The organism is Phyllobacterium pellucidum, assembly GCF_013327855.1.
GTDB classification, from domain to species: Bacteria; Pseudomonadota; Alphaproteobacteria; order Rhizobiales; family Rhizobiaceae; genus Phyllobacterium; species Phyllobacterium pellucidum.
In genome coordinates this window covers 57,672-114,795 of record NZ_JABUMX010000005.1, presented here as the reverse complement: position 1 = coordinate 114,795, position 57,124 = coordinate 57,672, and the positions used below count along the sequence as shown (strand labels likewise).

The following is a 57,124-nucleotide window of genomic DNA, read 5'->3' as shown; positions in this document are numbered from 1 at the left end:
CGACCGCGACGCGCCAATCCTGACCCCGACGCGGAACTCCAGCTTCGACGTCGGTGTCGTCTCGAACTCCGTCGCGGCAACAATGGTCGCGTCGCCACAAAAGATGGATTTTTCGATCGAGGACTTCGTTCGGGGCTTTGGACCCGTTTCCCTGTCGCTGCGCGCAGCCAACGACAACCCGCCCGATTTTGCGGCCCGGTCGCCGGCGGCGGGTGCAGTTGGCGGGGCTGACGAGTGGGGTCAGAACAATGGCCCGGTTGCGTTTGAGCAGGACCAAGATCCTGACGAGGATGGCGAACCCACGCCGGAAAAGCCGCACCAGAACCGTGCGCCGCGAACCGCAGGTCCGGTCCAGCTTCACGACGTTGTCGGCTGCGGTTTGGCCTATATCACCCTGGCAGATCTGCTGCGCAACACGACCGATCCCGACGGTGATGCTCTCTCGATACGCAATGTCAGTACGTCATCCGGCACCATCTCGCATTCGTCGGGCGGATGGATGTTCGAGGCGATGGAGCTTGGGCCCGTCACGATCAGCTACCAGATCACCGATGGCGCGCTTAGCATCTGGCAGACCGCATATTTCGCCGTGGTGGCCGAACCTTTAGCCGGCACCGGCGGTGTTTTTGTCGGCACCGATTTGGCCGACGACATCAGCGGCACGAGCGGCGACGATATAATCGACGCGCGCGCGGGCAAGGATAGCATTTTCGCCAGCGATGGCGATGACAATGTCGTGGGCGGTTCCGGCGACGATACGATCTACGGAGGAGCCGGCAACGATATTCTCCTTGGTGGAAGCGGCAATGACTGTATCTCGGGCGGTGCGGGCAAAGATCGCGTGTTTGCCGGGTCCGGCAACGACATCGCGTTCGGCGACGATGGCGACGATTGGATTTCTGGCGGCGAAGGCAGTGATCTGATCTTCGGCGGCAGCGGCAATGACAGCTTGCTGGGTGAAACCGGCGATGACGTTCTGGAAGGAGGAGACGGCGACGACAGTGTTTTCGGAGGGGATGGAAACGACCGCCTTCTCGGCGCAAGCGGCGCAGACAAACTCGATGGCGGCGGCGGGAATGATTTTCTCTCGGGCGGCGAAGGTTCGGATACGGTGGCTGGCGGCCAGGGTAATGATGTGATTGCGGGCGACATGGATGCCGTTGCCGACAGCTACTCCGGCGATGCCGGGTTCGATACGATCGACTATTCTTCCGCGCGGCGCGATATTGCCCTCGATGCCGCGGCCGGGTGCGCTACGGGCGTCGAGATCGGGGAGGATACGATCTCGGGTTTCGAGATATACAGAACCGGAGCTGGCGACGACACAGTCATAGGCAGCCTCCTCGACGATGCGATCTTCACGAACGAAGGCGACGACACCATAGTGGATGGCGGTGGTTGCGACACGATCGACGCGGGAAGCGGCAATGATACCATCCTTGCTGCAGCCGACGGCGCCAACGACAGGTTTATCGGTTCGGCGGGCGTCGATACTATCAGCTATGCCCAGTCGGGAGCCGGGGTCGTCATAGACATGGACAATGGCACCGCGACCGGCGTCATGGTCGGTTCCGACATTATTGACGGCTTTGAACGCGTCATTGGCGGCGAGGGCAACGATCACCTGATCGCCGCGAGCGACACCGTTTCTCTTACCGGCGGAAATGGCGATGACATCTTCGAGTTCAGGGCAAAAGGTGACGGCGCAGCCATCATTCACGAAATACTGGACTTCGTGGTCGGCGACCGTATTCGCATTTCGCAATACGACATCTTCAATGAAGTGATGGACGCAATCGAAGACCGCTTCGAAAACGTTTACGGCGAAACGGAACGACCTGATCTTCCGATACGCATCAGCCATGCACAGACCGAGAATATGAACCGTACTTTGATCGAAGCGGATCTGGATGGCGACGGCTATCAGGAACTGACGATCAGCCTCGACGGCCATCACATGCTGGTGTTCGTCGAGAACGTGTGAACGCAATTATAGAACGGGGAAACGAGAACCATGAAAAATCGGCAAGCCTTGCGAAACAGTGTTGCGGCGATAGCCGTAGCCGACGACGAACATTTCCGGCTGCGTGCCAGGATAATTTGCGGCCTGGCATTCGGATTCTTGCTGCTGGCCGGCGCCGGCGGATGGGCAGCCACCGCCCAGCTTACCGGCGCAGTCATTGCGTCAGGTTCCGTCAAGGTAGACCGTAACCTCAAGGCCATTCAGCACCGGGATGGCGGCATTGTTTCCGAGATAGCAGTGCGCGAGGGCGATTTCGTTGAAAAGGGCCAGGTCATGCTGCGGCTCGACGATGCCCAAACGCGCGCTGAACTTGCGATCATCCGCTCGCAGCTGGTCGAATTGACGGTAAGGAAAGCCCGCCTCGTTTCCGAGCGCGATGATCTTGATCATCTCATATTGCCGGAACGGACGCTTGGCAGCGATCAGCATTCCACAATGACGCTGGCCGGCGAAGAACGCCTTCTGCGCGGCAATCGCGGGCACCGCAACAGCCAGAAAAGGCAACTTGATCTTGGCATCGCCCAGCTAGGCGAAGAGATCAAAGGGCTTGAAGCACAGCGGGACGCGAAGAACGAAGAGATTCGCCTCGTCGAACTCGAACATGGAAAGATCAAGGGACTTGCCGACAAGAAGCTGATCGAGGGCAACCGCATCTATGTGATCGAACGCGAGCTGGCGAGCCTTCGCGCGACCCGCGCTGAAGCGGAAGCCGGTATTGCAAGGGCAAGGTCGCGCTGCAGCGAATTGCAATTGCAGATACTTTCCGTCGACGAGACGGCCCGAAACGAGGCTCAGCGCGAACTGACGACCATCGAACCGAAGATCGCCGAACTTAACGAACGCCGTGTTGCCGTCGAAGACCGGCTGTCCCGCACCGATATTCGCGCGCCGCTCGCGGGCACGATCAACGAGCTTGCCGTGCATACGATCGGAGGCGTGGTGACGCCGGCCGCTCAATTGATCACGCTCGTTCCCGACAATGCGAAGCTGAAGATCGTCGCGCGCATCCAGCCGACCGATATCGACCAGGTATCGACCGGACAAAAAGCTAAGCTTCGCTTTTCCGCGTTCAATCAACGGACCACGCCCGAAGTCTCGGGTACGGTCGCATTTGTTTCGCCTTCCACGTCGACCGATACGACCACCGGTCAGGTCTACTACCTGGCCGAGATCGAAGTGAGCGAGGAGGAAATGGAAGGATTGGCGGGAAATGAGCTGAAGCCGGGAATGCCTGTCGAGGCGTTCATATCAACCGAGAACCGCACGGCTCTGTCGTTCCTGTCAAAGCCCCTCATGGATCAGTTTCGACGCGCATTCCGCGAGGAATGAAGCAGCCTTCCAGTCAGAAACAATTCGGTTAGTTGAGGAGTTGCCGGGTCTGGCTCCCCACGGAGCCGGGCAGGCGTTTCTGGGCCGCAAGCACGACTTCCAGCCGGTTGCGCGCGTGCAGCTTCTGCATGAGGATGGTCATATAGTGCTTGACGGTCTTTACGCTGATGTCGAGTTGCTCGCCAATTTCCTTGTTGGTCCGCCCTTCTAGAAGCAAATTTACGATTTGCTCTTCGCGAACACTCAAGCGTATGGCCTCGCTCTTGTTCTTTTGCATCGAGACACGGCGGAGCGCGAGGATGACCTGCGCTGCAAGGCTTTGCGTGATATAGGTTTCGCCGCCAAGAACGGCCCGAACCGCCTGGCGAAGGTCGTCGGCGCTGCTGCCCTTCAACACGTAGCCGCTGGCGCCGGCTTCGAAGGCCTCTACCGCGCTGTCGACACCGACGGCGGAGGTGAAAGCCACGATCTTCGTTTCCGGCATAGTTTGTGAAATGGATGTCATCGCCTCGAGCGTATCACCCGGCATATTCAGGTCGACGATAAGGACATTCGGCTTCAAGCGATTGGTAATATCGAGGGCATCCGCCGCTGTGCCGCCTTTCCCAACAACGTGATAGGCGTTGTCGCTCGCAAAGATACTGGCGATACCTTCTAGAAGAATGGGATGATCGTCGACAAATGCGATCGAAAATTTGGACATTTCGCCCCCGGGCCATTCCGATCTATTCGATCGGTGGTTTGTTTTTATTATCAGGAGCTTTGCATGGTCGTAGCCGAGATCCAATTACGGAATTCGATGTAAACTCGATCGGCAGCGTCTACGGAAATTTAAGTCCGGCCGTAGACTGACACATCAAGGGACGGTGGATATCGGTGTCAGGTCACAAGTTCCAAAAGAACTTCATAAGCCGCGTCGATATCGGATTGTATAGCCAGTTTGACCCGATCCCCGTCATGGGCGCTCAGGGCAGCAAACATCGCGCGGTGATGTTCATTGGCCTTGGTGTAGTTGCCGGAATCGTGCAGCATGTTGAAGTATGGACTCACCTGCAACCACAGATTCTCGATGATGTTGAGGATGCTTTCGGAGCCGGCAGCGCGGTAAATGGAAAAATGGAAGGCATAATTCGCGCGTAGATAGGATTTTATGTTTCCAGACGCATTCCCTGCCTCAAGCGACTCCAGCACGACCCGCAGGGCATCCAGTTCTTCCTGCTGTATGCGTTCGGCAGCCCATTTTCCTGCCAAGGCCTCAATCTCAATGCGCACATTCCGAAGATCTGTCAGCTTGGCGCGGCTCAAGCGCGGTATGCCGATCGATCGGCCTGAGACGACGGTCAAGGCGTTGGCAGCCGTCAACCGCCTTAAAGCCTCGCGTACGGGCATGGCGCTCACGCCGAACGCATCGGCGAGGCTCTGCACCGGAACCATCTCGCCCGGCACAATGCCACCCTCCAGGATGAGCCCTGTGACTTGACGATATACGCGGTCCTGCAAGGTCTCCCTTGAAAGGGGGACTATCTCAACTCCTGGCCGTTTAAAACCAGTCTCAGCCATTTGCTATGCCTTCTGTGTCGGGGCGGTTGTCCCCGTGTTGTCTGCTCGCAATGCAACCTCTGCAGGAGCGCGTCAAGCTATGTCTGTTTATCACACGCATCGGCTTTTGTTATATCAATTTATCATTGATCTTTGATCAAATGGTGATACGGTCCTTGCAGCGGAACGGCAAGACGTTTGAGGAAGCGTCTTGGGAGGTGTTTCGCACAAAGGGGAGGAGTTAAACGATGGATGTCATATCGAGAATCCAGCGCCTTGTCGTATGCGCTGGAATTGCCGCCGGGGCTACTCTGGCTGGCGGGCATGCGGACGCCGCTGAAAAGCATAAAATCTTCCTGAGCATGAGCTTCATCGGCAATGACTGGCAGGCGGAGGCCGCCAACATGGTCAAGGCCATGGCAGCCCATAAGAGTCTCGCCGACAAGGTCGACCTGCAAGTTCAGGTGGCCGGGCCTAATGCTCAACGCCAGATTCAGCAAATCAACGCGATGGTTCAGGCAGGCGCCGAGGCAATCGTCGTGTTCCCCATTTCTCCGACTGCACTCAACCAGGTCGTTAAGAATGCTTGCGACAAGGGCGTAAAGGTATTTGCCTATGACGGCGAAATCACCGAGCCATGCGCTTATAATATAGCGATCGATCAGGAAGAGGCTGGCCGCGTGACGGCGGAATGGCTGGTGAAGAAGCTCAACGGCAAGGGCAACATTATTGCGATTACGGGCGTGCCCGGGACTTCTGTCGATAATCTGCGCACCAAGGCGGCAAAGGAAGTTTTCGCTAAATATCCAGACATCAAGATTGTCGGTGAGGCCGTCGGCATGTGGAGTCAGGCGGTTGCCCGTACGGAACTGTCCAAGATTTTGGCAACGCGCAACTGGGACGAGATCAACGGGCTCTGGATGCAGGTGGGTTGCTTCACGGCAAACTCCATGCAGCTTGAAGCCGGCAAGAAGCCGGAACAGTTGCTCCCATGCGCAGGCGAGGGATCGAATGGCGGGCGTATACAGATGCTTCCCGCCGGCACTGAAGTCGAAGGGGCTACTTCGCCCTATGCACCGCTCGGTGCCCCACGCATTTCCTATGCCTCGCCGCCCTATTCCGGTGCTTTGGCCCTGAAGCTCGCTGTTGAGGCGATCGAAGGCAAGGATGTGCCGAAAAAGACGGTATTGCCACTGCCTTTGGTAACGAACGAAACGATCAAGCTGTGCCAGGAAGGCACCTGGCAGGAAATGAAGGAGGGCTGCAATGCCTTCAAGCCCGCGATCGTCTCGAATCCCGGTTGGTTCGCCTCGATCTTTTCCGACCAGACACCAGAAATTGGTCTGAACGCGGCACTCGTAGGCCAGCCCGAAAACTAGAGGACAGAGCGTGGAGCGGATTGGCCGCTCCACGCTTGCCCGCCCAATTTTCATAATACAGGCAGGACCCTCCGGGATGAAATCAGCAGTTGAACAAGCCGCGATAGAAGTTGCGGACCTTCGCAAGGCATTCGGTGCGACGGTTGCGGTGAACGGCGTGTCATTCGCGATCGCTCCCGGAAGCACCCACGCGCTTCTTGGCGAAAACGGCGCTGGCAAGTCGACGATCGTGAAGCTTCTGTCGGGTCTCCTGCGCCCGGATGAGGGTCAGATATCGGTATTCGGAGAGAAGGTGACATTGAAGGCGCCGCGTTATGCCCATGCACGTGGCGTGCAAACCGCGTTCCAGGAGATGACTCTGGCCCGCGACCTCACTGTCCTTGATAACCTGCTTATGCCCTATGCGCCGATGGGGGTCACAGGCTTGATCCGCCGCGCCTCGGCGCGACGCGCCATCGTCGAGCATTTGAAGGAACTCGACTTTTCGGTCGATCTCGATGCTGAGGTTGGGACCCTGGATTTGGCCATCCAGCAGAAAATCGAGATCGCGCGCGCCATCTATCGCAAGCCCCGCATACTGCTTCTCGACGAGCCGACATCGACGCTCGCCGGCGGTGACGTCGAGTGGCTCGGCCGTATCATTGCCAAATTGAAGTCGGCAGGAACGACCATCGTTTTCATCACACACCGCATGCGTGAGGTCCGCGCATTCTGCGACACGCTGACAATATTGCGCAACGGCCAGCATATAACGACATGCTCGGTGGAATCCATCACCGATGCACAAGTCATAGAGAGCATCGTTGGCCGCAGTATCGCGCAGACTTTCCCCGAACGACCGAAAAATGACTCTGCTTTTGGCGCACCGGTACTCGGGGTGCGTAATCTCGTTGCAGGTAAAAAACTGCAAGACGCCAGCTTTGATTTGCGAAAGGGCGAGATTCTCGGCGTCGCCGGGTTGCAGGGCATGGGTCAGCTCGACCTTTTTCTGGCCTGTTTCGGGATGACCGAGGTCGTGCGTGGCGACATCCTCGTCGACGGCCGCAAGGTCCGGTTTGGCTCGCCGGCGGACGCCCTGAAACCCAACATTGCCATCGGGCTTGTCCCCGAAGATCGCAAGACCGAAGGCCTGTTTCTGAAGCTCAACGGCACCGTCAATGCGTCCCTTCCGGTAATCCAGCGCTTTTCACGATTCGGCTTGATTCAAACCGGGCTTGAGCAAGAGGCGGTCCGCACCGCCTTCGGCACAGTCGAAGTGGACGAACGCGCTCTTTGGACGAGGGCGGGGTCTTTTTCCGGGGGCAATCAACAAAAGATAGCGATTGCCAAGTGGCTCGTGGCGCAGAGCCGCATCCTGCTTTTGTTCGATCCGACCCGTGGCATCGATGTCGGCACGAAACATGAGCTTTATGTGATGATGCGAAATTTTACCGATTCCGGCGGTTCCGTCCTGCTGCACTCGACCGAAATCCCGGAACTCGTGCATTTATGCGACCGCGTCCTTGTTCTCTACGATGGTCGCGTTGCGGCGTTCCTGACGCGTGACCAGTTGACGGAAACCTCGATCATGCGCCCGGCTCTCGGTCACGAAACACCGACGCAGGAGGCTGCCGAATGACGATGACCAGTATGGCAGCTCCCAAACGCGACAGGCTCCGGTTTCTTGCCATGTCACCGGAGCGTCGCAGTGTAATCATTGCGATCGTGGTATTTCTTGGTCTGCTTGGCATCGTCGATCTCGTCAGCACGGGGCCACTCAGCTACTTCGATATTTCATTCCTTTCGAGCGGTGGTGCGACTTCGGCCCTCGCCGCCATCGGCCAGACCATCGTCGTGTTGTCCGGCGGGTTCGATCTTTCGGCCGGCGCGGTCATATCGCTGGTCAACGTCGTTCTTGCGCAGAGCATGGATCCGGCGGCCGCTGAGACGAGCGTGCTCTATTGGACATGCGTCGGAATCGGTGTCGGAATGTTGACCGGCGCGTTCAACGGCATTTTTATCGCTTTCTTCCGGCTGCAACCCATCGTCGTCACCCTGTCCACCATGTTCATCATCCAGGGTCTGACTTTGCTCGTCATGGACAAGCCAGGCGGCTTCGTTGCTCCCGATCTCGGCACGTTTTATCTCGGGGACGCCGTTACCGGATGGCTTCCCATGCCGCTCGTGGTAATCGGCATCGTTCTTCTCGCCTGGCTCTGGTTGAAGAATACGCGCCTCGGAACAGCCATATATGCTGTCGGTAGTGATCCGGACGCTGCCGCGGCCATCGGCATCCGCGTCAAGCTGACAAAATTCCTGGTCTATGTCATTGCCGGCGGCTGCTATGGCCTGGCGGGCGTCTTCATCAGTGCCCAGACGGGGAGTGCCGATCCGCTGGTTGGAAATCCGCTGCTGCTTTCGATGTTTGCGGCTGTGGTCGTTGGCGGAACGCGCCTTGGCGGCGGGCGCGGCGGTCCGCTAGGCACTGTATTCGGGGCCTATATCCTGATGATGGTCGTGAATATCCTGCTGGTGCTCAATGTATCCGCTTACTACTCCACCATTGCCGAGGGCACGATCCTCATCCTGGCGGTCCTCGCGGGATCCATCTCGTACAGTTCCACCCTTGCCAAGCAGATCCGCAGCGCGGGCGCCCAGTTTTCCGCCTGGCGAAACGGCTTGCTGCCATCGCAGCTCGACCGGACCGACCGGAGATTGAAACTTGCCGGCCCAACGCGTTTCAAGCCGCTGTCGGCATCATTTCTGTCGCGCAACCGCGAGACCATTCGCTATGCGCTTCCTGCCTATGTTTGCCTTCTCCTCGTCGTCATTGTCACGCAGCTCTGGCTTGGCCGGGCCGTGTTGAATCCAACCTATTGGAACTCACTGGCGGTCCTCTCCACCTTTCTTGCCATCCTGGCGCTTGGACAGGGAACGGTGATCCTCACCGGCGGCCTCGACCTGTCGGTACCTTGGACGATCGGCATTTCGGGCATCCTGCTCGCCGGGATCGTCAACGGCTCCGACGCTGCCTTGACCTATGCCTTGCCTGCCGTCCTTTTGATCGCTGCAGCGATAGGCTTCATAAATGGCGTTGGTATTGTAATCCTCGGCATTTCACCGATCGTGATGACGCTGGCGATGAACGGGATTCTGCAAGGTTTTGCGCTGGTCTATTCGCAAGGGACGCCAGCCGGCTTCTCCTCGCCCATGCTTCGCTGGTTCATGACCGGCAAGATATGGACTGTGACGCCCGTTGTCCCTTTCATGGTGCTGTTCGTCATAGTGTCGGTGCTCCTCCTCGGAAGAACCGCCTTCGGCCGCAGGGTCTACGGTATCGGCAATGGCCTGCGCGCCGCACAGCTTTCCGGGATCGCGGTGGGGCGCACACTCATTCTCGTCTATGTTCTTTCCGGTTTTTGCGCTGGTCTCGTCGGCATTTTGCTCACCGGCTTTTCCGGCCAGGCGAGCCTTGGCATGGGCGATGACTACCTGCTGCCGTCCATTGCGGTGGTGGTGGTCGGTGGCGCTTTGATAACCGGTGGGCGCGGGCATTATCTCGGCATGCTCGGAGGCGTACTCCTGCTTACGGCACTGCAGATGTTCCTCGCCGGAACAACGTTGCCTTACGCCACACGCGCGATCCTGTTTGGACTTGTCGTGCTTGGCGCGGTCATGGCGCTTCGTGAGAAGCGATCTTAAGAGGGGATGAATGATGAACAGGGTGGCTCCAGCATCGGCGGAAGAGTTCTTGGGCGGCGTGCGCGGCCAGCGCGTACTGGTTACCGCAGGGGGGTCGGGCATCGGATTTGCTATTGCTTCAACGCTAACGGCTCTCGGCGCGCGCGTGGCAATCTGCGACATTTCACAGGCTTTGCTTGAAGAAGCAAGCGCTTCGATGAAGCCGGCCCTGGCAACCATTGCCGACGTTTCGAGCGAGGCAGATGTGGACCGCATGTTCGATGAAGTGTCGGCGTCTTTGGGCGGGCTCGACGCACTGGTGAACAATGCTGGAATTGCCGGACCGACCGGAGGTGTTGACGAGATCAGCACCGAAGACTGGCGGCGATGCATCGACATCTGCCTGACCGGACAATTTCTCTGCGCGCGGCGCGCGACACCGCTGCTCAAGGCCGCCGGTGGCGGATCGATCGTCAACATGTCGTCAGCCGCAGGCAGGCACGGTTATGCGTTCCGTTCGCCCTATTCGGCGGCCAAATTCGGCGTGGTTGGTTTTACCCAAAGCCTTGCCAAGGAACTCGGACCTCATGCGATCAGAGTGAATGCCATCCTGCCCGGTATCGTTGAGGGACCACGAATTGAAAACGTCATCAGCAACCGTGCGAAACAATTGGGCATATCTCACGAAGAGATGACTGAACGCTATCTGCAGAACGTTTCGCTTCGCCGGATGGTTAGCCCCTATGACGTGGCAAATATGGTCGCATTTCTGCTTTCCAATGCCGGGGTCAATATTTCTGGCCAGTCGCTCGGCGTCGACGGCAATGTCGAGACCTTGTGAGGGAAAAATGACGGAGAAAACAGCGATTATCGGTAGCGGCTTTATCGGCAGGGCCTGGGCGATAAGCTTCGCCAGGGCAGGCTATGAGGTCGCTCTATGGGATCAGTCGTCCGAGGCCGTTGCCAAGGCCCGCGATTATGTTGCCGAGGTCCTCACCGACCTTGAACGAAATGATCTTCTGAACGGGCATACACCGGAAGCGGTGCTGGAAAGGATTACCCCCGAAGCAGATTTGGCAAAGGCCCTGGACGGTGCGATCCACATCCAGGAGAACACGCCCGAAGACCTTAAGATCAAGATCAAGGTTTTCTCCCAGCTCGACGAAGCGGCCAGTCCTTCTGCGGTGATCGCCAGTTCAACGTCGGCCCTTTTGCCGTCGAAATTTACCGAACATCTGGCCAACCGCCACCGCTGCCTGGTCGTCCATCCGATCAACCCGCCTTACCTGATACCAGCGGCGGAGGTCGTGCCTGCGCCGTGGACATCGCCAGACGTGGTGGAGCGGACGCGTGCATTCCTTGTCGCTGCTGGTCATGCGCCGCTTGTGATGAAACGCGAACTCGACGGGTTCATCATGAACAGAATGCAAGGCGCATTGCTCGAGGAAGCTTTTCGGCTTGTCGCTGATGGATACGCCACGGTCGAGGACGTCGATATAGGCATCAGGGACGGTCTTGCCTTGCGCTGGTCGTTCATGGGGCCGTTCGAGACGATCGACTTGAACGCTCCCGGCGGGGTTCGCGACTATGTGGAGAGATATCAGATTATCTACGAGCGGTTGTTCCCGCAGATGCAGCGCCGCGTCGACTGGGCCGGCGACGTGCTGGAGACTGTGGAATCCGGCCGGCGCGAGAAACTCCCCAAGGAAAAGTTGGTGGAACGCCAGGTCTGGCGTGACCGCCGCCTGATGGCACTCGCGGCACACAAGCAAAAATCAACGCAGGAGTTCGGACGATGAGCGAGACAGCGAGAGTGACCGGAGGATCAACTATAAAGGGCAAGGTCATCATCACCTGCGCCATCACGGGTGCGATCCACACGCCGACGATGTCCCCTTATTTGCCGATCACGCCCGACGAAATCGCCAAGGAAGCGCTGGCAGCGGCAGATGCCGGAGCTGCGATCCTGCATCTGCATGCGCGCGACCCTGAAACTGGCAAACCGGACCAAACGCCTGAAGCTTTCGCCAGGTTTCTGCCACGGATCAAGCAGAACACGAAGGCCGCGATAAACATCACCACGGGTGGCAGTCCCTATATGAAGGTCGAGGAGCGGGTCAAACCGGCAGCGACATTCAAGCCCGAGGTGGCTTCGCTGAACATGGGTTCTATCAATTTCGGACTTTATCACCTTGTCGACAAATACAAGGAATTCAAGTTCGACTGGGAAAAGCCGCATTTGGAAGCCACCCGCGACCTCGTTTTTCGTAACAGTTTCAAGGATATAGAGTATATTCTGGCAACCTGCTACGACAATGGCACACGCTTTGAATTCGAGTGCTACGACATTGCGCATCTCTACAACCTCGCGCATTTCGCGGATCGCGGTCTCGTCAAGGCACCGTTCTTCGTGCAGTCGGTGTTCGGGCTGCTCGGCGCAATCGGGACGCATCCGGAAGACATCGCCCATATGAAACGCACCGCTGATCGGCTCTTCGGCGATAGTTTCCGGTGGTCCGTTCTCGGCGCGGGCTCGAGCCAGTTGCGCATCGCCGCTCAGGCCGCGGCTCTTGGAGGCAATATCAGGGTTGGCCTTGAAGACAGCCTGTGGGCAGGCAAGGGAAAACTCGCCAAGTCGAATGCCGAACAGGTGTTACTGGCGCGCAAGATCATCGAAGGTCTCGGCATGGAGGTGGCAACGCCCGATGAGGCTCGCGAGATTCTTCAACTCAAGGGAGGCGACAAGGTCGCGTTCTAGGAGAGAGCCATGTTGCGCATCGAAGTTTTCAGCAGCGACCGGAATGAGCTCGGTGAGGGTCCCCTATGGGACGTCGAACAGCAACGGCTTTACTGGATCGACTCATACGCGCCGGCCGTTTATTCCTGCGATGCAAATGGCGGGGACCGCAAGGCCTGGAAAATGCCGGAGCCCATTGGGTCGATGGCCTTGCGCTCCAGGGGCGGAGCGATCGTTTCGCTGAGAAACGGGTTTTACACGCTGGACTTCGCAACTGGAGCAGTGGAACTGCTCCACGAAACGCATCCGGGAGAACTTCGTCCGCGGCTGAATGACGGGAAAGTTGATCGCCAGGGCCGCTTTATTGCAGGCTCGATGGATTTCGAGGAGCGGGATCCCATCGGCACGCTTTACCGCCTTGACCCCGACCTGTCGCTTCACATCCTCGATACCGGCATCGTCTGCTCGAATGGCCCGTGCTTCAGTCCCGACGGCGCAACCCTCTATTTCGCCGACACCGGCACACGGAAGATCCATGCATATGCTTACGACGCGGCGACCGGCACTGTAGGATCGCGCCGCATCTTCACGAGTTTCGAGGGTCTGCGCGGCCATCCGGATGGCGCGACGGTGGATGCCGAAGGGTATGTGTGGAGTGTCGAAGTATATTCCGGGCGCCTGATCCGCTTCGACCCGAATGGAGTTATCGATCGCATCGTTGGCCTTCCGGTCCAATCGACCACAAGCATCACGTTCGGCGGGCCGGAACTTGACATTGCGTTCGTAACGTCGATGGCCCGGCCATTCAACAACCAATACCATCGCGAGCGCGAAGCGGGCTGCATGTTTGCGGTTCATGGGCTGGGTGTCCGCGGGTTGCCGGAACCGCGTTTCAAAGGATAGGGGAGCGACATGAAAATAGAAGTGGTGGTAGACGTAAAGACAACGCTCGGCGAGGGCCCGCTATGGGACGTGGACCAGGAACGACTCTACTGGATCGACAGTTTCGACGGACGCATTTTCCGGGCTACCGCCGACGGGCGTGAACTGCGCGCCTGGGATGTGCCGATGAAAATCGGCTCCATGGCGCTGCGCAAGGATGGAAACGGGGCAATCGTCTCACTCGCCCGGGGCTTTCATCTCCTCGACTTCAAGACAGGCGACGTAGACCTCATTCACGATCCTGAACCCGATAAGCACGAAAATCGCATCAATGACGGCAAAGTGGACAAGCAGGGCCGTTTCGTTGCGGGCTCGATGGACACGATGGAGAGCGGTCCCAATGGCGCGCTTTACCGGGTCGATCCCGATTTGAGCGTTCATACCCTCGATGAGGGCATCATTGTTTCGAACGGTCCGTGCTGGAGCCCGGACGGAAGTACATTCTATTTTGCGGATTCCTGGTCGGGCGAGATCTGGGCCTATGATTACGACCAGGCCAAAGGGACAGTCTCCAATCGCCGTACGTTCGTGAAACTCGACACATCGACGGGTGGTGCTGCCGACGGTTCCACGGTCGACGCCGAGGGATGCTTGTGGAACGCTCAAGTCTATGACGGGAAGGTGATCCGCTACAGGCCGGACGGATCGGTGGACCGGGTCATTGATATGCCGGTGAAAAAAGTGACCAGTGTCATGTTCGGCGGCCCGAACCTCGACATTCTTTATGTAACCTCCATGGCAAAGCCGCCGCTACCGCGCTTTCCGGGCGATGGGGTTCTACGTGGCAGCCTGTTTGCAATTACTGGACTTGGCATCAGGGGCGTTCCTGAGATGCGCTTTGCCGGGTAATAAAAGCGCTCTCCGGTTCCTCTAGGTTCCCGCTGCGACAGGCGTTCTACGACACCGATGCGATTGTGAGGATCAACGGTCGCTAACCGTGAAACAGCGCGGCGTATGGGTTCAGGTACGCAGACGAGATCAGACCCAGCATCCGGCTGGGTCAAAGTTTCACGTTGCGCGAAACGTGAAGATGCCAAGAAGCAGCGGTTTGCAATAAATTGTTGACAATAAGCAATCTGCAATCTATCTCCTGTTGAAACAGGAATAGGCGGATGAATCAGACAGCCTTCGAAATTCTCAGGTCCACGTCCCTTCCGGGACTGTTGGAACAGGAGATCGAACGATTCATTCTCGACGGCGAGGTAGCGCCTGGCGGTCATTTGAATGAAAAGGAGATTGCTTTCCGGTTCGGCATCAGCCGCGGACCCGTCCGCGAAGCACTCCGATCGCTCGAGTCTTCAGGTCTCATCGAGCAGGTCCCCAACCGGGGCTTCTTCGTCCGCCGACTCAGCGCAGCGGAAGCATCCGACGTTTATGACGTGCGCACGGTGCTCTTCGGTCTTGCCGGAAAGGTTCTGGCAGAACGCGCGACCGACGATGATATTGCAAGGCTGAGGCGCTTCGTCGGGGACATGGACGAAGCCATCGGCGCGGATGACCATGCCCGCTATATCTCGCTTAATTTCGTCTTGCATGAATTCATTGTCGTTCAATCAGGAAACGAAGTTCTGGCTCAGCAGTATCTGACGCTGGTCAAGCAGCTCAGGCTCCACCGGGCCCACAGCCTGATGCACGGCGACGCGATCCACGCTTCCAACCTGGAACATCACAGAATGGTCGATGCCATCGCCGCTCGCGACCCGGCGCAGGCCTTCAAAGCTCACGCCAACCACGTCGAGACGGCGAAGGGCCGGCTCATGGCGGCGACAAACCCCCTTGCATAGCACTGGAGATATTTGTGTTTCCCTCACTCGACATTACGGCCCAGGCCATACGTTTCATAGAACGCACGACCTATGCGGATTTGCCGGAAGAGGCGCTCATTATTGGCCGGCGTTGCATGGTCGATACGGCGGGCCTGTATCTGGCCGGCAGCCGCGAAGCTTCGGTTGAAATCCTTATTGGCGATGCACTGGATCAGGCCGGGCGCGAGGATGCGCCCCTGCCAGGCGCCGGGACGCAGAAGGTTCCGGCCCCCCTGGCCGCGCGCGTCTGGGGCACCGCCGGACACGCCCACGATTGGGATGATACGCAGGTTTCGCACGATCCGGCCCATGTCTACGGCCTGCTCACGCATCCGTCTGTTCCACCCCTCACCGCCGCGCTTATCATTGCCAGCCGCGAAGGGATCGTGGATGGGCGTGAACTGATGCTCGCTTTCCAGGTGGGTTTCGAAGTCGAATGCAAGATCGCGGAATGGATGAAACCACGCCACTATCGACGCGGTCACCACACCAGCGGTACCGTCGGCACGTTCGGGGCGACGGCGGCTGCCGCGAAACTCCTCGGCTTGAAAGGCGACGCGCTCGCACACGCGCTCGGATTGGCCGCAAGTTTTGCCGCTGGCATACGCGCCAATTTCGGCACCATGACGAAGCCGCTCCATGTCGGCCGAGCCTGCGAGAATGGCGTGACCGCAGCCCTGCTTGCCGCACGCGGCTTTGAGGCGGACCCTTCAGTCCTCGACGGACAGTGGGGTTTCTTCTCGGTGATGGGGGAGGGCCTCGATCTGGACAAGGCAGCAGCGGGATTCGGCGCGCCCTTGACGATTATCGAGCCCGGCGTCAGCATAAAGCCGTACCCGTCGGGCATTCTCACGCATCAATCAATGGATGCGATGTTGAAGCTGGTGATCGACCATGACCTCAAGCCTGAAGAAGTAGAGCGCATCAGGTTCTTTGCCGGCAAAAATATCATCGAACCGATCCGCTATCCGATTGCGCAGAACCATCTTCAGGCGAAGTTCTCCATGCCCGCACTGCTCGCCATGATCATCCTGTGCCGGCGGGCAAGCCATCATGAATTCGAAGACAGCTTTGTTGCGGGCGAGGCGATGCAGGATCTTCAGGCACGAACCGACGTGATAAACGATCCGGCTATCGACGCGGCAGGATACGACCGCATACGGTCGCGCATCGAAGTGGTTACGAAGGACGGCCGGACATTGGTGCAGGAGGCTGACGAGCGCTATCGGGGCGGCCCGTCCAACCCGATCAGCGATGCCGGTCTGGACGACAAGTTTCGCATGTGCGCGGAGGGCGTCATTGATAGTGAAGCGCAGGAAGAATTGCTGGCGCTCGTGCGAAATATCGATGCCGGCGCCGACGTCGGTCGCTGCATGGAATTGATCAGCGGGGAAGGAAAAGCCCCGTGAACTGAGTTTGAGGAAGCCGTTCTGGAGAAACGGTAGCTAAATGGGAGAGAGAAATGACATTCATCAAGTCTATCGGCCAGGCAGTGCTTGGCCTTGCCACGCTAGCGATTGTTTCCGGCGCAAATGCCCAAGCTGAACCTCTGCCATACCCGAACAAGGTGGTGACGCTGGTGACGCACTCAAGTCCCGGCGGTGGCAGCGACGTGTTCCTGCGCGAAATGACCAAATATCTCGGCAGGTACATCGACGCCACCTTCATCGTGGAAAATGTCCAGGGTGGCAGCGGCGGCAAGGCCATGGCTCGGGTTGCGAGCGGGCCAGCCGACGGGAGCGTCTTCTACGCGACGACGCCGACTTATATCTACACATCCTTGATGAGCAAGCCGCAGAGCACCTACAAGGACATGGATCCTCTGGTGAACATCTTCGCCGACAGCGAAGTGATCTACACGCGTACGGATGGGCCCTACAAGTCGCTGAAGGACGTGATCGAACATGCCAAGAAAGAACGCGGCCGGTGGGGCGCAGCCAATCCCGCATCCCTGGAACGGCAGGCGGCCGAGCAGTTGAAGCGCGCCGCGGGCGTGACACCGGCAATCGTCACCCATGAGGGCGGCGGCGACATGATGCTCAATGTTCTCAACGGCACGCTCGACATCGGCATTGGCGAGATCCAGGAGCTTCGATCGCAGCTCGATGCCGGCAAGATTACGCTGCTCGCTACATTCAATCCTGAACGCATCACCGAAAAGCCCGATGTGCCTACGGTAAAGGAATTGGGCTACGACGTCAGCCTGGTGAAATTCCGTGGCCTCGCTGGCCCCAAGGGCGTTCCGGATGCCACCAAGGCGGTCTGGGACGAGGCGATAAAGAACCTGCTGGCCGATCCGGAATACAAGAAAGCCTATACGGCCGAAGTGCTCGTTCCCCAGTTGATCGGCGAAAAGGACTATCCGGCATTCATCAACAATTTTGCCACGTCGACCGAGGAATTTCTGAAATCGACGGGCGCCATCAAGTGAGATTGATCGCGGGGGCTGGCGAAAAGGCTGGCCCCTCGTCGATCATCGTTAAGGGTTGATCCCATGAGAAAAGACCTTATCAGCGGCCTCGTTCTCCTTGCTGGCGCAGGTACCTACTATGCCTGGGCAGGTGAAATCGCCGACAGCACTTTGTCGGACGAGGTTGGCGCGGCCGGACTGCCGCACGTGCTTGCCATCGTACTTGCCATCCTCGGAATACTGCTTATGGGGCGAACGTTGCTCGCAAGCCAGGCACGGCAGGTGGCGGCGGGTGCGGATGACGATGAAAGAGATGCGCGTCTTCCGCGTGCCGTCGGCTTCCTGCTGTTCGGTGCCGCTTACGTGATCCTTTTGCCTTTCGTCGGCTACGTCATCGGTACCGCACTCCTCATCGGGGGGATCGCGCTTTATGAGGGCGCGCCGCGCACTTGGGTCGTACCGGTTGCCGCCATTGGCGGGGGCATTTTCTACTGGGCTGTCTTCGTCAAACTGCTCGGGGTCCACCAGCCCGCAGGTTCGCTGGTACAGGGGTTATTCTGATGACGACGATTATGGACATAATCAGGCTTCTGACGGAAACGCCGCTCATTTTCGTTTCCATCGCCGGCCTCACCTGGGGCATTCTCGGCGGCGCCCTGCCGGGCATTTCGGCTTCCATCACCATGGCCCTCGTTTTGCCGTTCACCTATACGATGGATCCTGCGCAGGCGATCGCCTTGCTCGCCTGCGTCTATATCGGCGCCGAGTATGGCGGCTCGATCCCGGCTATTTTAATTAGGACGCCGGGCACCAATTCTTCCGCAGCCACTGTGATCGACGGTTACGAACTCAATCGCCAGGGGCGAGCCGGCGAAGCGCTGGGCATTTCCCTTATGTCAGGGGTGATCGGCAGCCTGTTCGGCCTCGCAATGCTGATAATGCTAACGGAGCCACTGTCGTGGCTGGCGCTGGCATTTACGCCTGCCTCCTATTTCGGGCTCGGTATCCTTGGCCTCAGCGTTATTGCCTCGATGAGCGGAGGCTCGCTCATCAAGGGTCTTGCTGCTGCTACTGTCGGCCTGATGATCGCAACAGTCGGCACCGATCCGATATCCGGCGTGACACGCTTTACCTTCGACATACCCGACCTCTTGGGCGGCGTCGAACCGGTGCTGGTGATGGTCGGCCTCTTTGCGTTGACGGAGTTGATGAGCCAATCGGGGTCGACCAACACGACGCAGCTCAATCAGAAAATCAAGATCAAGTTGCCAAGCCTTGCTGTCATGAACAGGCTCAAGCGTTCGCAATTCATCGGCTGCGTCCTTGGCCTGTTCGAAGGGCTCACCCCCGGCGGCGGCGGTTCGATTGCAGCGTTCATGTCCTATAACGAGGCCAAGCGCTGGTCGAAGACACCGCATTTGTTTGGCAAGGGGTCCGAGGAGGGCGTCGCTGCGCCTGAGGCCGCCAACAACACGGTGGCAAGCACGGCGCTCATCCCGCTTCTCAGCTTCGGCATTCCGAGCTCCAATTCGACGGCGGTCCTGCTTGGCGGCCTATTGATGCACGGGCTGATTCCTGGACCGCGCCTGTTCGAACAGAGCGCCCAGGTGATCGACAGCATTTACGTCGGCTCGTTCATCGCGATCATTGCGCAAATCGGTGTCGGTATCATCATCCTTCCGGCCTGCATTTGGCTGGTCAATCGTCCGCGCCCCTACCGCGCTGGCTTCATCTTCGCGCTTATCCTGTCGGGCATTTTCACGCTGAACAACAGCCTGTTCGACCTTGGCATCGCACTCGCCCTTGGCCTCGTCGGCTTTCTTATGCGCATCGCCGGATTCCCGGTCCTGCCGATGATTCTTGGCGTCGTGCTCGGCCATATGGTCGAATCGAGTTATCGCCGCTCGCTGGTGCTTTCGGGGGGTGACCACATGATCTTTCTTCAGGATCCCATTGCCGTGGCGCTGCTTTCCATCGCGCTCATATTCGTCGTTTTCTCGCTCAGCCGCGAGGTGCGCGACGCCCGCAAGACCAGAATAGAGGAAGCCCGTTCATGAACCAGACCGTTCCCCCAGTGTTGCCCGTCGCGGCAAGACTGGCGAGTTTTGCCGCGGAATGCACACCGCCTGCCGCCGTCGACGCAGTCAGCCGGCGGCTCCTCTTCGATATTGTCGGTCTGGCCGTTGCTGCCCGGGGCACCGACTATGTCGGAGCAGCACTGGCAAGTGCCGTGGATGCCGGAAGCTGCACCGCTTTCGGTCATGAACGCCAGCTTGGGCTTTACGATGCCGCGCTCGTCAACGGCACAGCCGCGCACGGCGAAGATTTCGACGACACCTTCGAAGGTGGGCCCATTCATGCCGGCGCGGTGGTTGTCTCCGCGGTCCTTGCGATCGCCGAAAGGCGCGGACTTGACGGTCGCGCCGCCATGCGCGGCATCGCGGTGGGCGCCGAACTCATGTGCCGGATGAGCCTGGTAGCACCGCAGGCAACGCACAAGGCAGGCTTTCATCCGACAGCCATATTCGGCGCGCCGGCAGCGGCGGCGGCTGTCGGTGCAGCGCTGGGGCTAGGGCCCGACGTGATTGGCAGGGCCCTCGGAATTTCGGGCAGCCTTGCTTCCGGCATCATCGAGTATCTTGCAGATGGCAGCTCGACAAAGCGTCTGCATGCGGGCGCTGCAGCGCAGGCCGGCGTGCGAGCCGCCCTGCTCGCAGAAGCCGGCTTCACAGGTCCCATAAGCGTTTTCGAAGGCTCACATGGAATGTACAGGGCCTTTGCTCCGTCCAAGGCACCCGATTTCATGCCGTTGCTGGAGGGGCTGGGCAAGCAGTGGATCGTCGAGACGCTTGCATTCAAACCCTACGCCTGCGGAACCATGACCCAACCCTTCATAGACTGCGCCAAGAAGCTGGCAGCGCTCGGTATCGGGGCCGAGGAGATAGCATCCATCGTCTGCAAGGTCGGGGAGGGCACGGTTCATCGTCTATGGGAGCCATTGGCCGAAAAACAAAGGCCGCCGAATGGGTATGCCGGCAAGTTTTCGACACCCTATTGCATGGCAGTCGGATTCCTGGACGGGGAGGCCGGGCTCGGGCAGTTTACCGATGAGCGGGTGCGCGATGCCGCGATCCGAGCGCTGGCAGCCAAGATCTCGTATGAAATCAATCCGGCCGATCCCTATCCGTCGAACTTTACCGGCCATCTCAAGGCGGTTTTGAAAGACGGCACGATTCATGAATTCCACCAGCCCTATATGCGCGGCGGAGCGCGCGAACCCTTGCCTGACGCCGAGATGGAGAGCAAGTTCGAAGCGAATTTGCGCTTTGGCGGCCTGCGGGAGCGCAGCATTGCGGCGCTGCGCGCATCCCTCGAACAAATCGCGGCTGGCGGTCCTATCGATCTGGCGGGAGCACGCGCATGAACGCGGATCAAACAACGCGGCGGGAACTCGACGGACAGGTGGCGCTGGTAACCGGTGCCTCGCGCAATATCGGTCGGGCGATCGCCCTTGCCCTGGCTGACGCCGGCGCCGGGATCGCCATTGTGGCCAGATCGGATCAGGCGGCGGCGGAGGCTGTTGCGCGTGAGGTCGAGCAACGGGGCAGCCGCGCCGTCGTCCTTCTTGGCGATGTGGCGAATGAAGCCGATGCCGACCGCCTCGTCGGGCTTGCGGCCGAACAGCTCGGGCGCCTCGACATCCTCGTCAACAATGCCGCCATACGGCGTGAAGCACCCATTGAAGCCTTGTCGTTCGAGGATTGGCGGGAAGTGATGAGCGTGACACTCGATGGCGCGTTCCTCATGAGCCGCGCGGCGATCCCTCATTTACTCTCCGGCGGAAGGGGTACCATCATAAACATTGGCGGATTGACGGCTTACACCGGTGCGGTGCACCGCGCCCATGTCATATCGGCCAAGGCCGGGCTCGACGGTTTCACCAAGGCGCTGGCCCATGAACTTGGACCGCGTGGAGTAACGGTGAACCTGGTTTCTCCGGGAATGATCGATACGAACCGCGTGCATGCCTCGTCGGGCGGTGAGCCGGCGCACCACAACACCACGCGCACGCTTGTGGGAAGGCGCGGAACGCCTGAAGAAGTTGCAGCTGCGGTCATGTATTTCGCGAGTGAGCCCGCGCGGTTTGTGACCGGCCAGACGCTGCACGTCAACGGCGGCGCTTTCTTACCCTGATCCGCCAGGGGTGTGTTGGATTCGAATACAGGCTTGATCCATGGGCGGTCCACCCTCCTGAGGGTCTCAGTGAAAGGACGGCATTGCCCGTGTCAGATCTTTCCCATTCCTTGCCGCCGCCGCGCCTGCGTTCGCTTTTCCTCCTCTGCTTCAAGATAGGCATATTGAGCTTTGGCGGCGGCCTGACCGGCTGGCTGTATCAGGGGTTCGTGCTGCAACAGCGCTGGATCGATGAAGATGACTTCGCCAGCAGTCTTGCTATCTCACAGATGTTGCCTGGCGCGAATGTGGTCAATTTGGTCATTTGCATGGGCGAACAACTTCGCGGCCCCATCGGAGCGCTTAGTTGCGTCGTTGGCTTCCTCGTAGGCCCCTTCTTCGCCGTCATTGCGCTTTGTCAGGTGTTCGATGCTTTGGCAGGCTTTGCATTGCTTCCCGCCATCTCCGACGGAGTGGCCTTTGCGGCGATGGGTTTGCTGGTCGTCATGTGCATCCACGGCCTTCGGCGGGCCATGCGCTTTCCTCCGTCGGTCGCAATCGTTGTTGTCACCGCATTCCTCGTTGGAGTGCTTGAGATGCCGCTGATACCGGTGGTGCTTGTGCTGGCGCCAATCAGCGTCGCTCTGTCTTGGCGCAGGGCGTGATCGTGCGGTTCGACACACTCGTTGCCATAGCCCTCGTGTTCATCCCGTTTTCCCTGACTTCAATCGGGGGCGGCAGCGCCATCGTGGCGGGTATCCAGCACGAAGCCGTGACCGTTCATGGTTGGGTGAGTTCCCGGGAGTTCCTCGATCTTTTTGCCGTGTCGCGTGCGGCACCGGGTCCGGGTATGATGCTGGCAACCGTCATCGGCTGGCGGGTGGCGGGTTGGCTGGGCGCGGTAATAGCGACGCTCGCGCTGTTCGTGCCGTCTTCGATGCTGTGCTATGCGGTGTTCAAATTGACCAACAACCATCGTCAGAAACGCTGGCACCGTGCCATGCGCGAGGGACTGGCTCCTGTAGGCATTGGACTGATCATCGCCGGAATCATCTCGCTGTTCCGGCTGTCGCACGGCGGACCATCGGCCATTGCCATCATTGGCCTCGCCGCCGCCATCTTCCTGTGGATGCCGAGATTTCCGGTGCTCGGCGTGCTGGTTCTCGGCGGCCTGGTCGCTGCGCTCGCCGCAACCGGGTTTTGAACCTTAGGAATCAAGCTGCTTGAAGCGCGCCAATTGGCTTGCGAGCTTGATTGCGTTTTCGAAAGCGCCGGTATCGGCAATTCCCTTGCCGACGATATCGAATGCCGTGCCGTGCGCAGGCGTCGTAAACACCGTATCGAGCCCCGCCGTGACCGTTACGCCCCGGTTGAAGCCCCGCATCTTCGTCGCGATCTGCCCCTGATCGTGATACATGGCGAGAACCCCATCAAATTCTCCCGCAAAGGCCTTCAGATAGACCGTATCGGATGGAAACGGCCCCTTGCAGTCAATGCCCTTGGCGGCCATGGCCTCTACGGCTGGACGGATAATTTCGATCTCGTCCGTACCGAATAGACCGTTCTCTCCGGCATGCGGATTAAGCGCTGCGACCGCAAGACGGGGTTTTGCTATACCGGCCTTGCGCATCATGGTCGTGGCAAGGACGATCGCCTCCTCGATCGCCGGTCGCGTGATCTGGTCGACGGCTTGGCGCAACGAGACGTGCGAGGTAACACGGGACATCCATTGACCGTCGAGCACGTTCATCTCGCTGAAGTAGCTGTGATGACCGAGGAGATGGGCGAACATCTTGTGTTCGTCAGGGAATTTCCAGCCGCCATCGTACATGGCCCGCTTGTTCAGCGGAGCAAAGGTTACCGCATCGACCTCGCCTGCCACCGCGAAGTCGATCGCACGCGCCAGCGTGTCTCCGGTCAATCGGCCGGATTCGGCGCTTGCTACGCCCGGCTCATAGAGCGAGGGATCGGTGTTGCCGAGGTCGATCAGCGGCACGGCGCTATCGGACCAGTCGACGGAAGCCGGAGACTGGTAGCTTCGATATGCAAAAGATACGCCGGCCTGCCGTTTTCCGAGATCGAGGGTGCGAGCGTCGCCCACGACAACGATGCGGGCCACATCGGCCATGCGCTGGTCATGCAGGATGCGAGCGGTCTGCTCGGGTCCGATGCCGGTACAGTCGCCAGCGGTGAGCGCGATGACGGGACGTTCGCTGTTCATGGTTTCCTCATCTGTTCTTCGGGCAGCCGTACGGCCTCGGCGATCGCACGACCGCAGGTGATGGTGTCGGCTCGTCCGCCCAGATCTCCCGTACGCAGCGCCGGATCCATCAGGACGCCTTCTATTGCCGTCACGATTGCCGCTGCCGCCTGTGGATGACCCAGATGATCGAGCATCATGGCGCCCGCCCATATCTGGCCGATCGGATTGGCGATGCCCTTGCCGGCGATATCCGGCGCCGAACCATGGACAGGTTCGAAGAGCGAGGGGAACAGGCGTTCCGGATTGATGTTGCCGGATGGCGCAATTCCAATGGTCCCCGTACAGGCGGGACCGAGATCTGAGAGAATGTCGCCGAAGAGATTGGAGGCCACGACCACATCGAAGCGATCCGGATTGAGCACGAAATGCGCGCAAAGGATATCGATGTGATACTTGTCCCAGCGCACGTCGCCATAGCTCTTGGCCATCTCTTCGACGCGCTCATCCCAGTAGGGCATGGTGATCGAAATGCCATTGGATTTTGTCGCGGACGTCAGATGCTTCTCGGTACGGCTTTGGGCAAGCTCAAAGGCAAAACGGAGAATGCGGTCGATGCCGACCCGGCTCATCACCGTTTCCTGCACGACGATCTCGCGCTCGGTTCCCGGATACATCTTGCCGCCGATGGAGGAATACTCGCCCTCGGTGTTCTCGCGAACCACGAAGAAGTCAATATCGCCGGGCTCTCGTCCGGCCAGCGGGGACGGCACGCCGGGCATCAGGCGGACGGGCCGCAAATTCACATACTGGTCGAACTCCCGGCGAAACTGCAGAAGCGAGCCCCATAGAGAGATATGATCGGGAACCGTCTCAGGCCAGCCAACAGCACCGAAGTAAATGGCATCGTGCCCGCCAATGAGTTCCTTCCAGTTCTCCGGCATCATGCGGCCATGCTCGGCGTAATAGTCGCACGAGGCGAAGTCGAAGCTGTCAAATCTGAGATCGAGGTCGAACCTTTCAGCGACCGCCTTAAGGACACGTAGTCCCTCCGGCATGACTTCCTTGCCGATGCCGTCGCCGGCAATAACGGCAATCCTGAAGCTGTTTGCAGTCATGAGAATGCGTCCTTATTCGTTGTCGCCAAGGATGGCAGCGCAGACCGCTTCGGTGACCATGTCCGTGGTCGCGCTGCCGCGCAGGTCCGGTGTGTGCAATGACGGGTCGGCGGTCACGCGTTCGATTGCGCGCATCAGGCGTGCAGCTGCTGCCGTTTCGCCAAGGTGTTCGAGCATCATCACGGCTGACCAGAAGGTTCCAACCGGATTGGCGATCCCCTTGCCGGTGATATCGAACGCCGAACCATGGATCGGCTCGAACATCGAGGGGTATTGCCGTTCCGGATTAAGGTTTGCTGTGGGTGCAATGCCGATCGATCCGGCAAGGGCTGCGGCGAGATCGGAAAGAATATCGGCATGAAGATTGGTCGCGACGATCGTATCGAGAGAGGCAGGATTGAGCGTCATGCGCACCGTCATTGCATCGACGAGCATCTTGTCCCAGGTCACGTCGGGAAATTCAGCTGCAACGTCCTTGGCGATTTCATCCCACAATACCATGCCGTGTCGCTGTGCATTGGATTTGGTGACGACGGTGAGCAGCTTTCGCGGCCGCGACTGCGCGAGTTCGAAAGCAAAGCGCATGATGCGGGTAACGCCGACGCGGGTGAAGATCGAGACTTCCGTAGCGATTTCTTCCGGCAGCCCCCGATGCGAGCGACCGCCCTGGCCGGCATATTCGCCTTCCGAGTTTTCACGGACGATGACCCAGTCGAGGTCCTTGGCTGTTACGCCACGCAGCGGACTTTCGATCCCCGGCAGGATCCTCGTCGGGCGGACGTTGGCATATTGGTCGAACGGCTGGCATATGGCGAGACGCAGACCCCATAGGGTCAGGTGATCCGGCACGTCGGGGGCACCGACAGCCCCGAAATAAATAGCGTCGAATCTCTTCAGGTGCTCGATGCCGTCATCAGGCATGAGATGACCATGTTGTTTGTAGAAGTCCGATCCCCACGGAAACTCTGTGATCGCAGCCTGAAAGTTGCCGTCGCGGCGGGCACTTGCATCGAGAACGCGCAGGCCGGCGGCGACCACTTCCTTGCCAATTCCGTCCCCAGGAATGGCCGCTATCTGATGTGTCCTCATGAAAATAACTCCCGCTGCTGCGCTCCCAAGATACTCCGATGCCGAATATTCGCAAGATTGTCAATTACAAACTGTTGACAATTTACCAAAAAGGGCATGAGTTCCTGTACCTGAAAGCATATGCTCGTCTGGACCAAAGCAAGGAGACATATTATGGCGCCGATCGAACCGATATCCGCAATGCCGCCATTCGCTGAAGAAAAGGGAAAGCTCATGCACGGCTTTCGCTATGAGCGCATCCCAACGGCCGGCGCCGAAATCAACGTCGCGATTGGCGGTGAGGGTCCGCCGCTACTGCTCCTGCACGGCAATCCGCTGACACATGTGAGCTGGCACAGGATAGCACCGGCACTTGCCAGGCGGTTTACCGTTGTGGCTCCCGACCTGCGCGGCTACGGCGACAGCTCGAAACCGGATGGGGGTGAGGACCACTCTGGCTATTCGTTCAGGGCAATGGGCGAGGATAATGCGGAAATCATGTCGAAGCTGGGGTTCGACAGGTTTCAGGTGGCCGGTCACGACCGCGGAGCGCGTGTCGCTTTTCGAATGGGCTTGGACTATCCCGATCGTATCGAGCGCCTGGCGGCTCTCGATATCGTGCCAACCCATCATGCGCTGACAAATGTGACGCTGGGGTGGGGTATCGAGGCCTATCATTGGTTTTTCATGGCGCAGAAGGCGCCATTTCCCGAAAAGCTGCTCACGGCCGATCTCGCTTATTATATCGATTACAAACTCAACAAGAAGGGTGTGGGCCTCGAAATATTCTCCCCCGAAGCAATGGCCGAGTACAAGCGCTGCACCACGCCTGAACAGATACATGCTGTATGTGAGGATTACCGGGCCACGGTCAGCGTTGACCTTGCAATGGATACCGCCGATTTCGGCAAGAAGACGATCGATTGTCCTGTCCTGGTGCTGTGGGGCTCAAACAGCCATTGCGGGCGACACTTTAAACCGCTTGAAGCCTGGAAACCATGGGCTCCTGATTTGCGCGGCTGGGCAATCCCGACCGGGCATTATCCCGCCGAGCAACGGCCGGACATTGTCTATGATGCGTTCGGCAAATTCTTTATCGGGGAAGAGCCGCTGCCTTTTGCCGCCTGAGCATCGCCGCCCTCCCGCCCACCTTACGTGAGCGGTGAGGGCGGGCGGCCCTTAACCGATTGCCGCCAGTATGCCTCGAGTCATGCCGGCGGTATCGGCAGTTCCCCGGATATCGCGCGTGCGGGTGGCGGGATTAGCCAACGCAACGGCGATTGCCCGCTCCATGATCGATGCCGCCTCGACAGCCTTCGCTATCCCGCGATTGTGCCCGAGCCATTCGATCATCATGCGGGCGGATTCGATCATCGCAAAGGGATTGGCAATACCCTTTCCGGCAATGTCGGGCGCTGACCCGTGAGTGGCCTGCGCCATGGCCAGATTGCCTTCGCCAATGCAAAGGCCGGGCGCCATGCCGAGACCGCCGACGAGACCGGCCGCTTCATCCGTCAGGATGTCACCGAACATGTTTGTCGTGACGATTACATCAAAGCTTTGCGGATCGCGAATAAGACGCATTGCCATCGTGTCGACGATGACCTCGTCGACTGTGACGTCCGGAAATTCCTTGGCCACCCGATGGCATTCCTCGACGAACATACCGCAGCCAAGTTTGAACACGGTGTTCTTGTGAACGAGCGTCAGGCGCTTCTTGCGCTGCTGCGCAATCTCCAATGCCGCGCGGGCCACCCGTGCTGAACCGACACGCGTGATGACCCGGACCGAGATGGTGACATCTTCGGTCGGCCGGAATTCGCCGGAACCTGCCACCACATTGCGGTCCGGCTGGAAACCTTCATTGTTTTCCCGCACGATTACAAGGTCGATGCCCTCGTGAATGGCGCCCAGCCCTGGAAAGGATTTTGTAGGCCGGACATTGGCAAACAGATTGAACCCCTTGCGCATGATCGGATGCGGATTGATCGCCCCCGGAACCTTCGGATAGGCCTGGTGTCCGATCGGACCCAGAATGAAGCCGTCCATCTTGGCGAGGGTCTCCATGGTGCCTTCGGGAAAGGTCGAGCCGTGCGTATCCAGCGCGCTGCGTCCGATTGGCATCGGACGCCAGTCGATCTCGAGGCCGGTCCTCGCCGCGGCGGCGCGGGTGACTTCGACCGCTGCCGGGACGATTTCATGGCCAATATCATCGCCGTTCAGTATCCCGATTACGAGATGGGCAGTCATCTGTGCAGTCCTTTCATTCAGATGCGGCGCCGAAGCGACGCGCAAGGTGTTCAAATATTCGAAAGCTGATGAGGATCGTGGTCATGACGACCGCTATTCGTGTGATCTGGAATGCTGTCACGGTTGTCGTGTCGAGGTGCATTGCCGTTGCCGTCAGCACCATTTCGGTTACGCCCGCGGGGGCAACAGCGAGGAGACTGGTGACAAAGGAAAGGCCCGTTGCCGCCGAAAGCAGCCAGGCCAGGCCCATGGCGACCGCAAGCAGAAATGCCGTAGTTGCAAATGCAGAGAACGTCACCCTGGACAAGCGCCCAAGCAAGGAACGGCGAAAGCGGCAGCCCAGCCAGATTCCGATGACGACTTGCGCGATGACAAGGACAGTCGAAGGGACGGCAAAGGGGCCGAACCCGAAGCCCGCCACGAGTCCGCCGACGAGCGCAGGAACCAGCAGCCAGGTATTGGGGATCTTCCAGGGGCTCGCCAAATACCCCGCAACGGCAGCCAGGATGTAGAGCGCAACAAGTGGCATTGCCTCGGCCCGGAACGGTATTGGCACCGTGGTGATGCCGCCATCTTCCCCGAAAATGGTGACGAGGAACGGCACGACCGTTACGATCGATGTCACGCGAATAAGGTGGACGACCGCCACCGTGTCGCTGTCGGCGCCCTTCTGATGGGCAACCACGGCCATCTCGGCCAAGCCCGCAGCCGCGGTGGCAAAGAACGAGGTCCTAAGGTCGAGCGCGGCGAGTTTGCTGATCATGAACGCGGCAATCATGGTCGCGATGATCATCAGGATCGTTGCCGCCAGCATGAATGGCAGCATGGCGATGATGGCGATGACGACCGTAGGGATGAACCGCAAGCCGATGGCAAGTCCCACAGCAACCTGTCCAAGTTCGCGGCCATAGGGTACGGGCGAGATCGGCGCGCTGAGTATGGACGCGCCAGCGCACGTCAGCAGCGGACCGAGAAGATAGGGCAGGGGCATCGCAACCATCCTGGCAGCGATTGCCCCCAATACGCCGATAAGCAGCGCCAGAGCGACCCGGGCGGGAGCGCGGTCGAAGAGTTTTGGACCTTGCCCACGCCAAAGGGTTCCTGAATCGGGCATTCCGGGCCGTTTGTCAGCCGACCGAAATCAGGCGCGATGTCAGATCGTCCAATGACGCCAGCCGTTCCAGGCCGCGGACCAGTTCAACGATCTCGTCTGCCCTTGCCCGTGCCATGCCGGCAAATTCGGCATTCTCGCGGAATTTATAGGCGACTTCATCGTAGCTCATGGGGAAAGCAGGGCTGCCCTTGCCGAAATCCGCGCGTCCGGAAATTTTGCGTCCGTCCTTGAGATGGATGTCGATCAATGTCGTCATCAGATGGTAGCCCGCTGCCTCGGCTTCGTCATCGATGACGAAGTCGACCTTCTCGATCATTGCCTTGACGTCGTCGCGTTCGACGGCTGCATCTGTGAACTCGTTAAGACCCGCACGACCGTCGAGCAAGAGGATTGCCATGCAGAATTCCATCGAGAATTTTGCCTGCAATTCATCCTTCGGCCTGTGGTGGATAAGGGCGTTCGGCATGTTGGAATTCGTGCCGATACGAACGCGTTCCACATCTTCGGCCCGGATGTCATGCTCCTTGATCAGCCGTAGCATCTCGGTCATTCCGGGATGGGTGAGCGAGCCTGAAGGGTGCGGCTTGATAGAGATGCCGGGGCTCGCGAATGTCCACGGGGCACCGAGCTTGTTAAGGATCGCATTCTGGTCGTATCCGCCGCCGGCAGCTGAGAAGAACCCCCGGGGCGCCTCGAGAATACGCGCAGCGGCCGTCCAGCCATAGGACGCAAACTGCGCCGCCGCGACGCCGCTTTCGGAGGAACGGCCCGCGTGGAAGGGCTTGGTCATGGTTCCGAAATTCTCGCGCAGTCCGGCGGACTGGCTCCCCGCGATCGACAGGGCGCGTTGCGTGGTCGGCACGTCGAAGCCCATAAGCCGCGCGCTTGCCGCCGCCGCCGCAAAGGTTCCGCAGGTCGCAGTGGCGTGAAACCCCGTCTGATAGTGCCGGGGAGCAATTGCCTCTGCGATCTTGCATTCGACTTCCACGCCGAGGTGATAGGCGAGCATCAAATCCTTGCCCGTGCCATTGACGAGTTCGGCTACCGCGAGTGCCGCCGGCAATGCCGGTGCGGTGGGATGCGTCAACAGACCGTAGACACGATCCTTAGCCACGGCGAGTTGCGTGTCGTCATAGTCGTCGGCATGGATGCCGACGCCATTGGCGAAGGCCGCAAAGCGAGGTGCGACCTTCCGGCCGCCACCGATCACCGTTGCCGCGCCATCGGCGAGGCCAAGGTCATCCAGGTGCTGGCGAACCAATTCGCCGCTCCTCGCGACTGAACCGGAGAGGGCCAGGCCGAAACCATCAAGTATCGATTTCTTGCCGAGCTCGATAACTTCGCTCGAAAGGTCGTCAAACTTCGTCTCGACAACAAAATTGGCAACGTACTTCGTCAGTTCGGCATCTGCCTGATTATTCTGGTTCATGCTCAATCCTCTTTTGGCGCTGCCTTGCGGCAATTCGAGTTTTGACCATGCTGGTGAGATTGTTAATTGTCAACAGTTTTATGTTGGCAGGAAGCTTGAGAAATCGGACAAAAGCTAAGCAAGCGTTCACTTGACCAAACGTGCGGTCTGGGAAGGGATTTTTGAGAAACGCGGTCCTTAGGTCCCTGTCGGCTGGCCGGCGCGGCGGGTGCGGACGATGCCGTTCAGAATATGCGTACGCGCCGCAATCAGGCTGCGTATCGGGTCGCGTGCTTCGAGCGCATCGACAATGGCGCGATGCTCCTCGTTTGAAATATGCAGCACATCGTGGCTCGATAGCGCACGGTACCGCTGAATGTGCAATTCGCGCACAAAGCTCTGATAAATAAGCTCCAGCCGGTTATTGCCGGCCATGTGGGTGATCTGCTTGTGAAATTCGAGGTTGACCGGATAGTAGACGTGAACGTCGCCAAGTTTGACAATCTCGTCCATCCGGGCAAGGAGCGCTCTCAGAATCCCGATCTGGGCGTCGGTTATGCGCTCGGCAAGGATCATCGCCATGCATCCGAAAACCCCGGCGCGCGCCTCCGAAAGGTCCTGCGCTTCGTCATTGGTCAGCGCGCGAATGAAGAACCCCCGATTGGGGATGATTTCGATGAGTCCCATCGCCGCGAGCGCGCTGCAAGCTTCGCGGATTGGCCCCCGGCTTACGCCCAGGCGTTGGGAGAGGCCATTTTCGTTGACCCGTTCGTTGGGCTTGAGTTCGCCGTCGATGATCATACGCTCGATCTCGGCCTGGACCACATTTGCAAGCGAGCGGGTGCGGAGAAAATCGATCGCGGACAAATTCTGTGGTGCGTTCGTTGTGTCGGTCATGAGCAAGCCATCGTGACGGGTCTATGAAACGGGTCCAAACTCAGTCCTTTCGAGTTTTGCTCCCAAGCTTTCGTTTAGCAGCAAATGCTTAGGTTGGCGACCCTGCTCGATGGCGGGGTCCACCGCGATTTTAGCACACGATACGCCTTAACCCCGCGCATTCATTTGCGATCCCCCGAGCACCGGCACCCGGTTGGCCACGAAAACGACGGCGAAGGAGGCGGCGAGCAGGATAATGCCGAGAACGCAGATCGCTCCGAGATCACCGCTCTCGTTGAGATCGTAGATGATGACCGAAACCAGCTTGGTATTGGCAGTGGTCAGCAAAATCGTTGCCGAGAGTTCGCGAATGGTGCCGACGAAAACGAAACACCAGGCAGCCACCACGCTCGTACGCAGCAACGGTGCCGTGATGTCCCACAGGGTGCGCAACCGTGAAGCGCCCATGATGCGCCCCGCTTCCTCGAGCTCCGGGTGAACTCCCGAAAAGGCAGATGACATCTGCTGGTATCCTGCGGGCAATTCGATGGTCATGAAGGCGATCAACAGGATCCAGATGGTCCCATAAAGCTGGAATGTCGGGTTGGCATAGCTAAGGAACAGGCCGACGCCCAGCACGATCCCCGGGATCGCCACCGGCGCCGTCGCAAGGACACCCAGGAAGCGGGAACCCGGCACTGAACGGCGCGTAACGAGGTACGACACGATCAGAGCAATAGCGGTCACTGCCGTCGCCGTTAGGAAGCCAAGAAGGAACGTGTTGCGCAGAGCAAGCTGCGTCGCCGAAAACTCGAACAGCACGAATCTCCAGTGACTAAGGGTCAGCGTTGAAAGATTGATCGGGTCGCCCACCGTGCCCGTAAAGGCCGTTTTGAGGATGGCAAGGTAGGGCAGGAGGATCGTCAGGCTGAGGATCGAGAACACGAATAAAATGGCGGCCCATTTCCAGCGCCCGAGTTCCGTTACCCGCGGGGTTCCGCTCTTGCCGCCGAGAACGGTGTATCCCTTCCGGCCGAGAATCGACTTCTGCGCGCGCAAAAGAATGATGGTGATGATCAGCAGCGGCAATGCCGCCGCAGCTGCGAGACCGAGACGGGGCGGAAACTGAAACAGGCTCCAGATCTTCGTAGTGATCACGTGAAATCCTGCGGGAAGCGCCAGGATGGCCGGCGAGCCGAACATGGTCAGGGCCTGCAGGATGGCGATCAATGTCCCCGCGAGCATTGCCGGCAATACCAGTGGAATCGTCACCTTGCGCAATGTGGTCATGGATTTGCCACCAAGGATCGAGGACGCATCCTCGAGATCCGACGGGACCTTGTCGAGCGCGTTGGCAACAAGGGTAAAGACGTATGGAAACGTGAAGCAGGCAATGGCGAAGATCAGGCCGCCGAACGTGTAGATGTTCACCAGATACTGGGATGAATCGAGGCGAAACACACTCCGGTAGATGATGTTCACAAGCCCGCTATTGGGCGCGGCAAGAATCTCATAGGCGATGGCGCCGAGAAATGGCGGTGTAACGAACGATGCAGTCACCAGCATGCGGATGATGCGCCGGCCGGGCAGATCCGTTCTTGCCACCAGCCAGGCCATTGGCGTGGCAACGACGCAGGACAGCAGTCCCACGCCGAGCGCCATGGCAATCGCCAGCCCATATGCCCGAAGCAAGGTCGGATCGGCGACGAGTGCGATGAAATTGTCGAGCGTCGCCCCTCCACCCGTATCGCTACGAAAGCTGTAGAAGGCGAGCCAGAACAGTGGCAGGAGTACCAGAACGCTCAGGATGAGGGATAACAGAGCGAAAGTTGGCCATGAAAGGTCGATGCCGCTGCGCCGACCCTGAACCTGAGCGATACTGGTCATGATCAATTATGTCCCGAAATACTTTTCGTAGTTGGATTTGATAGTCTGGATCTCAGGCTCGAGTTTTGCCGGATCAGAATGAAGGATCTTGATCTTGGATAGCGGGGTGCGCCCCTCCTTTTCCTTCACATCGGGATGGAAGGATCTCAAGCCGCCGAAATCGCTGTTGAGCTGCTGCGCATCGAGCGAGAACAGATAGGCATAGAACAGCTTGGCAGCATTGGGATGCGGTGCCTGCTTGAGAACGGCCGCATTTCCGACCGCCAGCGGCGTGCCCTCGTCCGGATAGATGATCTTGATCGGCTTGCCTTCATCGATCAAACGAAAGACGTTGTATTCATTGCCATCCACCTCGAGAGCACGTTCGCCCTGCGCAAGCTTCTTCGGCGGCTCGGTCGAGGACTGGACCTGCATGATGTTCTGCTTGCCAAGCTTCTCGAAATATTCCCAGCCGAGAAGCTGGCTGAGTACGAAGGTTGAGGTCATCACGGTGCCGCTATAGCCCGGATGCGCCTTCACCATCTTGTCCTTGAAGCGCGGGTCGAGCAGGTCTTCCCACGTTTTCGGCGCCTCTTCCTCTTTCATAAGGTCGGAGCGGTATGCAAGGACGGAAAGATGCGCGCGATAGGCGGCAAAATTGCCATCGGGGTCACGTTCGTCCGCCGGCCATTTATCCGCGACTTCCTGCGGCACCATGGGGGTGAGCCAGCCCTGGCGTTTGAAATATTCGAAATGCACAGCGTCGGATGTTTCGATCACGTCGGCATTGTAGATGCCGGTCGAATATTCTTGGCCGATACGCTGGAAGACTCGTTCCGATCCGGCGCGTTCCACCTGGACATCGATGCCCGGGTATTTGGTCTTGAATTGCTCAGCTAATTTCTCGGCGACCGCAACGTCGGTGGCCGTATAGAACACGACCTTGCCCTCGGCTTTGGCGGCAGCCTCCAGTTCTGGCGTAATCTGATAGGGGGCTGGCGCCTCGGCAAAGGCCGCGGACGATACCGCGAGCCCCGAAGCGAACAGCGCGGCAGACAGCGCTTTCTTCCACATGCGTAGTTCCTCCCTTATTGCGCGAGCGCCCGGCATTTCTCTGGCGGGAAATGCAGCCATACCTCCTGGCCGACCGGGATCGCGACGTTGACTGGCGCGACGGTGCGCACCATTTCTCCACCGGCGATGGAAACGAGGTAATCCCGGTGCGAACCGAGATAGATCTGCCGAGTAACCGTGCCAATTGTCGTGTTGGTGTTGGCACCGTTCGGCTTGGTCGAGAGTTCAATGTCGTGGTGGCGGATCGAAACCGCTGTCTTTGTGGTGCCGTCAGCCGTCCCGTTGCCACAGCGCAGCACAAGGCCGGACTGACACAGGACGCTTTCCTTGTCGTTCCGCGTTCCGCTGAGGATATTGGTCCCGCCGATAAACCTCGCCACAAATTCAGTCGCGGGACGCTCGTAGATGTCCTCGGGGGACCCTGACTGCTCTATGCGCCCGTCATTCATCACCACGATAATGTCTGCCGTGGTCATTGCTTCGGCCTGATCGTGGGTAACGTAGACAGTCGTGTAGCGGAATTCGTCATGGAGCCTGCGTATTTCGAAGCGCATCTCCTCGCGCAAATTGGCGTCGAGATTGGACAGGGGCTCGTCGAGCAGCAGTATTTCGGGTTTGATCACCAATGCCCGCGCCAACGACACACGTTGCTGCTGCCCTCCGGACAATTCGCCAGGATAGCGGTCCGCAAGCTGAATAAGCTGAGTGGCGGTGAGTATGGTGCGGACGAGCTCAGTGACTTGAGATTGCGGCATCCGGCGCAATTTCAAGCCGTAAGCCACGTTTTCAAAGACTGTCATGTGCGGCCAGAGCGCATAGCTCTGGAAGATCATAGACATGTTGCGGGCTTCGGGCGGGACGGTACCGCGCGAAGAAGAGACCACCTTGCCGCCGACGCGTATTTCTCCGCCATTCGCTGGAGCAAATCCTGCGATAAGGCGCAAGGTCGTGGTTTTGCCGCAGCCGGATGGGCCAAGCAGGCAAACCAGCTTGCCTTGGTCGACTGACAAATTCACGCCTTTTACGACTGTCAGACTACCATAGCTCTTCGTCAAACCGTCGAGTTCCAGAAATGCCATCACACCTCCCAAGTGTTGGCGGCAACGTGTTGCCGCTCCTTTGGCCACTGCAGGGAAGGTAGGGAGCAAATTGAAGACTGTCAACAGATTACTATTTTATGGTGCGATGAACTTCTTGTGTTCGCATACACCGTGGTGAAGCCGCCCGCGTTCCCGCCGCAGTTGGTGCGGCACCGCAAGGTTATTGATCTGTCAGAAAGGCGGCTGAGGGAGTCCACTGCGATGCAGAGGCGTGGCCGCCCAAACCCAACTTGGGTTGTGCCATTTGGCGTCACCGGTATGGGCAATCAGCGAACACGGAAAAGGATCGATCGTCCGGAACTAATTCTCTCGAAAAATGCGATCCATGGCTTTTCCGCGAGCCAATTCGTCAATGAGCTTATCGAGGTAGCGGATTTCCCGCATGGTTGGCTCCTCGATATTCTCCACGCGGACACCGCAAACCACGCCCGTGATCAAGGTTCTCAAAGGATTGGGATGCGGGGCCTCGGCAAAGAAAGTTTCAAAATCGGTTTGTTGTTCAAGCTGAGTTTGTAATGCCGGCGCGTCATAACCAGTCAACCAAGTGATGATCTGGTCGACCTCTGCCTTTGTGTGTCCCTTTTTCTCGGCTTTGGCAACATAGTGAGGATAGACGCTGGCGAAGCTCGTCGTATAGATCCTGTGTTTTGCCATCGACTCCTCCAGCTCAGCAACGCGCCCGCGACCAACCCGAGCAAGGCTTGGAGTTTAAATCCCAATCGGCGTTAGCTAAGGCTGATCGACGGCTGCCGCGCTGTCAACAGCCGCATAAACGAGGCGACGCCTTTGCCGGCCCGTGCATCGGTTCCGTCAAAGGTCGTCGACACCATTCATGATTTCAGGCCGTGCGCTTGGGTCTCACACCGCTTTCGAAGGTCTGGTTGTCAGCGCCGACAGTGTGTGCGCTTTCGCCTGTGACCCCGAGTTGGGGGAAAAGCAATTCCGCCACACTGAACGCCTCTTCAAGATGCGGATATCCCGAACCGATAATCGTGTCGATCCCGATTGCCTGGTATTCCCTGAGGCGGGCAGCGACATTCTCTGGGCTTCCGACGAGCGCAGTGCCGGCGCCGCCCCGTACCAGACCAAGACCAGCCCATAGGTTGGGGCCGACGACCAGCTTGTCACGGCGTCCGCCATGCAGCGCCGACATCCGCTTTTGTCCGACGGATTGCGAAACATTGAGGAACTCGTTCTGGGCTGCGGCGATCTGATCGTCTGTGATCCGGCTGATAAGGTCGTCCGCGGCAGCCCAGGCCTTTTCTTCGGTCTCACGTACGATCAGATGAATGCGCAGGCCGAAACGAATCCTGCGGCCCTGGGAAAGAGCGCGTGCCCGTACGCGGCTGAGCTTTTCTCCAAGCTGGTGTACGGGTTCTCCCCAGCTCAGATAGACATCCGCATGCCGCGCGGCAACGTCGATGCCAGCGTCTGAAGAGCCGCCGAACCAAATTGGCGGATGCGGCGACTGGACTGGAGGGAAGGAGAGGCCGCGGCCGTGGGAAGAAAGATATTTGCCTTCGAAATCTGCTGCTTCGCCAGAAAGTATCCGTCGCCAGATCGTGAGAAACTCGTCGGTCTGTTCGTAGCGTTCACCATGGCCGAGTTTGTTGCCGTCGCCCGCGAGATCCTTGGGATCGGCTCCAGTCACGACATTGAACAGCGCCCGTCCGTTGGAGATCCGGTCAAGCGCGGCAGCGTGACGTGCGAACATTGCAGGGGTCCCGCTCCCGGGGCGAAGCGCAACGAGAAAGCGAAGACGTTCCGTCAGCGGCACGAGCGCCGCTGACGTGATCCAGGCGTCTTCGCAGTACGGTCCCGTTGGCAGGAGCACGCCCTTGAAGCCCAAACGGTCCGCCGCCTGGGCGATGTCGCGCATATAGCCGAAAGTCGGCGGGCGATGACGTTCGTCGCTACCAAGATATGGGCCGTCGCCGTGGGTCGGCAGATACCAGTATATGTCCAGTGGACCAGCAGGTGCAGTCATGGTTTCCAACCTTAAATTAGAGTTTGCCCTTCCAGGGCGCGATACGATTTTCGAGAAAGCGCATCCCCGTGGCGAACGCGAAGGCGAAGATTGCGATGACGATGAGCCCGACAAAGACGACGTCTGTCGCAAGGAAGTTGGCAGCCGACATGATCATATAGCCGACGCCGGACTGCGCAGCGATCAGCTCCGCCGCCACCAGCGTGGAAAGAGTTGCGCCGATTGCAATGCGCACGCCGGTGAAGATCTCCGGAAGCGCCGAAGGAAAAATGATCGAGGTGAATACCTGATAAGATGTTGCGCCGAGCGATCGGGCAGCGTTGATGCGTTCCTGCGGTACCGAGCGGACGCCCGCCTGAGCCGCGAAACAAATTGGGGCGAACGCCGCCAGACTGAGCAGAACAATCTTCGACGCCTCACCGATTCCGAGCCATATAATCATGAGCGGCAGGTAAGCGAGCGGCGGAAGGCCCCAGTAGATATCGATGGGAACACCGAGGATGCCCTTGGCCCAGCGGTTGAGGCCCATAAGCAGGCCAACTGGAATGCCGAGGCCGATCCCGAAAGCGAGGGCGACGCCTATGCGTCCAAGGCTGGCAAGGATGTGATCGAGGAGGGTTCCGTTCGCATAGCCTTCCGAAGCGACGGCGACGGCCTGCACCGCGACATCTGACGGTGAGGGCAGGAATAACGCTGAGGCGAAGTGATACTTCGTTGCGATGATCCACAAGGCCAGCAATCCGATCAGGGTCGCAAAACTGATCACGGCGGTTCCATGCGTCTTTTTAATGCGACGCGGCTGCTGCGTCCGTTGTCTCTTGACTTCCGAAATGGCCACTGCGGGTTCAATCACTGCGCTCATCATGAGCTCCTCTCTGCAATCGCGGCGTATAGTTATCAGGCCGCGTGTCGCTCATTGTGGCTGGCGGGCGTATGGATGATCGAGCGTATTTCTTCACGCAGCGACACGAACCGGGGGTGGGAAAGGATGGGTCCGAGGTCACCGGTTGCTGCAAACGTCCGGACAAAATCGGCCTCGTAGCGAGCGACGATACGCCCCGGCCGTGGGGACATCACCAGAATATGGGTGCCGAGCGCCAGAGCTTCTTCGATCGAGTGCGTGATGAAGAAGACCTGCTTTCGCGTCTTGGCCCAGACCGTCGCCAGAAGCTGTTGCATGTTTTCCCTGGTGAGGCTGTCAAGCGCGCCGAAGGGCTCGTCCATCAGCAGTATCTTGGGGTCGGTGGCGAGTGCACGCGCTATGCCGACCCGCTGACGCATGCCACCGGAGAGTTCGTAAGGGGGCTTGGTCTCGAAATCCGACAGGCCGACTAGTTGCAGGAGTTCGCGCGCCTGACGATACCTTTCAAGCTTGGGCACTCCGCGGTAGCGCAAGCCAAGCGCGACATTGTCGAGGACATTTGACCAAGGCAGGAGTGTATCCTTCTGGAAGACGACACCGCGATCCCCGCCGGGCTTGTCGACGGGGAGCCCATCGATAAGAATCTGTCCCTCGGTCAGCGATTGAAAGCCGGCAATGGCATTGAGCAGGGTTGACTTTCCACATCCCGACGCACCGAGTGCGACAACGATGGAGTCCGGCGGAATGTCGAACGAAACCCGATCGAGCGCGTGGATTTCCGTTCCGTCGGCAGCTTCGAACTTTACGGTGGCGTTGCGGATTGAAAGCATTGTCGAGTTCCAAAGAGGATGGCGGCCGGCAAGGGGCGGCCGCCAGGCGGTTGCAAGATTTCAGTTGGAAGCGAGTGCAGCCGCTGCAAACTGCGGGTCGACGAAGTCGCCGTAGCCGTCTTTGACCGCCGTTATCTTCTTCTGCTCCTTGAGGAATGCAGCCGTGTCCTTCAGCGTCTTGGCGACGCTCCCCTTGTCCCCGCCGCCAAGCCATGCATCGGTGACCTGCTGATCCAGCGGAACAACCACGGTGGTATTGAGCCAGTCGGCGTTTTCTTCCGGCGTGCCGCCCTGAAGCTTGGCGATCAGCTTGATATTGTCGGACGCCGGGCCCCAGGCATCAGGGTGGTTGGCAAAATCGACATAATACTTGTCGATGAGGCCGACATATTTGGCGAGAAAGTCAGGGTTCTTCTTCGAGAAGTCGCCGGTTACTACGAGCGAGCTGAAAACGGGCGCGCCGCGCTTGGAGACTTCGCCAGACGTGATCAAGACCTTGCCATCCTTTTTCAGCTCGGAAAGCGCCGGATCCCAGACGAACGCACCGTCTATGTCTCCACGCTTCCATGCGGCGACGATCTGCGGCTGGGGCATCGCAATGACCTGAGCGTCGTTTTCGGTCAGGCCTTCCTGCTTCAAATAGGCCAGCAGTTGATAGTGGTCGGTGGAGACCGGAGCTGCTGAAAACTTTTTGCCCTTGAGATCGGCAGCCGACTTGATCTCCGGCCGAACGACCAGGGCCTCGCTGTCGCCAGCACCCGCGGTAATGTATATTCCCTTGACGTCGAGGTCCTTGCTGACCGACGTCGCGTAGGGGCTGGAACCGACGTCGCCGATCTGGACGTCGCCCGATGCGATCGCCGCAAAAATATCGGCGCCGGAGTTGAAGCGGCGGAACTCGATATCCCATCCGGTCCCCTTGGCAAGTTCGCCATTGGCAATGCCGACAAGATATGGAACCGCGCCGGTCTGATATGCGATGACGACTTTTTTCGTATCCTCTGCATGCGCCGAGGCGATAAGCGAAGCAATCAGACCGAAAGCTCCGAGAACTGTTTTGATGCGCACGGTTTTACCCTCTCTATTTATCCATCAGCCAAAGTGGCGAGGACCCGACGAAAGGTTTCCACAATGTCTACCAAGTTGGTAGACTATTCTTTTCAAGATTTGCGCGTTTCGTAAAACAGTCATCCTGCCGCGGGGGCGGCGCTCGTTGAAAACTGTTCGAGGATGAAGAAACCTCGACTTGGCGCGCCAGGTCGGTCTGGTAGGACTAAGGTCCGAACAGGTCGCGTATAGGTCTGTAGGACGTATAATTTCCTGATGGACGGCGGTTTAGTTGCGGAAGAAGACGGGCCACCGTGGCTCGCCGGCCCTTCCCGCCAAGGCGGGCCGCGGCCTCCTTACGGAGATTGACCATGAAAATCGCTCAATCCATTATGACCGGTGCCGGAGTGATCGCACTAAGCTTTCTCGGACTGACTGCCAGTACCAGCGCTTCCACTCGGTTCGATTCACATCTGACCAAATATGGCACGACCAACATGATCCTGATGGCCCGCAGTGGCTCGGACAATAGTGGCCGGGGCAGCGATCACGATGGCGGTGGCGATGACCACGGCGGCCGCGGTGACAACGCCGGCGGCGATGATCACGGAGACCGGGGCAATGATGACGGAGGCCATCATGGTCGCGGGGCCGATGATCCCGCAGGCGACGATCACGGCGGTCGCGGTGAAGCCAGGCACGGACGCGGCGCTGACGATGCGCCAGGGGACGATCACGGTGTCCACCAAGGCGTCCACGATCAGAACGATGATCACGGTATCCACCGGGGTGTCCACGATCAGAATGACGATCATGGCATCCACAGGGGTATTCACGACCAGAACGACGATCGTGGATTGCATCAACGCAGGAAAGTCAGCGATCAACGTGTTATGCTTACAGGTGAGGCCGGAATAGGCATTTGCTGACAGTGGCGAACCGACGCTGCTGAAACACTGTGTCGTCGCGCTGTGCGAAGCGGCGGCACAGAATCTGGTCGGACAGAGTCTTATGAGGTGAGTTTTGAATCGGGCAGGTATCCGTTCCATCGCGACAGATTACAGAGCTGCCTCTGTAATCCGCGTCTCCTTGCTTGCCGTTGCCCTGTTGTCGGGGGTTATTGGCCCGACCAGTTATGCCTGGGGCGACAAGGGGTCGGGATCCGGGTCTTCGGGAAGCTCCGGTTCGGGCTCAAGCGGAGGATCGGGCAGCGGTAGCTCCGGCTCCGGCAGTTCAGGATCGGGGTCGAACTCCGGATCGGGTGGGGGCTCGGACAATTCCGGCTCCGGCTCGAGCAATTCAGGCTCCGGATCGGGCGGTTCGCGAGGATCAAGTAGTTCAGGATCCGGTTCAGACAATTCACGCGCAAACTCAAGTGACAGCGAATCGCATGCACCCTCCCGTTCCGCAGGGCAGGAACGCGTCTATCAGGGAGGATGGACCGAGCGCATCCGTAACGGCCGTTATGAAATCTTCGACCCACAGGGCCGCTCGGTCATCAACAGGAAGGCGATCCCTGCCGATGCGCTCCGCATCGACAAGAGCAGCTCCCGTTAGGCCTTCTCAGGATTGCCAGCGCGCCTCGCGCAGCAACAAGGCAGCTTCGGTGCGATTGCGCACCTGAAGTTTCTGCAGGATGCTGGTCATGTGATGTTTGATGGTTTTTTCCTGCAAGCCGATTTCGCGTGCGACTTCCTTGTTGCTTTTGCCGTTGGAGACGAGCGTAAGGATTTGTTCCTCGCGCGGCGTCAGGGAGTGAATGGCATCGGCAATTTCCGCGACAGGCTGGCTCGGCGCTACCGCAGCGCCTGAACCGCGCATCTCCGTAAGGATGCGCGCTGCGAGCGCCGGTGAAACATAGCGTTCGCCGGCAACGACATTCTGGATGATTTCGCAGAGGCCTGCTGCCCGGACGCCCTTCAGAACATAGCCGTGGGCCCCGCACCGTAGTGCCTGCAACACATCCTCGTCGCTCTCCGAGACGGTGAGGATGACGACCTTCAACTCCGGGCTGGCTTCCAGAATGGTGAGGAGCGCACTCAGTCCGCCGCCCGGCATCGACAGGTCGAGAAGGGCTACGTCGGGTCGCAGTTCGTTGACCAGGCGGACGGCATCATCGGCACTCGAGCCTTCGCCGACGACTGTGAATCCCTTCTCGGAAAGACTGACTGCAACGCCTTGGCGAAAGAATGGATGATCGTCAACGATGATAATCCTGATGCTTGCCGTGCTCATGCGTCCCGCCCTCCCGGTAGATGCATTGTAACGATCGTGCCGTGCCCCGGCGATGAGTTGACGACGAATGTGCCACCCAAACCTGCAAATCGCTCCTCAAGTCCGGTCAATCCGAGGCCCTTGTCTGCGTTGACTGGATCAAAGCCCTTGCCTCCATCGGCTACTGTCGCGCTTAGCCCGTCATTTGACGATACGACGGTGACCTTCTGGCCTATCCCGTTCGCATGGCGAAACGCATTGTTGAGGCTTTCCTGGACAAATCTGTAGAGGCCTATCTTCTCGGCCTGGTTCAATTCCGGGAGGTTGTCACCGCACGTGAATTCAACGCTCGTTCTGGTTCTGCTTTCATGCGCCTTGATCACGCGCATGCAAATCTCCCGTGTTTCGAGATCATCGAGTTCCGGCAGCATCAGTCCATGACAGATATTGCGGACCTCCTGCAGTGCTTCCTCGAGCGAAGTCGTGACTGTTTCGAGGTCAGGGCCCATCACCGATCCCTTTGTTGCAGTTTCGAGCCGCAGACAGGCGAAAGCGATGAGTTGGGCGGGACCATCGTGCAGATCGGCCGAGATGCGGCGGAGATATCGCTCATTGAGCGCCGCGGTGCGGTGCGCGGCCTGCTCGGCCCGCAATCGAAGCGCCCGATTTGAATTCAGCAGACGACTGAGTTCGTCGAACCTGGCTCTCAAGATCTCGGCTTGCCGCGTGATCAGCCGGCTGCCGCGCGCCACGATCCCGAAAAGCACCCCGAGCATGGCGAGTGTAACCAGACCGACGACAATCCAGCTGCGCAGGCGGGCGCGGTTCAGATCGGCTTTCAGGTCCGTGGCGATCTCATAAAATTCCGCAACGCCGATCACTCGGCCGGACCATGGCTGCCGGATAGGGCTGTAGATTTCGAGGAGCGGAATTCCCTTGGCGCGTTCCGTCGCATTTTCAGCGCTGTCGAGTTTATCGAACTCCGCCTGAACCGTACCCGCGAAAGCTCCCTGCAAACGATCGCTGATTGGAAAACGGCGACCTACGATTTCAGTTTGATTGCTGAAGACTACGCTCCCATCCGGCTTCCACACTTTGAAGGACACAATCTTGTCGCCCAGCACGCCCTGTCCAAGTGTCTCCGTCAATGCCAGGCGCGCACCTTCACCAAGAGTGTCGGAGTCGGCCAGCTCCTGGGTGAGGGGGGCGATGATGCTATCGACATAGAGCGCGGTGGCGGATGCCGCATTGCGGGTAACGGACTCTTCGATGCGGGAGGTGACCCAGAAGGCAATGATGGCCATGCCTACGATCAATACGGCGCTCGCAGCGAGGATGAACTGACGGGCAAGCGTCATTCTACCGAATAATTCGGCCGTTTCAGCTGGCGGAGCGGATTTGGCGAATGTCGTCGTCAGCGGCTCGCTCCATTGTGTTTTCGATGTTCCAGTCCTGCCTATCCCGCTCCAGGCATTCAATGCCCTCCTCGAACAAGGCGATTGAAACTAAACACGCGGGCACGCCAATTTATTCATCAGGGACCAATGAGCGGATGGGGTTCTCCGTGGTCCTTGGCCGATTCTTTCACTAAGCCATCAATTATCGATCTCATGCTCAAAGCAGCCCGTGACGCGGGCACGTCGGTACGGACGACTGTAGCAATGCAGACTGAGCCAGGGCGTGGACCACGCGACGTAGCGGTTCACGCCCCGGTCCGGTCAGTAATCCCAGAAGATCGGCACCCAGCGAAAGGCGTCACCTTCGACCGCCACATGGCCGATGGATGGGAACGGCAGGTGCGTTGCTACCAGCAGCTCGCCGGTCGCTGCCAGCTCCTTCAAAAGACGAACGCGGACGCGGGCCGCTTCTTCGGGGTCGTGTTCGAAGCCGTTGAACCAGTCGGGATGCTCGAAGCCCACCGCGAACACGGCGTCGCCGGCGAACATCAACCGGTCGTTGCCGGACGCGAGGCGCACCACGCTGTGCCCAGGTGTATGACCGCCGGTGCGGGTGGCGACCACACCGGGCGCAACCTCGTACTCCTCCTTGAATGTCTGCAGATTGCTCTTGTACTCTTCAGCGAACCGCTTGGCCGCCGCACGAAGCGCGTCCGGAAACCCCTCAGGCATGGAGACGTGGGAAAAATCCGGGTGTGTCCAGAACTTGACTTCGGCTTCCGCCACGTGGATCCGCAGGTCCTTACGCAACTGCTCCTTCACCCCGTCGACAAGAAACATGCCAATGTGGTCCATGTGCATGTGTGTCAGGATCACGTCGGTCACCGACGCAAGCTCGATGCCGGCGGCCTGCAGCCGATGGGCCAGCTGCCCGGCCCGCGGCAAGTTCAAGTTGGGGTCGTCCCCCAGCCCGGCGTCGACGAGGATGGTCTTGCCGCCACTACGCACCACGACCACGTTCAGCCCCCAGTCGAGCTTATCCGTCGGCAGGAAATTGTAGCTGAGCCAAGCCGCCCGGTCGGCAGCATCGGCGTTGTGGCCCAACATCTTGCCTGGCAACGGCAGTACACCATCGCTTACAACCATTACGTCAATCTCGCCGATCTTCAACGCGTAGCGCGACGGGACCAGCTCGTCGGGCGCAGGTTTAACGGCGGGGTGTGAGGTCTGTAAGTTCATATCGGTTCTCCTGTTTCTTCGCCTGCTGACCGCCGTCTTGTGCACGGCATGGTTGACGTTATTTCGCGGCCTGCTTGCGGACAATTGGGGTCAGGGACAGAGGGGGCCATACGGTCGTATAGGTCCGGCTACCAAGGCGGACGGGCGAACCGACGCAGCGGAAACGGGCGATAACGCCGCCAAACCGGCGTTTTGAGCGGCCTTTGGCGGCATCAGAAATGGGGTTACCTTCGACCGCACCATTCGGCGTGCGAGGGCATATGTTACGCGCGCTGGTAAAGCTGATGGCACTGCAGCATTGGGCAGCGATACCAAAGCATAGGTTCGCTCATCCATTAATCAGGAGGGTATGGCTGGCCGTATAATGGGTAGTCGGGATCAAACCACGCACGATCGACCAACGACGGTCTGGGCCGCCGCCGCTTTAGAGGCGCTTCTCGAAGAACGTGTCAGGGTAGGGGTCGTCATTGAAACGTGAGATCTCAGTCCAACCGGTTCTGCGATAAAGCTGCTGTGCTTCGGTCAGCGCACTATTCGTATCCAGACGCAGGACCTCTATGGATAGTTCACAGGCGCAATTTTCGGCGGCAGCCATAAGCCGTTTTGCCAGCCCAAGTCCCCGTGCTGATGGCGCGACCCAAAGCCTTTTGATCTCCGCCACGTCGCCGCCACTGCCCTTCAACCCGACACAGCCTATCGGCAGAGAATCCGATGTGGCTACCAGGAATACGCCGCGCGGGCGGATCATATCCCCGGCGTCCGGATCACGCGACAGCGACACGTCGAAACCCTTCTCGAAACGGCGCCCAAGCTCGGCGTAGTATTCGCCGAGACAATAGATGGCGTCCGCGTTTCGCGGATCTTTCTCCTCGACCGCGATGTGGCTGCGCCTCAGCGCGGAAGCAACAATATCCATGGCGCGTAGAAGTTCTTCCGGCTGGGAATGGCGCGCCAGAAATGCTGTCGCCTGCGCATTGGAAAGCGCTTCGTATGCCTGAAACTCGCAGCGGCCGGTTTCGGTCAACCTGGCGATGCGCCGACGCGCATCCTGCGGATTGGATACAGTCTCAATGAGACCTTCCTCTTCAAGGCTGCGCAGCAGACGGCTCATGAGACCCGAGTCGAGATCGAGATCATCACGGATAGCCGCAACATCCGATTGCCCTTGGCCGATCAAATTAAGCACGCGTGCCGCGCCAAGCGGACGGCCACGTCCGAGGAACGAGGTATCGAGAGCTCCGACTTCGGCGGTGACAGCACGGTTGAAGCGACGGACGCGAAAAACTGGGTCGTAAGGCATTTATCTGACTTAGGTCAGACAATTAGTCCTGTCAATACATGCCGCCTGATGCCGCTACAAATCGCACTTCTGGTAAGTTACATATGTGTTCTCGCCGAAGGGATCGAACCGCTTAAGCTCCGACGGGTTGGGAATGTCGAACCCGACGGAAACGTTTTCAACGATCATCGACGTCTCACAGGATAGCTGGGCCGAAAGATGCGACGACTTCTTTCGAATCTTCGTGACCGTACAGACCGCCATCGGCCCCGCAACCTTGTTGCCAGCGAAAAGGAGGCCGGTTGTGGTTGAAGCAATCCTATCCTTGAACTCGATTTTACTGCCGACCTTGCGAAAAATCTCTTCGCATTTGCTGCCTTTCATCGCCCAGGCACCCTGGAGATCCTCTATCGTGGCCGCTTGCGCACCATATCCGGTCACTGTGGCAAACAGCGTGACCAAAAGCGCTACTCGAACCCTGTACATATTGCCCTCCAAATGGTGCCCTCTGTCGATCGACTGTCAGTTCGCACGATCGACATTGAGTTTGCCGGCTAATTGCACGCGCCAAGCCTACTTTCCCTTTTTCGATGCATTGAACGTATCAATGTATCCACGTGCGACAGCGCGGACGCCTCTGCCAATATCGTCATAGACATCATCGGAAAGATTGGCGAAGGAGACGCGGACGCTCCAGTTCGGCGCATCGAAACCGCCGCCATTGAGAAGCACGATCGAATGGTCTTCCGCCAGGCGATAGACGAGGTCGAGCGGATGGACATGCTTTTTCAGCCACTTTACCATGTCGTCGCCGACATATCTGCGCAGCCAAAATTCGAAGTCGATCGTGCCGTAATAATAGGCAAAGTTTGGATTTGGCTGGACATCAAGCGGCAGGCCTTCAAGAAGACTATCGACGCGGCTGTGACAGATATCCATGCACGCCTTCTGGTAGAGCTTTTCTGTGTCCATCAATTCGCTGAGCGAAAACATGGTCATCATCACCTGTTGCGGCAGGGACAGACCTGCGGTGTGATTGAGAGCGACGTCGCGACTGTCAGCGACGATCCGGTCAATCATCTTGAGCTTGCGGGGCTCGAGTGTGATCGAGATGTAGCGCTTGTCGACGGCCTCCAGTTCCTTTTGCGGCAGCTTCTTTGTCATCTCGTCCAGGATGTTCTTCTCATGGATGGCGATAAGGCCAAGCCGCCAGCCAGTGCAACCAAAGTATTTCGAGAACGAGTAGACGCCGATGGTATTTTCCGGCAGCTCGGCGATCAATGAGCGGAAGCCCGGCACGAAGGTGCCATAGACATCGTCGGTCAGCAGCAGCAAGTCGGGCCGCTTCTTCTTGACGAGATCCACGATCTTCTTGATTGTAGGCGCATCGATCGCCATCGAAGTAGGGTTGCCGGGGTTGACGACGAAGAAGGCCTTTATCTTCGGATCCTCGAGCTTCTTTATCTCCTCGTCCGAGTATTGGAACCGATGCTCTTGCGTAGCCTTGATGTGGACGGCCTTGAACGCATAGTCTTCAAGTTCCGCGATCTCGATGTAAGGCGTGAATATGGGCGTCCCCAGCGCGATCGTATCGCCCTTCTTGAGGATGCGGTTGGCGATCAATGACTTGAAGATGTAACACATCGCGGCAGTGCCGCCTTCCACCGCATAAAGGTCGAATTTGCCGGGTGGAACCTTGTCGCCGCACATCGCCCACATGAGGTAGCGGTGCGCCACCTGTTCGGCATGGACCAGCATGCGATCAGGCACAGGGTAATTATCGCCAATGATCGAATCCGTTAGCTCGAAGACAAAGGCGTCCGCGTCAAATCCGAAAGCCGTGACGGCATGTTCAACCATCTTCGCCAGGAAGTCTGCGCCCGGCATATCGGCATGCTTCTCGATCCAGGCCTTGAAGCGCTCGGCGATGTCCTTCTGCTGCGGCATGCCCGCAACGCCAGCGGTGGGATTGTCCATCGTACGGCGGCATTCGGACAAGGCGAACTGGCCGAACAGGAAGAACCCCTCGCGAGGCCTGGTCGCAATCCAGTTCGGATTGCCGCGCCCTGCATTGAGCAGCACCTTTGCCGATTTCTGTGAACTGCGTTTGGCGAGCTTGATCAAGCCGTCCTTTATTTCAAACGGGCTCATCTTCTCGTAGTCGCGGTAATCGATGACTGTCATAGGGTCTTCCTCCCCGGTAATACAAAGTAGCCACGGCAGTTTTGGAAAAATCATTCCGGCTTTCACTTCGGCGAGCAGAATCGGGAAGCTGGTAAGCCATAGTGCAACTCTTCAAACTACTTGAAGTCGTCACAGTTGAGACTAGCAAACCCTCCAGGTTTGCAGCACGTACCATACAGTATGATACAGGATACTACTTTTTCCCTGGGCTCCGCAGTGTAAAGCTCGCATGATTGATCTGTCCTGGCCGACAACGATGGACCGTTCCAAATTGTTGGATGGCGGGGCGTTTCTTTCAGCTTTCTGGGAGGGGCATGATGATAGACTGGTTCGTTAGTGCGCTGCGCAGCTATCCCGAAATCGCCATTTTCCTGTCTCTTGCGCTCGGTTACTATTTCGGGTCCTTCACCTATAAGGGCCTTGGACTGGGCGCGGTTACGGCCACCCTCATTGCCGCCGTCCTCATAGGACAGCTCGGCATCACCATCTCGCCGCCGTTGAAGGCAACATTTTTCCTGATGTTTCTGTTCGCCATTGGTTATGGCGTTGGTCCGCAATTTGTCAGGGGCATCGCCAAAGACGGGATTCCACAGGCTCTGTTTGCTGTCGTTGTCTGCCTGTTCTGTCTGGTGACTGCTTACTTTGGCGCAATTCTCGCGGGCTATGACGTCGGCTCCGCTGTCGGCCTCTACGCGGGATCGCAAACTATTTCGGCTTCCATGGGGCTTGCAACCGATGCCATCAATCGTCTAGCGCTGCCGCCCGACCAGACGAAGGCCTTGCTTGATGCAATGCCTGTTGCCTATGCCGTTACTTATATCTTCGGCACCGTAGGCTCAGCTATTGTGCTTGCGCTTCTCGGACCCGCCTTGCTCGGGATCGATCTAGAAGCGGAGTGCAAACGCTACGAGCAGGAACAAGGCGGCGGCGACAAGGAAATCGGGGGCGCTGGCACGGCCTGGCACCACTACGAATTGCGTGCCTACCGCGTGCGCGAAGGTGGACCCATCATCGGCAAGACGGCGCACGAAGCCGAAGCACTCCTTCCGGAGCAACGGGTTTTCATCGAGCGCATACGCCGCGGCGGCAAGCTCTTGGACGCCACCGCCGACACTGTGATTCAGGCGGGCGACATCGTCGCCGTCGCCGGGCGCCGCGAAGTCCTCGTAAATGTCATTGGCCACACCGCCGAAGAAATCGACGATCCGCAGCTTTTGGCGGTTCCGGCTGAAGGCGTTGACGTATTTGTGACCAATAAGGAGGTCGATGGAAAGACCCTGGCTGAACTCGCAAAAATGCCGTCAGCACGTGGTGTGTTTCTGCGAAAGATAACGCGGGGCGCCACCGCAATATCGATCCCAATCCTGCCTAACACCCAAATCAACCGCGGCGATATCGTCACAATCGTGGGGCGGACCCAGGATACCACAGCAGCGACCAAGGCTCTCGGAGTACCCGACCGGCAGACCGACATCGCCGATGTCGCCTTCATCGGCGGGGCTATCGCTATCGGTGCGCTCGTTGGCGCGTTTGTCTTCAAGATCGGCAGCGTTCCGCTCACTCTGTCGACGTCAGGCGGTGCGTTGATTTCAGGGCTCTTCTTCGGCTGGCTGCGCTCGGTACATCCAACGTTTGGCCGCATTCCCTCATCGACCGTCTGGTTCATGAATTCAGTCGGCCTCAATATTTTCATCGCGGTGGTCGGAATTTCTTCCGGGCCGGGCTTTGTAGCGGGGTTGAAGCAGCTCGGTTTCAGCCTCTTCCTCTGGGGCATTGTCGTGACCACCATCCCGCTCGTCCTCGCCATGTATGTCGGGAAATACGTATTCCGGTTCCATCCCGCCATCCTTTTGGGGTGCTGCTCAGGCGCTCGAACGACCACTGCTTCCCTTGGCATGATCAACGACCGGGCAAAGAGCACGATCCCCGGCCTCGGCTATACGGTTACCTATGCGGTGGGGAATACGCTGCTGACCATCTGGGGTATGGTGCTGGTGATGTTGCTTGCCTGACCAAGGGCGCTGCCGCGACATGGGTTGGTCCCATGTCGCGGGCATCAGAAAGGCTTCCGGCTATTTCTGGGCGGCCTGACAAGCCCGCAACGCCTTGAACGCGTCATCGGTGCCGGTGAGATTTACCACCACGGTTTTGCGTCCTTTCGCGGTGATCGTCAGTGCCTTCTTCTTGGCGAGGTCGTAGATGAAATCGAGGTTGTCGAACGGAACATATGCGCCGTCATATCCTTGCATCTGCTGTCCCTTGGCTACGCCCGTGTATTTCTGACCATCGACATCGAAAACGACATCAAGCTTTTCACCGGCGGTAATTTTTGTGGGTGTCTTGGTATAAAGCGCGAGAAAGCCGCGGGGGGCCGCGGTCGCATCGATACCGATCTGCGCCTGTGTTTCACCATCGGGATTGTCCCGCATGATAAGGCAACCAGGTCCCATGGTGTCGTCGACATATATGTCCCAGCCCGCCGCCGAACCATATTTGGTGACGGCGGCCTCACATGGAACGGCGAGGACAGCGACTGCTAGGGTAGTCCAAGCGAATAAATGCATGATCTTCTCCTGTGCTCTGCTTTGAATTAAAAATTATGCGATACTGAAATCCACTGCGTACGATAGTCATCACTTCCTGGCTGTGGCTGCAGCTACAAGCGCTTGCACGCTGACCGCCGCGATGAGCCCAGTCATGACGATTCCACAAAAACCAATCCCCACAGCCAGCAAGCGCGATGAAGCGTGGGTCGGCGCGAGATCACCATAGCCTATTGTCAGGCCGGTAACGAAGGTGAAGTAGAGCGTGTCCATTGCCTGCCAATCTTCTATTCTGCCAATCAAGAGCCCAAACCCTACCATCAACACAAGAATTCCGGACAGGATTGGCCAAACAACTCCGAGCTGGCGAAAGAACTCTCTGAAGAAAATGCGCCGTGTTTCCCTGGCTTTCGCGCTCATTTCCTGACCGATACCCTACATGCAGCCTTTGTTGAGGAAATACTTTTCGACGCCTTCGAGAGCGCTCCCCGAATATTCCTTGGGATCCACGTCTGCGATCAAATCCGGGAATGCGAGGCTTGAGTTGGGGTGGTCGATATATTCTTGAAGGATCGTGCAGTGCTTGTTGTCGTGGACAATACGAAGCGCAACCGCTTCCAGAAACCCCACACAATATCCATGGTCCAAGGGGTCCTTCACATTGCCGCACATCGCTTGAAGTTTTGTGAAGGATGGCGCCTCCGCGAGGGCGGAAACGCTGAGGCACGAGATTGCCAATGCACACGAGATCTGGCGGATGGCAATCGCTGATTTCAATACATAGGCGTTCGTGGCTCTCATTGTTGCTATCTCCCGGAGCGGGGGCAAATTTCGTCCACCGCGTGCACGATCGCACCCACCGCGCTCGTTTGTTCAGGATGAATTTTGATGAAGCTGATGACTGTCCCATAGAGCTGTTGGGACATGAATTTGCCGTCGACAAGACACTTGCGAATTTCCTGACGGCGCACCGAGACATCGTCATCGCATGCGACGGCAATCTGATACTCGATTGCACCGAAAATGTAGCCTGAGGCGAATCCCTTATCGGCTTTCAAGAGTTCGGCTGCACTCATTGCGTTGACCGGCGACACTGAAAGCAAGACCAGCAAAAGCGCTAACTTCATGTTTCGGCTTCCTTTTGAGTAACTTGCTGTTCAGCTGCCTAGATCGGAACCCCAATTCAGGAAGAAGCCGACGTCGCCGGGCATTCCATTGGGGAAACTGATGATCATTGCCTTGAGCCTGAAGCCTTGCGGCTTACCGAATTTCTGGTAGCGATCGTAAAATTCCTTCGCCTTCCCCTGAAGGGTCTCAGGCCAGCTCTTGTCGCCGCTATTGATCGCACGGCCGCTATCCGAACAAAGGTCTGAGGAGAAGGTGTAGACCATGGCTTCGAATTTGCCGTTTTCGACCGCAGCCGCCACGGCGCGGCGTACAGCGAGAATGTCCGCCTCGCCGACATGGTTCTTGAGAAAGTCTTCGGCGAAATCGGCGATCTTCTGTTCTTGGACGGACTTGGCTTTCGCCTGCTTTTTTGTCTCCTCCGACTCCCGCTTCTTAACTTCCTGGCGAAGCTCCGTCGCACTCGGAGGCATCGCGTTCACGTCAAGTTCTTTTTTGTCAGACATCTCTTTCCTCCACTTCGTCGAGAATATGAGGCCAGCACCTCGTCGCTTAGAGAATCCTCGGAACCACGTTTAGGGTCATCTCGGGGTCGATGTAGTCGCCGGGCCGCTTTTGGCGTTTGCCAAGATCGGGTTCGTCAAACTTGACCCTTTCATAAGGGATCGATTTGAGGATGTGAGAAATGCAATTTATACGCGCGCGCTCCTTGTCGTCGGATGGCACGATCCACCACGGTGCGTGTTGGCTGTCCGTCATTTTGAGCATTTCGTCATAGGCCCGCGTATAATCCCACCACCGCTGATAGGATGTTATGTCCATCGGACTGAGCTTCCATTGCCGCAACGGATCGTCAATGCGACGACGGAAGCGGCGGTCTTGCTCCTCCTCGCTGACTGTCAGGAAATACTTCAACAGAATGATGCCGCTCTCGACGATGGCTGCTTCAAAACGCGGAGCCAGCTCAAGAAAGCGGCGGGCCTTTTTTTCACTGCAGAAGCCCATCACGCGATCGACGCCTGCCCGGTTGTACCAGCTCCGGTCAAAGATCACGATCTCCCCGGCAGCGGGCAGGTATCCAATGTAGCGCTGCATGAAGATCTGGGATTTTTCCCGATCACTTGGCGCTGGCAGGGCGATTACACGAAAAACCCGCGGGCTCACACGCTCGGTAATCCGTTTGATCATGCCCCCCTTGCCGGCTGCATCGCGCCCCTCGAACAGGATGACGACACGGGCCCCTGATTTCTTTACCCATGCCTGCAGATGCGCAAGCTCGATCTGAAGCTTTCTCATCTCCTTGTTGTAGCGGTCCTTGAAACCCTTCTTGTCGTCAACTTCCGTGGCAGCAGACTTGTGATTGTCCTTACTCATCTTTTCACCTCCGAAACGTGGATCGGCAATGCCGATGACAACAATCCTTCTTGGGCGCGAGGCTGCTCTGCTTCAGTCTGAAAAGCAGCGACCGCGTCTTCCAAATCATCGAAGACACATTGCGTGCCGATACGCTCGATCACGCCGCTGCGTTCAAGTATTTCCCTCACCTCGGTGTGGACCTCCGCAAGGCACAGCCTGATGTCTTTGGCAGCAAGTTCCTCCCTGACTTCATCGAGCATTGCAGCGGCTGTACTGTCGACCTGGACGATTGCGCTGGCGTCTATGACGAACCAGCGGCATCCGGGCGCCAATTTGCGGACCGTGGTCTTTATGCGCTCCCCAACGTAATCGGCGTTGACGAAAAGCAGGCTGCCCTGGATCATGTAGAGCACGAGACCCTGTATCGGGGCGGCCTCGGGCGAGCGATGCAGCTTATAGAGTCCGTCGCGGCCAGGAATGCGGCCGAGCTGGGCGTCGCGGGGGTACATCGACTTGCGCAACAAGTAGACCAGGGTCGCGGCGATAGCGATGACCACCCCATTGAGCACGCCAAAGCTTATCGCGCCCCACATGGTGATCATGGCGAACACGAATTCGGGCCGGCTGATTTGCCAGATGCGTTTCAACTCGCCGATATCGATCAAGCCGATGGCCGCTGATACGAGGATTGCTCCAAGCGCTGGCAGGGGCAAAATCCGCAATGCTTCTCCGAGGAAGAGCAGCGTGGCGATCAGGGTAGCTGCCGAGACGAGCCCGACAATTTGCGATCTGCCGCCCGCCGCGAACGCGATCGCCGTCCGCGAGTCCGACATGCTGATCGGAAATGCGCCGAAGAGACCGGCAGCAATATTGCCGGCCGAGAGCCCAATCAGTTCACCATTGGCGTCGACCGCTTCACCCGAGCGCGCCGCGAAACTGCGCGCCGTAATAATGCCCGCGCCAAAGCTCACAAGAAAAACCGCGGCAGCACCGAGCAGCATCTTGTCCAATGGCAGCCCACGAAACGAGGGAATAGAAAACGATGGGAGTCCGAGGGGAATGTCCCCCACCACCTTCACGCCCATTTCGCGAAATCCAAAAAGCGCCGAGAGGACCATGGCAAGGACGACGACAAGGACTGGCCCGGGAATGGGGAGCCGTAATCTGTTTGCCGCTTGCAGGAGAACGAACATGCTGGCACCGAGCAGCAGGGACGGCCAATGGATTTCGGCGCTTTTGCCGATCAGTTCGAGCACGGGTGCGACAAGCCCTTCGGATTGTATTTTCACTCCCGTCAGCCGGCCAATCTGACCGACGACTATGGATATCGCGATACCGGCGAAAAAGCCGACCAGAATGGGGCGGGACAGAAACGTGGCAACGATCCCGAGCCGCAACAGCCGGGCTGCCAGACATACTCCCCCGACCGCGAGCCCCAACGCCGAAGCTATTGTTACACGGTCAACCGCTGTGTCCGCCGGCATCGACGCTATGATTGACACGATGGCCGCGCCGAGCACGGTCATCGTGGCCGCATCGGGTCCGAGTACGAGCCTTTGAGACGGTCCCAACAGTGCATAGGCGATTGGTGCCGCGATACTGGCGTAAATACCTGTTTCCGGGGGTAGGCCGACAATTGCCGGATAAGCGATGGCGCTCGGCAATCCAACGGCGGCAACCGCAAGACCCGCACCGATGTCGCGTCCCAGCCAATTGGCCCGATAGCCCGCCAGGCTCTTAAAAACGGGCCAGGGATGTGTTGCCGCGACCATCTTAATCGATATTGTGAATGGCGATGATCCCATCAATCGGGGTCAAGACCACGAACAAGAGCACACCCAACGCGGAGTAATCGAGAAACACGGCTACCTCCCTCGAGCGGGCGCTGTGCCCGTTTCATGTGGTTAGAGTGTAGACCGATGCGAACGCCAATACGTGTAGCATCGTGTAATATACGGCGCCCGCTTACAGAGCGGGCAGCAAAGCGGCTAGTTTCCCGGGATCGCAAGGCCCGCTTTTCTTAGCCCATCGATAAAGATCAACTGGTCTTCCGGTCGAAGGATGCGCGTGGCGACGACGTTCCTGATGTCCGGGAGAAAAGCCGGAGCATTTTGTTCAAGCCACTTCCGTTCGATGTCGGCTTCCTCGCGCTTGCCGAGCTTTCCGAGGATCGCCATGCGTATAATGTGAAAGATGGGATTGGGGCCAAGGTCCGACAATTGCGACCATTGTTCGGCCGCAACATAATCGCCCGCCATGTATGAGCAGACGGCAAGCGCTGCTTCGAAATATCCGGACGGTCCCGGATTGCGCGAGACCGCCGAGGCGATCAGCCTGCAACCTTCGTCCCATTTTCCTGATAATGCGAGGCGAAATCCATACTCGCCGGATAGTTCCGTGTCGTTGGGGTTGATCGCGTAGGCGCGCGCGCCGATCTGCAGTGACTCCTGGACTTGACCCCGGAAGAAGTACGTCAGCATCTCCGCCTGCAGACCGCGTACGTTTTGAGGATCGAGTTCGGTGGCCCGCTTTGCGGCTGAGGCCGCAAGCTCCAGCGACGGGGCAGGCAGCGAGTCCAGGCGGTATCGAAAGCGGACCTCATCGAGATAGGTCAATGAAAGAAGTGCCCAGGCAGTTGCATAGCCCGGATAGCGCTCGACGGCCCGCTTCAAGCAGTTCTGGACCGCAGTGTGGGTTTGCGGATTAAGGTTTGCGCGGTAGCGATAATAGGCCAAAGTGCAGGTATAGGCCTCGATATTATTTGGCGGTGATTGTGCGAGCTGAGCCGAATCCTTCTGAAAGAGAATGCCGTAAGGTTGCGCCAGCGCGGTGGCCACGGAGCGAGCTATGTCGCCTTGAAGTTGGACCAACCCCTCGGCTTTTAGGTCGTTCTCGTAGTTGCCGGTCCACACAATGGAGCTGTCGGCGCCATTCATGAGCCGGGTGCTTAAACGAAGCTTCTCCCCGTCGATGCGGACACGCCCTTGCAA

The 57,124-nt window shown here is 58.6% G+C and carries 54 protein-coding genes (2 of these 54 only partly in view); 21 read left to right on the top strand and 33 right to left on the bottom strand.

Annotated features, from left to right (window positions below; genetic code table 11):
- Together HQ945_RS23050 and HQ945_RS18915 are read left to right on the top strand one after the other, a co-directional pair.
- Window positions 1–1,984 carry the 3' portion of a calcium-binding protein gene (locus HQ945_RS23050; RefSeq protein WP_113281003.1) on the top strand. The gene continues 293 nt to the left of window position 1, outside the view, so 1,984 of the gene's 2,277 nt are visible here — the last part of the coding sequence; its start codon lies beyond the left edge, outside the window; the stop codon is at window positions 1,982–1,984.
- A gap of 30 nt (window positions 1,985–2,014) precedes the next feature.
- Window positions 2,015–3,352 carry an HlyD family type I secretion periplasmic adaptor subunit gene (locus tag HQ945_RS18915; RefSeq protein WP_113281004.1) on the top strand — a complete coding sequence of 446 codons (1,338 nt, stop codon included), beginning with the start codon at window positions 2,015–2,017 and terminating at the stop codon, window positions 3,350–3,352.
- 28 nt (window positions 3,353–3,380) lie between these two features.
- On the opposite strand, the gene HQ945_RS18910 is transcribed toward HQ945_RS18915, so the two are convergent.
- Both HQ945_RS18910 and HQ945_RS18905 read right to left on the bottom strand, forming a co-directional pair.
- Window positions 3,381–4,055, bottom strand: a complete 675-nt coding sequence (locus HQ945_RS18910; RefSeq protein ID WP_027232692.1) for a response regulator — start codon at window positions 4,053–4,055, stop codon at window positions 3,381–3,383.
- Between the two features lie 176 nt (window positions 4,056–4,231).
- On the bottom strand, window positions 4,232–4,912 hold the full coding sequence (locus HQ945_RS18905) for a GntR family transcriptional regulator (RefSeq protein ID WP_113281005.1): 681 nt from the start codon (window positions 4,910–4,912) through the stop codon (window positions 4,232–4,234).
- Window positions 4,913–5,139: 227 nt separating this feature from the next.
- Here HQ945_RS18905 and HQ945_RS18900 point away from each other — a divergent pair, with 227 nt between their 5' ends.
- From HQ945_RS18900 to HQ945_RS18820, 17 genes are all read left to right on the top strand, one after another.
- On the top strand, window positions 5,140–6,270 hold the full coding sequence (locus tag HQ945_RS18900) for a sugar ABC transporter substrate-binding protein (RefSeq protein WP_091951462.1): 1,131 nt from the start codon (window positions 5,140–5,142) through the stop codon (window positions 6,268–6,270).
- A 76-nt stretch (window positions 6,271–6,346) separates the two neighbouring features.
- On the top strand, window positions 6,347–7,888 hold the full coding sequence (locus HQ945_RS18895; protein ID WP_113281006.1) for a sugar ABC transporter ATP-binding protein: 1,542 nt from the start codon (window positions 6,347–6,349) through the stop codon (window positions 7,886–7,888).
- Window positions 7,889–7,938: 50 nt separating this feature from the next.
- A complete protein-coding gene (locus HQ945_RS18890) occupies window positions 7,939–9,951 on the top strand; it encodes an ABC transporter permease (protein ID WP_246272734.1) in 2,013 nt (670 codons plus the stop codon).
- 13 nt (window positions 9,952–9,964) lie between these two features.
- Window positions 9,965–10,771 (top strand): SDR family oxidoreductase, encoded by an 807-nt coding sequence (locus HQ945_RS18885; protein ID WP_113281095.1) that lies wholly within the window; start codon window positions 9,965–9,967, stop codon window positions 10,769–10,771.
- A gap of 7 nt (window positions 10,772–10,778) precedes the next feature.
- Window positions 10,779–11,729, top strand: a complete 951-nt coding sequence (locus HQ945_RS18880; protein ID WP_027232698.1) for a 3-hydroxyacyl-CoA dehydrogenase — start codon at window positions 10,779–10,781, stop codon at window positions 11,727–11,729.
- Complete coding sequence (gene kce, locus HQ945_RS18875) at window positions 11,726–12,688, top strand: 3,5-dioxohexanoate:acetyl-CoA acetone transferase (RefSeq protein WP_113281008.1); 963 nt, start codon at window positions 11,726–11,728, stop codon at window positions 12,686–12,688. The genes HQ945_RS18880 and kce overlap by 4 nt, the downstream gene beginning before the upstream one ends.
- Window positions 12,689–12,697: 9 nt before the next feature.
- Window positions 12,698–13,570, top strand: a complete 873-nt coding sequence (locus HQ945_RS18870) for an SMP-30/gluconolactonase/LRE family protein (RefSeq protein WP_246272721.1) — start codon at window positions 12,698–12,700, stop codon at window positions 13,568–13,570.
- Window positions 13,571–13,579: 9 nt separating this feature from the next.
- The gene (locus HQ945_RS18865) at window positions 13,580–14,458 is read left to right on the top strand and encodes an SMP-30/gluconolactonase/LRE family protein (RefSeq protein ID WP_113281009.1); all 879 of its coding nucleotides are present in this window, start codon (window positions 13,580–13,582) and stop codon (window positions 14,456–14,458) included.
- Window positions 14,459–14,721: 263 nt separating this feature from the next.
- Complete coding sequence (locus tag HQ945_RS18860; protein WP_113281010.1) at window positions 14,722–15,393, top strand: FCD domain-containing protein; 672 nt, start codon at window positions 14,722–14,724, stop codon at window positions 15,391–15,393.
- Window positions 15,394–15,407: 14 nt separating this feature from the next.
- Window positions 15,408–16,823: an MmgE/PrpD family protein gene (locus HQ945_RS18855; protein WP_174208401.1), complete on the top strand. Its 1,416-nt coding sequence runs from the start codon at window positions 15,408–15,410 to the stop codon at window positions 16,821–16,823.
- Window positions 16,824–16,876: 53 nt separating this feature from the next.
- Window positions 16,877–17,845, top strand: a complete 969-nt coding sequence (locus tag HQ945_RS18850; protein ID WP_174208400.1) for a tripartite tricarboxylate transporter substrate binding protein — start codon at window positions 16,877–16,879, stop codon at window positions 17,843–17,845.
- 63 nt (window positions 17,846–17,908) lie between these two features.
- Window positions 17,909–18,385 carry a tripartite tricarboxylate transporter TctB family protein gene (locus HQ945_RS18845; protein WP_113281013.1) on the top strand — a complete coding sequence of 159 codons (477 nt, stop codon included), beginning with the start codon at window positions 17,909–17,911 and terminating at the stop codon, window positions 18,383–18,385.
- Window positions 18,385–19,881 carry a tripartite tricarboxylate transporter permease gene (locus tag HQ945_RS18840; RefSeq protein WP_113281014.1) on the top strand — a complete coding sequence of 499 codons (1,497 nt, stop codon included), beginning with the start codon at window positions 18,385–18,387 and terminating at the stop codon, window positions 19,879–19,881. The genes HQ945_RS18845 and HQ945_RS18840 overlap by 1 nt, the downstream gene beginning before the upstream one ends.
- On the top strand, window positions 19,878–21,248 hold the full coding sequence (locus HQ945_RS18835; protein ID WP_113281015.1) for an MmgE/PrpD family protein: 1,371 nt from the start codon (window positions 19,878–19,880) through the stop codon (window positions 21,246–21,248). The genes HQ945_RS18840 and HQ945_RS18835 overlap by 4 nt, the downstream gene beginning before the upstream one ends.
- Window positions 21,245–22,018, top strand: a complete 774-nt coding sequence (locus tag HQ945_RS18830; RefSeq protein ID WP_113281016.1) for an SDR family NAD(P)-dependent oxidoreductase — start codon at window positions 21,245–21,247, stop codon at window positions 22,016–22,018. The genes HQ945_RS18835 and HQ945_RS18830 overlap by 4 nt, the downstream gene beginning before the upstream one ends.
- A gap of 89 nt (window positions 22,019–22,107) precedes the next feature.
- A complete protein-coding gene (locus HQ945_RS18825; RefSeq protein ID WP_162737208.1) occupies window positions 22,108–22,662 on the top strand; it encodes a chromate transporter in 555 nt (184 codons plus the stop codon).
- Between the two features lie 2 nt (window positions 22,663–22,664).
- The gene (locus HQ945_RS18820; RefSeq protein WP_113281097.1) at window positions 22,665–23,201 is read left to right on the top strand and encodes a chromate transporter; all 537 of its coding nucleotides are present in this window, start codon (window positions 22,665–22,667) and stop codon (window positions 23,199–23,201) included.
- Between the two features lie 3 nt (window positions 23,202–23,204).
- Here HQ945_RS18820 and HQ945_RS18815 read toward each other — a convergent pair whose 3' ends face one another.
- Genes HQ945_RS18815 through HQ945_RS18805 form a run of 3 tightly spaced genes read right to left on the bottom strand, consistent with a single transcriptional unit; the run spans window position 23,205 to window position 26,404 of the window.
- Window positions 23,205–24,218 (bottom strand): PdxA family dehydrogenase, encoded by a 1,014-nt coding sequence (locus HQ945_RS18815; RefSeq protein WP_113281018.1) that lies wholly within the window; start codon window positions 24,216–24,218, stop codon window positions 23,205–23,207.
- The gene (locus HQ945_RS18810) at window positions 24,215–25,315 is read right to left on the bottom strand and encodes a tartrate dehydrogenase (RefSeq protein ID WP_113281019.1); all 1,101 of its coding nucleotides are present in this window, start codon (window positions 25,313–25,315) and stop codon (window positions 24,215–24,217) included. Before HQ945_RS18810 ends, HQ945_RS18815 begins: the two co-directional genes overlap by 4 nt.
- Window positions 25,316–25,327: 12 nt before the next feature.
- On the bottom strand, window positions 25,328–26,404 hold the full coding sequence (locus HQ945_RS18805) for a tartrate dehydrogenase (protein ID WP_091924231.1): 1,077 nt from the start codon (window positions 26,402–26,404) through the stop codon (window positions 25,328–25,330).
- 153 nt (window positions 26,405–26,557) lie between these two features.
- Here HQ945_RS18805 and HQ945_RS18800 point away from each other — a divergent pair, with 153 nt between their 5' ends.
- Entirely contained in the window at window positions 26,558–27,511 is a 954-nt protein-coding gene (locus HQ945_RS18800) for an alpha/beta fold hydrolase (protein ID WP_244532969.1), read from the top strand.
- A 51-nt stretch (window positions 27,512–27,562) separates the two neighbouring features.
- Here the strand turns inward: HQ945_RS18800 and HQ945_RS18795 are convergent, their stop codons facing one another.
- From HQ945_RS18795 to HQ945_RS18700, 20 genes are all read right to left on the bottom strand, one after another.
- Window positions 27,563–28,633, bottom strand: a complete 1,071-nt coding sequence (locus HQ945_RS18795) for an isocitrate/isopropylmalate dehydrogenase family protein (RefSeq protein WP_113281020.1) — start codon at window positions 28,631–28,633, stop codon at window positions 27,563–27,565.
- A gap of 13 nt (window positions 28,634–28,646) precedes the next feature.
- On the bottom strand, window positions 28,647–29,747 hold the full coding sequence (locus HQ945_RS18790) for an AbrB family transcriptional regulator (RefSeq protein WP_113281021.1): 1,101 nt from the start codon (window positions 29,745–29,747) through the stop codon (window positions 28,647–28,649).
- A gap of 13 nt (window positions 29,748–29,760) precedes the next feature.
- A complete protein-coding gene (locus HQ945_RS18785) occupies window positions 29,761–31,176 on the bottom strand; it encodes an MmgE/PrpD family protein (RefSeq protein ID WP_174208399.1) in 1,416 nt (471 codons plus the stop codon).
- Window positions 31,177–31,353: 177 nt separating this feature from the next.
- Window positions 31,354–32,052, bottom strand: coding sequence for an FCD domain-containing protein (locus HQ945_RS18780; protein WP_091951425.1), 699 nt, complete (start codon window positions 32,050–32,052; stop codon window positions 31,354–31,356).
- Between the two features lie 147 nt (window positions 32,053–32,199).
- Window positions 32,200–33,918, bottom strand: a complete 1,719-nt coding sequence (locus tag HQ945_RS18775) for an ABC transporter permease (protein ID WP_051615237.1) — start codon at window positions 33,916–33,918, stop codon at window positions 32,200–32,202.
- 6 nt (window positions 33,919–33,924) lie between these two features.
- Entirely contained in the window at window positions 33,925–34,971 is a 1,047-nt protein-coding gene (locus HQ945_RS18770) for an ABC transporter substrate-binding protein (protein WP_027232720.1), read from the bottom strand.
- A gap of 14 nt (window positions 34,972–34,985) precedes the next feature.
- Entirely contained in the window at window positions 34,986–36,050 is a 1,065-nt protein-coding gene (locus HQ945_RS18765) for an ABC transporter ATP-binding protein (RefSeq protein WP_027232721.1), read from the bottom strand.
- 321 nt (window positions 36,051–36,371) lie between these two features.
- The gene (locus tag HQ945_RS18760; protein WP_174208398.1) at window positions 36,372–36,725 is read right to left on the bottom strand and encodes a DUF2200 domain-containing protein; all 354 of its coding nucleotides are present in this window, start codon (window positions 36,723–36,725) and stop codon (window positions 36,372–36,374) included.
- Window positions 36,726–36,909: 184 nt separating this feature from the next.
- On the bottom strand, window positions 36,910–38,058 hold the full coding sequence (gene ssuD / locus HQ945_RS18755; protein ID WP_091924217.1) for an FMNH2-dependent alkanesulfonate monooxygenase: 1,149 nt from the start codon (window positions 38,056–38,058) through the stop codon (window positions 36,910–36,912).
- A gap of 16 nt (window positions 38,059–38,074) precedes the next feature.
- Window positions 38,075–38,920: an ABC transporter permease subunit gene (locus tag HQ945_RS18750; RefSeq protein ID WP_091924214.1), complete on the bottom strand. Its 846-nt coding sequence runs from the start codon at window positions 38,918–38,920 to the stop codon at window positions 38,075–38,077.
- A gap of 35 nt (window positions 38,921–38,955) precedes the next feature.
- The gene (locus HQ945_RS18745; RefSeq protein ID WP_091924211.1) at window positions 38,956–39,750 is read right to left on the bottom strand and encodes a taurine ABC transporter ATP-binding protein; all 795 of its coding nucleotides are present in this window, start codon (window positions 39,748–39,750) and stop codon (window positions 38,956–38,958) included.
- 60 nt (window positions 39,751–39,810) lie between these two features.
- Window positions 39,811–40,818: a glycine betaine ABC transporter substrate-binding protein gene (locus HQ945_RS18740; RefSeq protein ID WP_174208397.1), complete on the bottom strand. Its 1,008-nt coding sequence runs from the start codon at window positions 40,816–40,818 to the stop codon at window positions 39,811–39,813.
- A 446-nt stretch (window positions 40,819–41,264) separates the two neighbouring features.
- Window positions 41,265–41,684: a hypothetical protein gene (locus tag HQ945_RS18735; RefSeq protein ID WP_162737209.1), complete on the bottom strand. Its 420-nt coding sequence runs from the start codon at window positions 41,682–41,684 to the stop codon at window positions 41,265–41,267.
- A gap of 246 nt (window positions 41,685–41,930) precedes the next feature.
- The gene (locus tag HQ945_RS18730; protein ID WP_174208396.1) at window positions 41,931–42,074 is read right to left on the bottom strand and encodes a hypothetical protein; all 144 of its coding nucleotides are present in this window, start codon (window positions 42,072–42,074) and stop codon (window positions 41,931–41,933) included.
- 286 nt (window positions 42,075–42,360) lie between these two features.
- Window positions 42,361–43,032, bottom strand: coding sequence for a response regulator (locus HQ945_RS18725; protein ID WP_091924201.1), 672 nt, complete (start codon window positions 43,030–43,032; stop codon window positions 42,361–42,363).
- A complete protein-coding gene (locus tag HQ945_RS18720; RefSeq protein WP_091924198.1) occupies window positions 43,029–44,369 on the bottom strand; it encodes a sensor histidine kinase in 1,341 nt (446 codons plus the stop codon). The genes HQ945_RS18725 and HQ945_RS18720 overlap by 4 nt, the downstream gene beginning before the upstream one ends.
- A 360-nt stretch (window positions 44,370–44,729) precedes the next feature.
- A complete protein-coding gene (locus HQ945_RS18715) occupies window positions 44,730–45,647 on the bottom strand; it encodes an MBL fold metallo-hydrolase (protein ID WP_174208395.1) in 918 nt (305 codons plus the stop codon).
- Window positions 45,648–46,071: 424 nt separating this feature from the next.
- Window positions 46,072–46,947, bottom strand: a complete 876-nt coding sequence (locus HQ945_RS18710) for a bifunctional helix-turn-helix transcriptional regulator/GNAT family N-acetyltransferase (protein ID WP_113281022.1) — start codon at window positions 46,945–46,947, stop codon at window positions 46,072–46,074.
- A 54-nt stretch (window positions 46,948–47,001) separates the two neighbouring features.
- The gene (locus HQ945_RS18705) at window positions 47,002–47,412 is read right to left on the bottom strand and encodes a hypothetical protein (RefSeq protein ID WP_162737210.1); all 411 of its coding nucleotides are present in this window, start codon (window positions 47,410–47,412) and stop codon (window positions 47,002–47,004) included.
- 87 nt (window positions 47,413–47,499) lie between these two features.
- Window positions 47,500–49,110, bottom strand: a complete 1,611-nt coding sequence (locus HQ945_RS18700) for a bifunctional aspartate transaminase/aspartate 4-decarboxylase (protein ID WP_113281024.1) — start codon at window positions 49,108–49,110, stop codon at window positions 47,500–47,502.
- A gap of 317 nt (window positions 49,111–49,427) precedes the next feature.
- Here HQ945_RS18700 and aspT point away from each other — a divergent pair, with 317 nt between their 5' ends.
- Entirely contained in the window at window positions 49,428–51,122 is a 1,695-nt protein-coding gene (gene aspT, locus HQ945_RS18695; protein WP_113281025.1) for an aspartate-alanine antiporter, read from the top strand.
- Between the two features lie 60 nt (window positions 51,123–51,182).
- Here the strand turns inward: aspT and HQ945_RS18690 are convergent, their stop codons facing one another.
- The 8 genes from HQ945_RS18690 to HQ945_RS18655 form a co-directional block, all read right to left on the bottom strand.
- On the bottom strand, window positions 51,183–51,674 hold the full coding sequence (locus HQ945_RS18690; protein WP_027232734.1) for a hypothetical protein: 492 nt from the start codon (window positions 51,672–51,674) through the stop codon (window positions 51,183–51,185).
- Window positions 51,675–51,743: 69 nt separating this feature from the next.
- Window positions 51,744–52,073, bottom strand: a complete 330-nt coding sequence (locus tag HQ945_RS18685; RefSeq protein WP_091924185.1) for a potassium channel family protein — start codon at window positions 52,071–52,073, stop codon at window positions 51,744–51,746.
- Window positions 52,074–52,088: 15 nt separating this feature from the next.
- Window positions 52,089–52,454 carry a hypothetical protein gene (locus tag HQ945_RS18680; protein WP_113281026.1) on the bottom strand — a complete coding sequence of 122 codons (366 nt, stop codon included), beginning with the start codon at window positions 52,452–52,454 and terminating at the stop codon, window positions 52,089–52,091.
- A 5-nt stretch (window positions 52,455–52,459) separates the two neighbouring features.
- Window positions 52,460–52,780 (bottom strand): hypothetical protein, encoded by a 321-nt coding sequence (locus HQ945_RS18675; protein ID WP_113281027.1) that lies wholly within the window; start codon window positions 52,778–52,780, stop codon window positions 52,460–52,462.
- A 30-nt stretch (window positions 52,781–52,810) separates the two neighbouring features.
- A complete protein-coding gene (locus tag HQ945_RS18670) occupies window positions 52,811–53,284 on the bottom strand; it encodes a histidine kinase (protein WP_113281028.1) in 474 nt (157 codons plus the stop codon).
- A gap of 46 nt (window positions 53,285–53,330) precedes the next feature.
- A complete protein-coding gene (gene ppk2 / locus HQ945_RS18665) occupies window positions 53,331–54,152 on the bottom strand; it encodes a polyphosphate kinase 2 (protein ID WP_027232739.1) in 822 nt (273 codons plus the stop codon).
- Complete coding sequence (locus HQ945_RS18660; RefSeq protein WP_113281029.1) at window positions 54,149–55,906, bottom strand: SulP family inorganic anion transporter; 1,758 nt, start codon at window positions 55,904–55,906, stop codon at window positions 54,149–54,151. Before HQ945_RS18660 ends, ppk2 begins: the two co-directional genes overlap by 4 nt.
- 216 nt (window positions 55,907–56,122) lie before the next feature.
- A protein-coding gene (locus HQ945_RS18655; protein ID WP_174208394.1) for a hypothetical protein crosses the window boundary here: on the bottom strand, window positions 56,123–57,124 show its 3' portion. 771 nt of this gene lie beyond the right edge of the window; the window shows 1,002 of its 1,773 coding nt (coding positions 772–1,773); its start codon lies beyond the right edge, outside the window — the gene reads right to left on this strand; it ends in the stop codon at window positions 56,123–56,125.

What these genes read in the sequence shown, in the direction of transcription:
- HQ945_RS18915 (WP_113281004.1), top strand. Translation starts at nt 2,015, where the DNA reads ATGAAAAATCGGCAAGCCTTGCGAAACAGTGTTGCGGCGATAGCCGTA.
- HQ945_RS18910 (WP_027232692.1), bottom strand. Translation starts at nt 4,055, where the DNA reads ATGTCCAAATTTTCGATCGCATTTGTCGACGATCATCCCATTCTTCTA.
- HQ945_RS18905 (WP_113281005.1), bottom strand. Translation starts at nt 4,912, where the DNA reads ATGGCTGAGACTGGTTTTAAACGGCCAGGAGTTGAGATAGTCCCCCTT.
- HQ945_RS18900 (WP_091951462.1), top strand. Translation starts at nt 5,140, where the DNA reads ATGGATGTCATATCGAGAATCCAGCGCCTTGTCGTATGCGCTGGAATT.
- HQ945_RS18895 (WP_113281006.1), top strand. Translation starts at nt 6,347, where the DNA reads ATGAAATCAGCAGTTGAACAAGCCGCGATAGAAGTTGCGGACCTTCGC.
- HQ945_RS18890 (WP_246272734.1), top strand. Translation starts at nt 7,939, where the DNA reads ATGTCACCGGAGCGTCGCAGTGTAATCATTGCGATCGTGGTATTTCTT.
- HQ945_RS18885 (WP_113281095.1), top strand. Translation starts at nt 9,965, where the DNA reads ATGAACAGGGTGGCTCCAGCATCGGCGGAAGAGTTCTTGGGCGGCGTG.
- HQ945_RS18880 (WP_027232698.1), top strand. Translation starts at nt 10,779, where the DNA reads ATGACGGAGAAAACAGCGATTATCGGTAGCGGCTTTATCGGCAGGGCC.
- kce (WP_113281008.1), top strand. Translation starts at nt 11,726, where the DNA reads ATGAGCGAGACAGCGAGAGTGACCGGAGGATCAACTATAAAGGGCAAG.
- HQ945_RS18870 (WP_246272721.1), top strand. Translation starts at nt 12,698, where the DNA reads ATGTTGCGCATCGAAGTTTTCAGCAGCGACCGGAATGAGCTCGGTGAG.
- HQ945_RS18865 (WP_113281009.1), top strand. Translation starts at nt 13,580, where the DNA reads ATGAAAATAGAAGTGGTGGTAGACGTAAAGACAACGCTCGGCGAGGGC.
- HQ945_RS18860 (WP_113281010.1), top strand. Translation starts at nt 14,722, where the DNA reads ATGAATCAGACAGCCTTCGAAATTCTCAGGTCCACGTCCCTTCCGGGA.
- HQ945_RS18850 (WP_174208400.1), top strand. Translation starts at nt 16,877, where the DNA reads ATGACATTCATCAAGTCTATCGGCCAGGCAGTGCTTGGCCTTGCCACG.
- HQ945_RS18845 (WP_113281013.1), top strand. Translation starts at nt 17,909, where the DNA reads ATGAGAAAAGACCTTATCAGCGGCCTCGTTCTCCTTGCTGGCGCAGGT.
- HQ945_RS18840 (WP_113281014.1), top strand. Translation starts at nt 18,385, where the DNA reads ATGACGACGATTATGGACATAATCAGGCTTCTGACGGAAACGCCGCTC.
- HQ945_RS18835 (WP_113281015.1), top strand. Translation starts at nt 19,878, where the DNA reads ATGAACCAGACCGTTCCCCCAGTGTTGCCCGTCGCGGCAAGACTGGCG.
- HQ945_RS18830 (WP_113281016.1), top strand. Translation starts at nt 21,245, where the DNA reads ATGAACGCGGATCAAACAACGCGGCGGGAACTCGACGGACAGGTGGCG.
- HQ945_RS18815 (WP_113281018.1), bottom strand. Translation starts at nt 24,218, where the DNA reads ATGAACAGCGAACGTCCCGTCATCGCGCTCACCGCTGGCGACTGTACC.
- HQ945_RS18810 (WP_113281019.1), bottom strand. Translation starts at nt 25,315, where the DNA reads ATGACTGCAAACAGCTTCAGGATTGCCGTTATTGCCGGCGACGGCATC.
- HQ945_RS18805 (WP_091924231.1), bottom strand. Translation starts at nt 26,404, where the DNA reads ATGAGGACACATCAGATAGCGGCCATTCCTGGGGACGGAATTGGCAAG.
- HQ945_RS18800 (WP_244532969.1), top strand. Translation starts at nt 26,558, where the DNA reads ATGGCGCCGATCGAACCGATATCCGCAATGCCGCCATTCGCTGAAGAA.
- HQ945_RS18795 (WP_113281020.1), bottom strand. Translation starts at nt 28,633, where the DNA reads ATGACTGCCCATCTCGTAATCGGGATACTGAACGGCGATGATATTGGC.
- HQ945_RS18790 (WP_113281021.1), bottom strand. Translation starts at nt 29,747, where the DNA reads ATGCCCGATTCAGGAACCCTTTGGCGTGGGCAAGGTCCAAAACTCTTC.
- HQ945_RS18785 (WP_174208399.1), bottom strand. Translation starts at nt 31,176, where the DNA reads ATGAACCAGAATAATCAGGCAGATGCCGAACTGACGAAGTACGTTGCC.
- HQ945_RS18780 (WP_091951425.1), bottom strand. Translation starts at nt 32,052, where the DNA reads ATGACCGACACAACGAACGCACCACAGAATTTGTCCGCGATCGATTTT.
- HQ945_RS18775 (WP_051615237.1), bottom strand. Translation starts at nt 33,918, where the DNA reads ATGACCAGTATCGCTCAGGTTCAGGGTCGGCGCAGCGGCATCGACCTT.
- HQ945_RS18770 (WP_027232720.1), bottom strand. Translation starts at nt 34,971, where the DNA reads ATGTGGAAGAAAGCGCTGTCTGCCGCGCTGTTCGCTTCGGGGCTCGCG.
- HQ945_RS18765 (WP_027232721.1), bottom strand. Translation starts at nt 36,050, where the DNA reads ATGGCATTTCTGGAACTCGACGGTTTGACGAAGAGCTATGGTAGTCTG.
- HQ945_RS18760 (WP_174208398.1), bottom strand. Translation starts at nt 36,725, where the DNA reads ATGGCAAAACACAGGATCTATACGACGAGCTTCGCCAGCGTCTATCCT.
- ssuD (WP_091924217.1), bottom strand. Translation starts at nt 38,058, where the DNA reads ATGACTGCACCTGCTGGTCCACTGGACATATACTGGTATCTGCCGACC.
- HQ945_RS18750 (WP_091924214.1), bottom strand. Translation starts at nt 38,920, where the DNA reads ATGAGCGCAGTGATTGAACCCGCAGTGGCCATTTCGGAAGTCAAGAGA.
- HQ945_RS18745 (WP_091924211.1), bottom strand. Translation starts at nt 39,750, where the DNA reads ATGCTTTCAATCCGCAACGCCACCGTAAAGTTCGAAGCTGCCGACGGA.
- HQ945_RS18725 (WP_091924201.1), bottom strand. Translation starts at nt 43,032, where the DNA reads ATGAGCACGGCAAGCATCAGGATTATCATCGTTGACGATCATCCATTC.
- HQ945_RS18720 (WP_091924198.1), bottom strand. Translation starts at nt 44,369, where the DNA reads ATGACGCTTGCCCGTCAGTTCATCCTCGCTGCGAGCGCCGTATTGATC.
- HQ945_RS18715 (WP_174208395.1), bottom strand. Translation starts at nt 45,647, where the DNA reads ATGAACTTACAGACCTCACACCCCGCCGTTAAACCTGCGCCCGACGAG.
- HQ945_RS18710 (WP_113281022.1), bottom strand. Translation starts at nt 46,947, where the DNA reads ATGCCTTACGACCCAGTTTTTCGCGTCCGTCGCTTCAACCGTGCTGTC.
- HQ945_RS18705 (WP_162737210.1), bottom strand. Translation starts at nt 47,412, where the DNA reads ATGTACAGGGTTCGAGTAGCGCTTTTGGTCACGCTGTTTGCCACAGTG.
- HQ945_RS18700 (WP_113281024.1), bottom strand. Translation starts at nt 49,110, where the DNA reads ATGACAGTCATCGATTACCGCGACTACGAGAAGATGAGCCCGTTTGAA.
- aspT (WP_113281025.1), top strand. Translation starts at nt 49,428, where the DNA reads ATGATAGACTGGTTCGTTAGTGCGCTGCGCAGCTATCCCGAAATCGCC.
- HQ945_RS18690 (WP_027232734.1), bottom strand. Translation starts at nt 51,674, where the DNA reads ATGCATTTATTCGCTTGGACTACCCTAGCAGTCGCTGTCCTCGCCGTT.
- HQ945_RS18685 (WP_091924185.1), bottom strand. Translation starts at nt 52,073, where the DNA reads ATGAGCGCGAAAGCCAGGGAAACACGGCGCATTTTCTTCAGAGAGTTC.
- HQ945_RS18680 (WP_113281026.1), bottom strand. Translation starts at nt 52,454, where the DNA reads ATGAGAGCCACGAACGCCTATGTATTGAAATCAGCGATTGCCATCCGC.
- HQ945_RS18675 (WP_113281027.1), bottom strand. Translation starts at nt 52,780, where the DNA reads ATGAAGTTAGCGCTTTTGCTGGTCTTGCTTTCAGTGTCGCCGGTCAAC.
- HQ945_RS18670 (WP_113281028.1), bottom strand. Translation starts at nt 53,284, where the DNA reads ATGTCTGACAAAAAAGAACTTGACGTGAACGCGATGCCTCCGAGTGCG.
- ppk2 (WP_027232739.1), bottom strand. Translation starts at nt 54,152, where the DNA reads ATGAGTAAGGACAATCACAAGTCTGCTGCCACGGAAGTTGACGACAAG.
- HQ945_RS18660 (WP_113281029.1), bottom strand. Translation starts at nt 55,906, where the DNA reads ATGGTCGCGGCAACACATCCCTGGCCCGTTTTTAAGAGCCTGGCGGGC.